General features: G+C 73.9%; 49 protein-coding genes (1 of these 49 running past the window's edge). 25 read left to right on the top strand and 24 right to left on the bottom strand.

Features of this window, described 5'->3' with window-relative positions; genetic code table 11:
• Positions 1–1939, bottom strand: partial view of a PEP/pyruvate-binding domain-containing protein gene (locus tag AQJ66_RS05365; RefSeq protein WP_061917309.1) — the 5' portion only. The gene continues 74 nt to the left of window position 1, outside the view; the window shows 1939 of its 2013 coding nt (coding positions 1–1939); its start codon is at positions 1937–1939; its stop codon lies beyond the left edge, outside the window.
• Positions 1936–3309, bottom strand: a complete 1374-nt coding sequence (locus AQJ66_RS05360; protein ID WP_061917306.1) for an ATP-grasp domain-containing protein — start codon at positions 3307–3309, stop codon at positions 1936–1938. The genes AQJ66_RS05365 and AQJ66_RS05360 overlap by 4 nt, the downstream gene beginning before the upstream one ends.
• Positions 3310–3627: 318 nt before the next feature.
• On the opposite strand from AQJ66_RS05360, the gene AQJ66_RS05355 reads away from it, so the two are divergent.
• On the top strand, positions 3628–4911 hold the full coding sequence (locus AQJ66_RS05355; protein ID WP_061917302.1) for a helix-turn-helix transcriptional regulator: 1284 nt from the start codon (positions 3628–3630) through the stop codon (positions 4909–4911).
• Between the two features lie 433 nt (positions 4912–5344).
• On the opposite strand, the gene AQJ66_RS05345 is transcribed toward AQJ66_RS05355, so the two are convergent.
• Positions 5345–8161, bottom strand: a complete 2817-nt coding sequence (locus tag AQJ66_RS05345) for a SpoIIE family protein phosphatase (protein ID WP_061917296.1) — start codon at positions 8159–8161, stop codon at positions 5345–5347.
• 97 nt (positions 8162–8258) lie between these two features.
• Between AQJ66_RS05345 and AQJ66_RS05340 the strand changes: the two genes are divergently transcribed.
• On the top strand, positions 8259–9377 hold the full coding sequence (locus tag AQJ66_RS05340) for a PP2C family protein-serine/threonine phosphatase (RefSeq protein ID WP_244162752.1): 1119 nt from the start codon (positions 8259–8261) through the stop codon (positions 9375–9377).
• Here the strand turns inward: AQJ66_RS05340 and AQJ66_RS05335 are convergent.
• The 5 genes from AQJ66_RS05335 to AQJ66_RS05315 are packed head-to-tail and all read right to left on the bottom strand — an operon-like array spanning position 9293 to position 14832.
• Positions 9293–10396: a histidinol-phosphate transaminase gene (locus AQJ66_RS05335; protein ID WP_063804017.1), complete on the bottom strand. Its 1104-nt coding sequence runs from the start codon at positions 10394–10396 to the stop codon at positions 9293–9295. The two genes, AQJ66_RS05340 and AQJ66_RS05335, sit on opposite strands and share 85 nt — an antisense overlap.
• Positions 10397–10399: 3 nt before the next feature.
• On the bottom strand, positions 10400–11419 hold the full coding sequence (locus AQJ66_RS05330) for a 3-oxoacyl-ACP synthase III family protein (protein WP_061917292.1): 1020 nt from the start codon (positions 11417–11419) through the stop codon (positions 10400–10402).
• Positions 11416–12069, bottom strand: coding sequence for a hypothetical protein (locus AQJ66_RS05325; protein ID WP_061917289.1), 654 nt, complete (start codon positions 12067–12069; stop codon positions 11416–11418). Before AQJ66_RS05325 ends, AQJ66_RS05330 begins: the two co-directional genes overlap by 4 nt.
• Positions 12041–13819: a thiamine pyrophosphate-binding protein gene (locus AQJ66_RS05320; protein WP_061917286.1), complete on the bottom strand. Its 1779-nt coding sequence runs from the start codon at positions 13817–13819 to the stop codon at positions 12041–12043. The genes AQJ66_RS05325 and AQJ66_RS05320 overlap by 29 nt, the downstream gene beginning before the upstream one ends.
• On the bottom strand, positions 13816–14832 hold the full coding sequence (locus AQJ66_RS05315) for a GlxA family transcriptional regulator (RefSeq protein ID WP_244162751.1): 1017 nt from the start codon (positions 14830–14832) through the stop codon (positions 13816–13818). The genes AQJ66_RS05320 and AQJ66_RS05315 overlap by 4 nt, the downstream gene beginning before the upstream one ends.
• A gap of 339 nt (positions 14833–15171) precedes the next feature.
• On the opposite strand from AQJ66_RS05315, the gene AQJ66_RS05310 reads away from it, so the two are divergent.
• The 5 genes from AQJ66_RS05310 (at position 15172) to AQJ66_RS05290 (ending at position 21617) form a co-directional block, all read left to right on the top strand.
• Positions 15172–15600, top strand: coding sequence for a VOC family protein (locus AQJ66_RS05310; protein ID WP_061917280.1), 429 nt, complete (start codon positions 15172–15174; stop codon positions 15598–15600).
• A gap of 89 nt (positions 15601–15689) precedes the next feature.
• Positions 15690–16115 carry a DUF6003 family protein gene (locus AQJ66_RS05305; RefSeq protein WP_061917277.1) on the top strand — a complete coding sequence of 142 codons (426 nt, stop codon included), beginning with the start codon at positions 15690–15692 and terminating at the stop codon, positions 16113–16115.
• A 914-nt stretch (positions 16116–17029) separates the two neighbouring features.
• Positions 17030–18715: an SDR family oxidoreductase gene (locus tag AQJ66_RS05300; protein WP_079060079.1), complete on the top strand. Its 1686-nt coding sequence runs from the start codon at positions 17030–17032 to the stop codon at positions 18713–18715.
• A gap of 5 nt (positions 18716–18720) precedes the next feature.
• A complete protein-coding gene (locus tag AQJ66_RS05295; RefSeq protein WP_061917275.1) occupies positions 18721–20112 on the top strand; it encodes a cryptochrome/photolyase family protein in 1392 nt (463 codons plus the stop codon).
• Positions 20109–21617 (top strand): cryptochrome/photolyase family protein, encoded by a 1509-nt coding sequence (locus AQJ66_RS05290; RefSeq protein WP_061917273.1) that lies wholly within the window; start codon positions 20109–20111, stop codon positions 21615–21617. Before AQJ66_RS05295 ends, AQJ66_RS05290 begins: the two co-directional genes overlap by 4 nt.
• A gap of 20 nt (positions 21618–21637) precedes the next feature.
• Here AQJ66_RS05290 and AQJ66_RS05285 read toward each other — a convergent pair whose 3' ends face one another.
• Positions 21638–22759 carry a MerR family transcriptional regulator gene (locus AQJ66_RS05285; protein ID WP_061917270.1) on the bottom strand — a complete coding sequence of 374 codons (1122 nt, stop codon included), beginning with the start codon at positions 22757–22759 and terminating at the stop codon, positions 21638–21640.
• 224 nt (positions 22760–22983) lie between these two features.
• Between AQJ66_RS05285 and AQJ66_RS05280 the strand changes: the two genes are divergently transcribed.
• Positions 22984–23574, top strand: coding sequence for an RNA polymerase sigma factor (locus AQJ66_RS05280; RefSeq protein ID WP_061917267.1), 591 nt, complete (start codon positions 22984–22986; stop codon positions 23572–23574).
• A 143-nt stretch (positions 23575–23717) separates the two neighbouring features.
• Here the strand turns inward: AQJ66_RS05280 and AQJ66_RS05275 are convergent, their stop codons facing one another.
• A complete protein-coding gene (locus AQJ66_RS05275) occupies positions 23718–24176 on the bottom strand; it encodes an SsgA family sporulation/cell division regulator (RefSeq protein ID WP_061917264.1) in 459 nt (152 codons plus the stop codon).
• 250 nt (positions 24177–24426) lie between these two features.
• On the opposite strand from AQJ66_RS05275, the gene AQJ66_RS05270 reads away from it, so the two are divergent.
• Entirely contained in the window at positions 24427–24693 is a 267-nt protein-coding gene (locus AQJ66_RS05270) for a WhiB family transcriptional regulator (RefSeq protein ID WP_107118876.1), read from the top strand.
• Between the two features lie 15 nt (positions 24694–24708).
• Here AQJ66_RS05270 and AQJ66_RS05265 read toward each other — a convergent pair whose 3' ends face one another.
• The gene (locus AQJ66_RS05265) at positions 24709–25050 is read right to left on the bottom strand and encodes a DUF3140 domain-containing protein (RefSeq protein ID WP_061917261.1); all 342 of its coding nucleotides are present in this window, start codon (positions 25048–25050) and stop codon (positions 24709–24711) included.
• 251 nt (positions 25051–25301) lie between these two features.
• Here AQJ66_RS05265 and AQJ66_RS05260 point away from each other — a divergent pair, with 251 nt between their 5' ends.
• Complete coding sequence (locus AQJ66_RS05260; RefSeq protein ID WP_061917259.1) at positions 25302–27083, top strand: SpoIIE family protein phosphatase; 1782 nt, start codon at positions 25302–25304, stop codon at positions 27081–27083.
• Positions 27084–27111: 28 nt separating this feature from the next.
• Here AQJ66_RS05260 and AQJ66_RS05255 read toward each other — a convergent pair whose 3' ends face one another.
• From AQJ66_RS05255 to AQJ66_RS05240, 4 genes are read right to left on the bottom strand one after another with little or no spacing between them, the layout of a single operon-like run.
• Positions 27112–28113 carry a Rieske (2Fe-2S) protein gene (locus AQJ66_RS05255; protein WP_244162750.1) on the bottom strand — a complete coding sequence of 334 codons (1002 nt, stop codon included), beginning with the start codon at positions 28111–28113 and terminating at the stop codon, positions 27112–27114.
• Entirely contained in the window at positions 28110–29150 is a 1041-nt protein-coding gene (locus AQJ66_RS05250; protein ID WP_061917256.1) for a phytoene/squalene synthase family protein, read from the bottom strand. Before AQJ66_RS05250 ends, AQJ66_RS05255 begins: the two co-directional genes overlap by 4 nt.
• Entirely contained in the window at positions 29147–30685 is a 1539-nt protein-coding gene (gene crtI, locus AQJ66_RS05245; RefSeq protein WP_061917253.1) for a phytoene desaturase family protein, read from the bottom strand. The genes AQJ66_RS05250 and crtI overlap by 4 nt, the downstream gene beginning before the upstream one ends.
• Entirely contained in the window at positions 30682–31977 is a 1296-nt protein-coding gene (locus AQJ66_RS05240; RefSeq protein WP_061917252.1) for a polyprenyl synthetase family protein, read from the bottom strand. Before AQJ66_RS05240 ends, crtI begins: the two co-directional genes overlap by 4 nt.
• A gap of 235 nt (positions 31978–32212) precedes the next feature.
• Here AQJ66_RS05240 and AQJ66_RS05235 point away from each other — a divergent pair, with 235 nt between their 5' ends.
• The 3 genes from AQJ66_RS05235 to AQJ66_RS05225 are packed head-to-tail and all read left to right on the top strand — an operon-like array spanning position 32213 to position 35709.
• Positions 32213–33400, top strand: a complete 1188-nt coding sequence (locus AQJ66_RS05235) for a lycopene cyclase family protein (protein ID WP_061917249.1) — start codon at positions 32213–32215, stop codon at positions 33398–33400.
• Positions 33401–33436: 36 nt separating this feature from the next.
• Positions 33437–34156 carry a class I SAM-dependent methyltransferase gene (locus tag AQJ66_RS05230; RefSeq protein WP_061917246.1) on the top strand — a complete coding sequence of 240 codons (720 nt, stop codon included), beginning with the start codon at positions 33437–33439 and terminating at the stop codon, positions 34154–34156.
• On the top strand, positions 34153–35709 hold the full coding sequence (locus AQJ66_RS05225; RefSeq protein WP_079060078.1) for an FAD-dependent oxidoreductase: 1557 nt from the start codon (positions 34153–34155) through the stop codon (positions 35707–35709). Before AQJ66_RS05230 ends, AQJ66_RS05225 begins: the two co-directional genes overlap by 4 nt.
• A 35-nt stretch (positions 35710–35744) precedes the next feature.
• Here the strand turns inward: AQJ66_RS05225 and AQJ66_RS05220 are convergent, their stop codons facing one another.
• Both AQJ66_RS05220 and AQJ66_RS05215 read right to left on the bottom strand, forming a co-directional pair.
• Positions 35745–37640, bottom strand: coding sequence for an FG-GAP-like repeat-containing protein (locus tag AQJ66_RS05220; protein WP_279617308.1), 1896 nt, complete (start codon positions 37638–37640; stop codon positions 35745–35747).
• Between the two features lie 61 nt (positions 37641–37701).
• Entirely contained in the window at positions 37702–38235 is a 534-nt protein-coding gene (locus AQJ66_RS05215; protein WP_061917244.1) for a DUF4232 domain-containing protein, read from the bottom strand.
• Positions 38236–38389: 154 nt separating this feature from the next.
• On the opposite strand from AQJ66_RS05215, the gene AQJ66_RS05210 reads away from it, so the two are divergent.
• From AQJ66_RS05210 to AQJ66_RS05200, 3 genes are all read left to right on the top strand, one after another.
• Entirely contained in the window at positions 38390–38797 is a 408-nt protein-coding gene (locus tag AQJ66_RS05210; protein WP_061917241.1) for a DUF3224 domain-containing protein, read from the top strand.
• Positions 38798–38963: 166 nt separating this feature from the next.
• Positions 38964–41042 (top strand): SpoIIE family protein phosphatase, encoded by a 2079-nt coding sequence (locus AQJ66_RS05205; RefSeq protein ID WP_061917238.1) that lies wholly within the window; start codon positions 38964–38966, stop codon positions 41040–41042.
• A 160-nt stretch (positions 41043–41202) separates the two neighbouring features.
• Positions 41203–41847, top strand: coding sequence for a phosphotransferase-like protein (locus AQJ66_RS05200; protein WP_079060076.1), 645 nt, complete (start codon positions 41203–41205; stop codon positions 41845–41847).
• 18 nt (positions 41848–41865) lie between these two features.
• Here the strand turns inward: AQJ66_RS05200 and AQJ66_RS05195 are convergent, their stop codons facing one another.
• A complete protein-coding gene (locus tag AQJ66_RS05195) occupies positions 41866–42060 on the bottom strand; it encodes a DUF2795 domain-containing protein (RefSeq protein WP_061917236.1) in 195 nt (64 codons plus the stop codon).
• A 155-nt stretch (positions 42061–42215) separates the two neighbouring features.
• On the opposite strand from AQJ66_RS05195, the gene AQJ66_RS39305 reads away from it, so the two are divergent.
• Both AQJ66_RS39305 and AQJ66_RS05190 read left to right on the top strand, forming a co-directional pair.
• A complete protein-coding gene (locus tag AQJ66_RS39305) occupies positions 42216–42362 on the top strand; it encodes a hypothetical protein (RefSeq protein WP_167359145.1) in 147 nt (48 codons plus the stop codon).
• A 178-nt stretch (positions 42363–42540) separates the two neighbouring features.
• The gene (locus AQJ66_RS05190; RefSeq protein ID WP_061917233.1) at positions 42541–42942 is read left to right on the top strand and encodes an SseB family protein; all 402 of its coding nucleotides are present in this window, start codon (positions 42541–42543) and stop codon (positions 42940–42942) included.
• Between the two features lie 27 nt (positions 42943–42969).
• Here AQJ66_RS05190 and AQJ66_RS05185 read toward each other — a convergent pair whose 3' ends face one another.
• From AQJ66_RS05185 to AQJ66_RS05160, 6 genes are all read right to left on the bottom strand, one after another.
• Complete coding sequence (locus tag AQJ66_RS05185) at positions 42970–43368, bottom strand: MarR family winged helix-turn-helix transcriptional regulator (RefSeq protein ID WP_061917230.1); 399 nt, start codon at positions 43366–43368, stop codon at positions 42970–42972.
• A gap of 74 nt (positions 43369–43442) precedes the next feature.
• Complete coding sequence (locus tag AQJ66_RS05180) at positions 43443–43793, bottom strand: VOC family protein (RefSeq protein WP_061917228.1); 351 nt, start codon at positions 43791–43793, stop codon at positions 43443–43445.
• A gap of 136 nt (positions 43794–43929) precedes the next feature.
• The gene (locus AQJ66_RS05175) at positions 43930–44961 is read right to left on the bottom strand and encodes a LacI family DNA-binding transcriptional regulator (RefSeq protein WP_061917224.1); all 1032 of its coding nucleotides are present in this window, start codon (positions 44959–44961) and stop codon (positions 43930–43932) included.
• Positions 44958–45863: a carbohydrate ABC transporter permease gene (locus AQJ66_RS05170; protein ID WP_061917222.1), complete on the bottom strand. Its 906-nt coding sequence runs from the start codon at positions 45861–45863 to the stop codon at positions 44958–44960. Before AQJ66_RS05170 ends, AQJ66_RS05175 begins: the two co-directional genes overlap by 4 nt.
• Positions 45860–46786, bottom strand: coding sequence for a carbohydrate ABC transporter permease (locus tag AQJ66_RS05165; RefSeq protein WP_061917219.1), 927 nt, complete (start codon positions 46784–46786; stop codon positions 45860–45862). The genes AQJ66_RS05170 and AQJ66_RS05165 overlap by 4 nt, the downstream gene beginning before the upstream one ends.
• Positions 46783–48099, bottom strand: coding sequence for an ABC transporter substrate-binding protein (locus AQJ66_RS05160; RefSeq protein ID WP_061917216.1), 1317 nt, complete (start codon positions 48097–48099; stop codon positions 46783–46785). Before AQJ66_RS05160 ends, AQJ66_RS05165 begins: the two co-directional genes overlap by 4 nt.
• A 237-nt stretch (positions 48100–48336) precedes the next feature.
• On the opposite strand from AQJ66_RS05160, the gene AQJ66_RS05155 reads away from it, so the two are divergent.
• The 7 genes from AQJ66_RS05155 to AQJ66_RS05125 all read left to right on the top strand — a co-directional run.
• Positions 48337–50358, top strand: coding sequence for a beta-galactosidase (locus AQJ66_RS05155; RefSeq protein WP_061917213.1), 2022 nt, complete (start codon positions 48337–48339; stop codon positions 50356–50358).
• A gap of 111 nt (positions 50359–50469) precedes the next feature.
• Positions 50470–52029, top strand: a complete 1560-nt coding sequence (locus tag AQJ66_RS05150; protein WP_061917211.1) for a glycosyl hydrolase 53 family protein — start codon at positions 50470–50472, stop codon at positions 52027–52029.
• A gap of 189 nt (positions 52030–52218) precedes the next feature.
• On the top strand, positions 52219–52509 hold the full coding sequence (locus AQJ66_RS05145) for a helix-turn-helix domain-containing protein (protein ID WP_061917208.1): 291 nt from the start codon (positions 52219–52221) through the stop codon (positions 52507–52509).
• A gap of 7 nt (positions 52510–52516) precedes the next feature.
• Positions 52517–53470, top strand: coding sequence for an SMP-30/gluconolactonase/LRE family protein (locus AQJ66_RS05140; RefSeq protein WP_061917204.1), 954 nt, complete (start codon positions 52517–52519; stop codon positions 53468–53470).
• 208 nt (positions 53471–53678) lie between these two features.
• Positions 53679–54515, top strand: coding sequence for an undecaprenyl-diphosphate phosphatase (locus tag AQJ66_RS05135; RefSeq protein ID WP_061917201.1), 837 nt, complete (start codon positions 53679–53681; stop codon positions 54513–54515).
• Positions 54516–54624: 109 nt separating this feature from the next.
• Positions 54625–55356, top strand: coding sequence for a FadR/GntR family transcriptional regulator (locus AQJ66_RS05130; protein WP_079060075.1), 732 nt, complete (start codon positions 54625–54627; stop codon positions 55354–55356).
• Positions 55357–55489: 133 nt separating this feature from the next.
• Positions 55490–56501: asparaginase (locus tag AQJ66_RS05125; protein WP_063804016.1), on the top strand; the 1012-nt coding region annotated here is incomplete at its 3' end.

The raw sequence follows: 56501 nt of genomic DNA, 5'->3' as shown, positions 1-56501 counted from the left end.
CGCCGTCGAGGTCGTCCGCGCTGAAGTGGGACTGCAGCAGGCGTCCCACCAGGGCCAGTTCGCCCAGTGACGTGCGCGTGCCCGGCGGGAGGTCCTCACCCGACGAGCCGACGTCCACGGTGCGGCCGCCGCCCTCGACGGTGTTGTACAGGTACTGGTGGGGCAGGACCGTGCCCTCGACCACCCGCTCCGGCGAACCGTCCGTGCAGTTGACGTACACGTTGCGGAAGTCCTCGCGCCGGGTCGGATTGCAGGTCACCAGCACACCCCCGAGTCCGGCGGGCACGTACCGCTGGATGATCACTCCCATGTAGGTGTCGTCCAGCACGATGCCGGCCTCGTGCCGCAGCCGTACGCTCCGTGGCGACAGCAGCGACGTCCACACCTGCCGCACCGCGTCCAGCAACTGCCGCTCGCCGCGCACGGTGGTCACCGAGTCGTAGATCCCGGCCGCCGAGAAACCCGGCAGGTCCTCGGCGTTGGAGGACGAGCGCACCACGAGACGGCCTCCGCCGGCCAGCAGGCCCGGCACCGCACCGGTGATGGCTCGTACCACCTCGTCGGGGATCGGCGTGCTGTGCATCAGGCGCTGCAGGTCCAGACAGAGGGAGTCGATCACGTCGAGCGCTTCGAGTTCGAGCGCCATCTTCAGTTTGCCGATGCCCTGTTGCAGAGCGGGCGACGAGGTCAGGAAGAGATGGTGCAGGCGGAACGGGAGCGCCACCCCCTCGGGCGCCCGGACGGTGGCCGCCACGCGTTCGGCCGCCGCGGCGCGCAGCCTTTCCACGGGCGCGTCCGGCTCGCCGAGCCGCCCGGCCAGGTGGGCGAGCAGATCGGGCCGCGGAGGTCGCGGGAGCGCGTAGAACGCGGTCAGGTCGGCGGTGCGGCTGTCCAGGACATGGTGCAGTTCGCCGAGGTTGGCGGCCTTGGTGCCGTAGCTGTCGCGGTCGGCGCGCCGCAGCCGGTGAAGAGCCATGACCGGCGCCTCGTCCAGCAGGGGTGCGTCGATGCGGATGCGCTGCTGGTGCCAGACCGGCCGCTCCAGGGCCGGGGCGTCGGACAGCCGCTCCAGGGTGATGGAGTCCTCGGACACCCGGTAGCGGACCCATGCGCCGTCCAGCCCGTGCCGCCGCACCAGGGCGTCCAGGTCGCGGACGATGGCGTTCGGGATGCCCCAGCCCGACGCCAGGACGTTGGTGTGCGAAAGCGGCGTCGTGGGCTCCGTGTTGACGAACCCGGCGACCCGGGGCACGTCGTCGGGCAGGCAGGCCATCGCGACGATGTCCGCCCAGCCGAGCTGGGGGGCGGCGCTGCGGTACTGCGCCGGATGGCGGAAGTAGCGCAGCCGGCCCTCGGCCACCCCCGGGTTGAGGCAGGTCCGGGTCCGGTTGCCGAACAGCTCCTGGCTGAGGATGCGCGGAACGCGTGCCTCACCGACCGAGGCGAGTTCGTGCTCCTGCCCGTGGTTCGCCGGTTTCAGCAGCAGGGGGAGACGGCCGTCCACCCTTGCGCGCACGAAGTGGTAGAACTCCTCAAGCAGTGCGCCGGACATGGTGTCCGCCTCGGTCGTCTCCAGGACCAGGAAGGACCGCTCGGGGCCCTCGGCACCGTCGTCGCTGTGCAGGGACAGCACACCGAGCAGGAACCGGCGGTCGGGCGCCATGTACACGGAGGCGTTGAACGCGTCCAGGTCCGCGTCGAGTTCGTCCATCGCCATGCCGAGGATGCGCGTGGCGATGTAGTCGACGTGGAAGGGGTGCACCCGGGTGTCGAGCAGGTGCCAGGTGTCCGCGGACCTGTCCACCACGACCTTCAGGTACGGGTGTCCGGCGAGCACGCCGGACAGCGCGCGGAACAGCGGCAGCGAGAGATTGGCGCCGACGACGGTGCGGTCGCCCGCCGTGTCGGGGACCTCGGCCAGGTCCGGTACACGGGTCATGGCCGGGCCCCCTCGGCGGCGTCCGTCGGCAGGATGCGCGGAAGCGCGTCGACCAGGGCGGTGAAGTCGCGCACGACGGACTGCGGCCGGTCCGCCGACAACAGGCACAGGCCCGCCATGGTGTTGGCCCCGGCGGCCGGTTCGTAGACCGGAACGGGGGCCCCGTCCGGCAGAGAGCTCTCGCGGACGACGGTCAGCGTGCTGCCGGTGCCGACCGGCGCCGAACGGACGACCGCCGAGGCATCCCATCGATGGCGGCGCGGCCAGGGGGTGCCGTCGCCCTGCACGGCGAGGACCACCAGCGAGCCGGCCGCGCCCGTGGCGTCCTCGGGCGTCAACGCCCGTGCGGGCCAGGCGGGTGAGCCGCCGAGCAACAGGTCGGTGAACATGCCGACGAGATCCAGGCCGAAGACCTCCTCGATCTGCGGCACCGTCATGGCCCCGCCGAACCGCGCGGCCGTCTCGATGACCCACATGCGGCCGTCCCTGCCCAGCTTGATCTCCGTGTGGGTGCCGCAGTTCTCCAGCCCCAGGGCGTCCACGGCGCGCCGGGCGAGGTCCACGATGGCGTCCTGGGCCTCGCTTCCCACGGCGGCCGGGGTGATCCCGGCGCGCTCGGTGAACGGCGCCACCGTCGGCATCCGTCCGCTCAGGCAGACGGGACGGAACGCCCCATCCGCCACAACGCCTTCGACGCTGACGTAGTCGCCCCAGCCGGGGCCGTCGAACCACTCCTCGGCACATCCGCTGACGATCTCCTCGACGATGAAGTCCTCCGAGGCGCCGGGGACGTGCAGTTCCGCGAACCCGAGCAGCGCGGACTCGGCCATCACCGCGCGCGACCGCTGCCAGGCGTCCAGCGCGTCCTCGGGCCGCTCGATGATCTGGTGGGCGGTCGACCCGGCGCTCCATGCCGCCTTTAAAAGAAGTGGACATGACAACCGTAGGGTGGCACGCTCCAGGTCCGCCGCGCTGGTGACGGAGCGGAACCGTGGCTGGGGTATGCCCCGGCGCTTCCACGCCGCACGCATCAGGCGCTTGTCGCGCGCCAGGGCGGACGCGGGCCCGGCGCCCCTCAGCCCGAGCCGCCGGGCCGCCTCGGCGACCGCGACCACCGCGTACTCCGAGAAGGTGAGTACGGCGTCCGCGCCCACCTCGCGGGCTCGGTCGGTGATGAGTTCGACCAGGTCGCCACCGTGGGCGTCGAGGGGGCTGACGACCGACGCGCACAACCTCCCGGCGTCATGGGCCACGGGGGCGGGCAGGTCGCTGAGGGCCAGCAGGTGCACCGCGGACCGCGCGGCCACCCGCGTGAGGGCGTGGCCCACCGGAGGGCCGCCCTTGGCATGCACGTACAGCACCTTGCTCACGGAACTCCAACTCCTTCGCTGTCGTCGGGCGGCCGCGGGGCCGCGCCGGTGTCTGGTCCGCGGCGGCGTCGGTGCGTCGACCGCTGCCACGCCGTCCCCTTCAAGCGAACCAGCACGCGCCCGCGTCCGAGGAGCCGAGATGCCCGGAGCACTCAGGCAAATGCCTTACTGCTTCCGCCGCTTCGCGTCAGGTGGAGGAGCGGGCGTGCGCCGGCGCCGCAGCACGGAGCGCCTGCCCCGCCCGCATGCCCCGTCGCTTACGGGTTAGGCATGAGGTGTCACGCAAAGTGATGTCGTACAGGGTTGAAGGAGTTGGACGTGGACGAAGCTGATTTCAAAGCGTTGCTCGCTCCTCTCGCGGTCTCCTGGTGGGAAGCCGACAGCGGCCTGGGCGTGGTCGACAGCGGGGGCGCCGCGTTCGACGGCCGGCGCGGCACCCGCCGCTTCCTCGAAGCCCTCCACGCGGACGGCTGCGGCCCGTCCGGCGGGTCCGGCTGCGGCCCCTACCGCGCGCGTTTCGAGGGCCGGACCTTCCACGTCCACTGGCCGGAACCCGGCGGGCCCGGACGGCAGCGCAGCAGGGGAGTGGCGATCGAGATGGACGACCGTCCGGACGGCGACCCGTACGCCACGTTCGCCGACCTCGCGCCCGCCGCGGCATTCGTGCGCGACCCCACCGGCCGCTACCTGTGGGCCAACCACGCCTATGCCCACCTGTACGGCACCACGCGCGACGCCGTGATCGGCCGTCACCTCGCCGACGTCGACGAAGCCGGCGACGTCACCCGCTTCCTCGCCCTCGACCAGGAGGTCCTCACACGTGGCCGTCCTGTGCGGCACACCCTCACCTACCGGCGTGCCGACGGTTGCTCCGGCCGCGCGGCGGGCTACCGCTTCCCCGTCCGCTGGGGCGCGACCCGCTGTGTCGCGGGCATCTACGTCGACGTCACCGACTACGCCCAGGTGCTCGACCAACGCCACCGGGCCGAGGCCGACTTACGGGCCCTGCGCGACCACAGCGGACTGCTCTGCGTCCGCCTGACCCCGGACGGCCGGGTCAGCGAGGCCGGCACCGCGGTCGCCGACGCCCTGCGCATCCGGCTCTCCGACCTGATGGGCCTGCCGGGCGACACCCTGCTCGCCAGGACGCCCGAACGCGGCGCCGTGCACCGGATCTGGGACGACCTGATCAGCGGCCGGCGCCGAAGCGCCCGCACCTGCGCCGTGCTCGTCGACCGGGAGGGCTGGTGGCGCCGGGCCCGCATCCATCTGAGCGCCGTGTGCGGCACGACACCCGGCGTGTCCGGCGTGTGGGCCGTCGGCACCCACCTCGGCCTGCGCCACCAGGCCCAACCGGATCTGACGCCCGCCCAGATCCGCATACTCGCCCTGCTGGCGGCCGGGCACAGCAACGCGGACATCGCACGGACGCTGCGCCTGTCCCGGCAGACGCTGGACTACCACCTGAGCCGCCTGCGCGCCCTGCTCGACGCCGCCACCCGCCCGGCGCTGGTCGCCCGTGCCTACGTGCTCGGCATCCTGTCACCGCAGACCTGGCCGCCCCGGTCCCCGGCGGCACCGAACCCCGCCAGCCCGGTCTGAACGCTCCGCGTCTCCCGGGCTGTCGCCGTCGCCGCACTCGTGACCGGGCGCCTTGGTCAGCGTGTGGATCGCAGCGCCGGAGCCTGCCACGTCATCCCCGGCGGCTGGAGCAGGGGCGGGGGCTCGGGGCCGGGGTCGCCGGCGTCGACCATCAGGACGACCTCCTCGTGGCTTCGAAGGCTGACGCCGAGGTACCGCTCCGGCTCGTCGGCGTCGCAGAAGTCGTCGAAGAGTGTGAGGAAGACATGATCAAGGTTTCGGAACGCCGACGGGTCGAGCCATAGGCCCGTTGCAGTGGTGGATCGGCCAGGCCAACACAACGAGTACGACGTGGACTTGGTGGTTCGCTATGAGTCGGGCGGCTTCGCTCACAAGTCCGAGCGTTGCGGGCGCAGTTGGTGGAGGCGTCGGCGCTGTCCGGCAGCCCACCGGCTCACAACCCGGGATCGTCGAACTGGTCCAGGTCGAACTGGTCGAGCAGGAAGTCGACCGGTGCCAGGGCCGGGGCGGCCGAAGCCCCGTCGGGGAGGACCTGTTCCGTCCAGATGACCTTGCCGCGGGGCGTGTAGCGCGTGCCCCATCGCTGGGCGTAGTGCGCCACCAGGAACAGGCCCCGTCCGCCCTCGTCCGTGGTCGCGGCCCGTCGCAGGCGCGGCAGGGTGCCGCTGCCGTCCGATACCTCGCAGATCAGGCAGCGTCCGTGCAGCAGGCGCACGCCGACCGGCGGGGAGCCGTAGCGGATCGCGTTCGTGACCAGCTCGCTGAGGATCAGTTCCGTGGCGAACCCGGTCTCCTCCAGCCCCCATTCCCGCAGCGTCTCCCTGCATCGGGCCCGCACCTCGGGCACCACCGCCGGGTCCGACGGCACCTCCCACTCGGCCACGCGCGAGGGCGGGATCACCCGGGTGCGCGCCACCAGCAGAGCGATGTCGTCGCAGGAGTGCGACGGCTGCAGCGCGTCGATCACCGCCTGGCAGGTCTCCTTCGGAGCGCGGCCCCCGGAGCCGTCCAGTGCCCGGCGCAGCCGCTCCATCCCGATGTCGATGTCGTGGGCGCGGTCCTCCACCAGGCCGTCGGTGTACAGCACCAGCTGGGAACCCTCCGGCAGGGGCACCTCGGCGGTCTCGAAGGGGTAGCCGCCCAGGCCGAGGGGCGCCGAGGCCGGCACGCCGGGGCAGGCGACCGTGCCGTCCGGGCGCACCACCACCGGTTCCGGGTGGCCGGCACGGGCCATCGTGCAGACCCCGGCCACCGGGTCGTAGACCGCGTACAGGCAGGTCGCCCCGGTCACGCCCTCCCCCTCGTGGCTGTCCGCGGCGTCGCCCGCGTCCTCCTCGTTGTCCATGCGGACGACGAGGTCGTCCAGGTTCCCGAGCACCTCGTCGACGGGCAGGTCCAGGGTCGAGAAGTTGTGCACCGCGGTGCGCAGCCGGCCCATCGTCGCCGCCGCGTGCAGCCCGTGCCCGACGACGTCCCCCATCACCAGGGCCACCCGGGCGCCCGGCAGCGGGATGACGTCGAACCAGTCCCCGCCCACTCCCGCCTCCGCGGGCAGGTACCGCCAGGCCACCTCCAGCGCGTCCTGCTCCGGCTGCCCCCGCGGCAGCAGACTCCGTTGCAGCGTGACCGCCATCGCGTGCTCCCGGGTGAACCGCCGGGCGTTGTCGATGGCCACCGCCGCCCGAACGGCCAGTTCCTCCGCGAAGGCGAGGTCCTCCGGCTCGAACGCCGGGGAGCCCGACGTCCGGTAGAAGTTCGCCACCCCCAGCGCCACGTTCCGCGCCCGCAGCGGCACGGTCACCAGTGACCGCAGCCCGCACTCCAGGGCCTTCCGGGCACGCTCCGGGTCCTGTTCCCGCCAGCCCTGCGCCCGCCGCAGGTCCGCCTCCAGCATGCCCCGGCCCTCCTGCAGCGTCCGCATCTGCGGGGTGCGGGACGAGAACGTGATCACCTCGCCCAGCGGATACACCGGCACCGCCCGCCGGTCGCCGCCGATCGCCGCCCGGCGCAGGTGCCGCCAGCCCTCCGCCGTCGGCTCCCACCCCCGCAGCACCGCGTCGAGCAGGTCCACCGTCACGAGGTCGGCGAACTGCAGTGCCGCCACGTCGGCCAGTTCCTGGGCCGTACGGGACACGTCCAGCGTCGTTCCGATCGCCCCCCCGGCCTCGTAGAGCAGCTTCAGCCGCTCCCGCGCGACCTCGGCCCGTCCCGAGACCGCCACCAGCTCGGTGGTGTCCCGGAGGGTCACCACGCTGCCCCCGCGGCCGCCCTTCGGGTACGTCGGCCGCTTGTTCACCGAGAGCAACCGGTCCCCCGCGGGGAGAACCTCGTCGGTGACCGCCTCCGGCGACGCCAGCAGGCTCATCACCGGCTCCGGCAGTCCCAGCTCCCGCACCGGGCGCCCCCGCACGTCCCCGGACAGTCCGAGCAGCCGTGCCGCCTCGTCGTTCGCCAGCAGCAGCCGTCCGTCGGCCGCGGTGATCAGCACGCCTTCCCGGACCGCGTGCAGTACCGCGTCGTGGTGCTCGTACAGCTGCGCCAGCTCCTCGGGGGCCAGGCCGTGCGTCTGCCGCCGCAGCCGTCGGGACACCAGCGTCGTCCCTGTCACGGCCAGTGCCAGCGCGGCCGCGCCACTGCCCAGGATGATCGGCAGCTGCGGCAGCCACAGTCCCGCCACGTTCTTCACCGTGATGCCGGCGGAGACCAGGCCGACCACCTTGCCCCCCGCGTCGGTCACGGGGACCACCGCCTGCACGTCGGTCCCCCTGCCCGCGGGCAGCGGCGGCCCACCGGCCTGCTCGACGACGGTACGGCCCTTCAGCGCCGGTGCGATGGTGCCGACGAACTTCTTCCCGATCTCCCGCGAATAGGGGTACGTGTACCGAATGCCCTGCGTGTTCATGGCGACGACGAAGTCCACGCCCGTGCGTCTGCGCGCCGCCTCGGCGCGCGGCTGCAGCACCGCCGTCGGATCGGGGCTCCGCAGCGCCGCGGCCGTACCCGGGGCACTCGCGAACGACTGGGCCGCGACGACCGACTCCCTGCGTCCCCGCTGGAGCGCGTCACGCGCGGTCTGGAGCACCATGCCCGCCACCGCGGCCACGACGAGCAGGACCACGATGACGACCTGGAGCAGGAACACCTGTCCGGCCGCGCTGCGCACGTCCAGCAGGGAAGCATGAGGCTCGCGCGAGCGTCCGGCAGGCGGATGACGTTCCGGGCCGCGAGAGCGCCCGGAGAACACCTCCATACACCCTTGATAGCACTCCCGTGGAGAAGCGGGGCGCCGGTCGGGCCCGTACGCACTCAGGGAACGAAGCCCTATATGCCCGGATAAGATGCTTTTTGTGATCAGTAAAGGACGGCCACGGCGCCACCGCGCTCCCTACGGTGGCCGACGCGAGGGCGTCCTGCTGTCCCCCGTGATCCTCACCGTCCTCATCACCGGCCTGGCCTTCGCCACCCCCAGGGACATCGCCTTCAGCCGCCTCCTTCCCGCCGCACCCGCCCTCGCCGCCGCCATGTGGCCCGTGGTCCCGACGATCCTGCTGGGGGCGTTCTGCCTGCTGGTCATGATCGGGCTCAGCTTCGTCTACTCCGATCTGGGAACGCCCTACACGGTGGCCGCGATCGCGGCGGTCACTCTGGCGGCCGCCTACACGAGCCATCTCCGGCTCCAGCGGGAGGAGGCCCTCTTCCAGATCCGGCTCGTCGCCGACGCGGCGCAGCGGGTGCTGCTGCGCCCGCTGCCCCGCCGGGTCCAGGACGTCGAGATCGAGTCGCTGTACCTGGCGGCCCAGGAGCAGGCCCGCATCGGAGGCGACTTCTACGAGGTGGCCGACACGCCGTACGGGGTCCGGCTGCTCATCGGTGACGTGCGCGGCAAGGGGCTGTCGGCGGTGGGTGCGGCCGCCGCGGTGATCAACTGCTTCCGGGAGAACGCGTACGACCAGCCCCACCTGAGGGGCATCATCCACCGTCTGGAGACCAGCATGGGCCGCTACAGCGTCGCGACCCTCGACCCGGACCAGTCCGAGCACTTCGCCACGGCTCTGATCGCCGAGATCCCGCCGGCCGGAGGGCAGGTGAAGATCCTCAACTGCGGGCACCCCCCGCCCCTGCTGATGCGCAGCGGTGAGATCCGCGTCCTGGAGCCCACCGCTCCCTCCCCGCCCCTCAACCTCGCGACGCTCATCGGAGACGACTACAGCGTCGACACCGTCTCCTTCGCCTCGGGCGACCAGATGCTCCTGTACACCGACGGAGTGACGGAGACCCGGAACCGCGCCGGCACGTTCTTCCCGCTGCCGGAGTGGACGCGGCAGCTCGGCCCGGCGGCTCCGCGGGAACTGCTGGACCGGCTGCACCACGACCTGCTCCACTACAGCGGCGGGCGGCTCGACGACGACATCGCGGCCGTCGCCGTCCGCTGCGGGCACCCCGGTGCTCGGGACCGTTCCGCGTAGGCGCGGTCCGTCGTGCGCCGTGGTGCGCCCAGTCCCGCCAGCGCGGTGAGCACCGTGTCGTTGGCCTTGCGGCCGCCGACGGTGAGCCGCAGCCCCTCGCCGGGGTAGTGGCGGGCCTGGACGCCGGCGAGGGCCAGGGCCCGGGCGCCCTCGTCCACCCGATCGGGCGCGGCGAGCCAGACGGAGTTGGCGTGGCCCGCGGGGACGTGCCAGCCGAGGCCGGCGAGCTCGTGGCGCAGCCGTTCGCGTTCGGCGACGACGCTGTCCACGCGCAGCCGGAGCTCGCCGCCGGCCCGCAGCGAGGCCTTCACCGCCGCCGTGGCCACGGCGTTGATCCCGAAGGGCAACTGCTGCCGGCGGATCCGCTCCACCAGGTCCGGGGAGCCGAGCCCGTAGCCGACCCGCAGGGCGGCCAGGCCGTACGCCTTGGAGAACGTGCGCAGGACCAGCAGGTTGGGGTGCGCGCCCAGCAGCGCGGGCGTGTCCGGCAGCCCGGGGCCGCGCGCGAACTCCACGTACGCCTCGTCGAGGAGCACGGTGACGTGCCGGGGGACCCGCCCCAGGAACTCCGACAGGGACTCGGCGGTGATCATGCTTCCGGTGGGGTTGTGCGGATTGCACAGCACCACGACGCGGGTGCGACGGCCGAGCGCGGCCAGCAGTGCGCCCAGGTCCTGCCGCCCGTCCGGCGAGAGGGGGACGGGAACGGGCCGGGCACCGGTCATCTCGGCAAGCAACGGGTAGGCGTCGAAGCTGCGCCAGGCGTAGACCATCGCGTCACCGCCCCGGACGACCGCCTGGAGCGACTGCAGGGCCACGCCCACCGATCCGCTGCCCACCACGACGTGGTCGGAGGGCAGCCCGCACCATGCGGCGATCCGCTCGGTGAGGTCGTCCGGGTAGAACTGCGGGTACCGGTGGGCCTGGGCGACGGCCCGTCGCATCGCCTCGCGCACGGCGGGCAGGGGCGGGTACGGGCTCTCGTTCAGGACCAGCCGGTGCAGGACGGGCACGCTCATCGGTCATCCCCGCCCGCCGTGCCAGCGGACGGCGGCGGCACCGGCGAAGTCGCCCGCGTGGGCGAATCCCCCCAGCACCACCAGGTCGCCGTCCTTCACCTCTCCCGAGCGGATCGCGCGGTCCAGGGTGACCGGGATCGCCGCTCCGAACAGGTTCCCGTACTGGTCGAAGGTGTTCAGGTGCCGTTCGGCCGGCAGTTGGAGCGCCTCCCGCCAGTTCCGCAGGAAGGTGCGGTTCGGCTGGTTGGTGATGAGGACGTCGATGTCGCCGGTCGCCACACCGAGCCGTCCGCACAGGTCCGTGACGACCTCCGGCACGAGCCGGTTGCCGCGTGCCAGGACCTTGGCGACGCTGGAGTCGGTGAACCCGATCCGCAGTTGGGACTCCCCGGGCTCCCAGTACTTGCGGCCGTCGTCGACCGCCACCCGCATGTCCCCGGCGTAGTCGCCGATGTGCCGGGTCTCCACGTCGAGGACCGGGGAGCCGGCCGACCTCGTCACGTACCCCACGCCGCAGCCGTCGCCCGGGATCGCGGCCTGGGCGAGCCTGCGCACCTCGGACTGGGTGAACCACTGGCCCGCCGCGCTCTGCGCGTTGCAGATCAGCGCGGTCCTCGCGTCGGTGGTGGTGAGGAGGTGCCGGGCCAGCTTCAGCATGTGGACGAAGGAGGCGCAGCCCGCGTTGGCCACGTCGACGAGCCACTCCGGCCGCAGGCCCAGCCGGCGTGCCACTTCGGTGCCGGCGCCCACGAACGGCAGGTCCGGTAACTGGCTGTGCACCAGCAGCACGTCGACGTTCTGTATCGCGGCCCGCCCGTGCCGCTCGATCAGCGGCTGCACGGCGCGCTCGACCATGTCCGCGTTGGTTTCGTCCGGCGCCACGTGGTGCCGGAACGGCGGGACCCTGAACATGGGATGGCCGCGCAGCTTGTCCTCCGCTCCCGGGTACTCGGTGTAGAACTCGGCCGGGACCGGGTCACCGGGGAGGTACCCCGCGACGTCGGTGAGACTGACCGCGGTCACCGCGTCACCGCCGTCGCCGGAGCCGTACAGACGGGCAGGCCGCGCCGGTGGCGGTGTTCCAGGATCGCCTTGAGGTTGTTCATCTCCACCGTGTGCCCGGCGTAGAACAGGTCCCAGTAGTCACCCACCCAGGGCCGGTCGGGGCGGGGGCTCTTGTCGGGGTGGGGGTTGGCGTCGTAGTAGGGGTGCCGGCAGTTGGTCCAGGTGATCACCGAACCCGGCCTGTCGAGCACCAGGGCGGCGGGCACGACGCGCATGAGGTAGATCATCCACAGCTTCTCGCCCTGGTCCCAGGAGCAGTGGTAGTCCACGGTCATGGACTCGGGGTGGGCGTCCACCTTGCAGTAGATCCTGGTGTCGTCCTCGAGCCGGTCGTGGCCGACCCACAGCCCCGGTGTGCCGGTGGGGGCGAAGTCCCGCAGGCTGCACGTCCACTCCTCCAGGTGGTGGCCCTGGCGGAGGTAGTCGTAGACCAGCTCGGGAGGGCAGTCGACGTACTCGTGGATGGTGCAGTACTGCCCGTAGACCTGGTGGTGGGGATAGACGGCGTGGGTGAGCTCCATGCAGTGGGCGGTCAGCTCCTCCCTGCCGGCGTTCTCGATCCGCATCAGGCCGGGGATGTCAGCCAACGTGGACGACTCCTCGCTCATCCGAACTCTCCTCGTGGTCGTTGCGTGCGGTGCGGTCGGTGGTGGTGAAGGACTGGAAGGGAAGGAACGGGGGGATCTCGGCCGGGTCGCAGTCCAGCGCGACGAACGCCGGGCCGTCGCCGGCGTTGCCGCGCAGCAGCGCCTCGCGCAACTGCGCCGCGTCGTCCGCCCTGGTGACGTCGAGGGACGGGAACGCGGCGGCCACTCCGGCGGCGAGGTCGGTCCGGCCGAACACGTCGTCGCGGCGGCTGCCGCCCTGGAGGAACTCCTCGCGCAGCGCGCACATGGCGTGGGCGTTGTTGTTGAAGACGACGAAGGTCACGGGGGCGGCGTACTCCACGGCGGTGTGCACTTCCATCCCGTGCATGAAGAAGGAGCCGTCGCCGGCCAGGACGTACGTACGCCGTCCGGTGGCGAGCGCGGCGCCGATCCCGGCACCGAAGGTGTACCCCATGCCCCCCATGCCCACGGCCACCACGAAGCGGCCGTGGCGCGGTGCCGGGAGGAGGTGGACCGCGCTGGCACCCGCGTTGCCGGCGTCCACGAAGACGTGCGCGTGCTGGGGGAGGGCGGCCTCCACCGCGGCGATCGCCTGGGGGTACCGGACGGTTCGCCCGGCGGTCCGGCCGTCCGGATCCGGCAGGGGCCGGGGGCGGGGGCCGGCGTGCGGCGGACACGCACGCGGGCGTGCCGGCAGCCGGGCGGTCACCGCGCGCAGCGCCTCCCGCACGTCCCCCCGCAGCGCGGTGCCCGGTACGAACGGCGGTTCGGGCCCGAGGCACACGACCTCGGTGGCGGACAGCGCGCGGTCGAGGCCGCCGCGCGCCAGGAGCGGCAGCCGGGTACCGGCCAGCAGGCACACGTCGGCCCGGCGCAGGCAGTCCTCGACGTTGGCATGCCCCATCACCCCGGCCACGCCGGCGAACCTCGGATCGCGGTTGTCGAAGACGTCCTTGGCGTCGGGGGTGACGGCCACCCACGCCCCGAGCCTCCCGGCCAGTTCGGCCAGTTCCGCCCGCGCGTCCGCGGCGGCGACGCCCTCACCGGCGACGATGAGGACGCGGCCGGCCCCGCGGAGGATGTCCGACACGGCGCTGAGGGCCGCGGTGTCGAGTGCGGCCGCCGCTGCCGTCGAGGCCGGTGCCGGCAGGCCCGGTGCCGGGCCACGGCCGGGCCGGCGGATCCGCGCCTGCTGCACGTCCTTGGGCAGCAGCAGCACCGCCGGCCCCCGCGGGTCCGTCCGTGCCGCGGCCACCGCGCGGGACAGCAACTCCGGGAGCGAGTCCGCGTCCCGGACCCGGGCGCAGAACCGGGAGACCGGTCCGAAGACCTCCGAGGCGTCGAAGCTGCCCGCCCTGCCGCTGGAGTCCTGGAACGCCCCGTGGCCGGCCTGGCCGGTCGGCGGCTCGCCCACCAGGGCCAGCACGGGCACCCGCGAGGCGTGCGCCTCCGCCAGGCCCGGCACGAGGTTCATCGCCCCGCCACCCGAGGTGGCGGCGACCACGCCCAGGCGCCTGGTGGTCCGGGCGTACCCGTCGGCCATCGTGACGGCGGAGAACTCGTGCTTGGCGACGACGCCCCGGACCGAGCCGCCGCGGTGGACGGCGTCGTAGAGGTCCTCGATGTTCGCGCCGCCGACGCCGAACAGATGGGTGACGCCGGCCCGGGCGAGTTCCCCGGCCAGGTAGTCGACCAGCCGTACCGTTCCTGCGGCGGGCCTGTCCGGGGCCGGGGAGGTCGGGGAGGTCATGCCGGGCTCCTGTCCGTCTCGTGGTGCCGGTCGATGAGGCCGGATGGCGCGACGACCTGGAAGCGGTGCCGGTACTCCTTCGGGGTCAGCCCCAGGGTCCGCCCGAAGGAGCGGAAGAAGGTCTCGGTGGCCGCGAAGCCGCAACGGCCCGCCACCTGGCTGATGGTCAGGTCGGTGGTCTCCAGCAGCTCACGCGCGCGGGCGATGCGCGTCCGCTCGACGTACTGGCCGGGCGTCGTGCCCACCTCGCGCCGGAAGACCCGGGCGAAGTTGCGCAGGCTCATGTTGGCCTGCCGGGCGAGCTCGGCCACGGGTAACGGATGGTGCAGGTTCTCCAGGACCCACTCCTGTGCGGTCCGGATCGGGGGATGGTCGGCCAGCTGGGCGTCGAGGACGGCGCTGAACTGCGACTGCCCGCCGTGCCGCTTCAGGAAGAGCACCAGGAACCGTGCCGTCTCCAGCGCGAGCGCCGCGCCGTGGTCGGCCTCCACCAGGGCCAGCGCCATGTCGATCCCGGTCGACACGCCCGCCGAGGTCACGAACGGGCCGTCCCAGACGAAGATCGGCTCGGCGTCCACCGTCACCTTCGGGTAGCGGCCGGCCATCGCCTCGCTGTACGCCCAGTGCGTGGTGGCGCGTCTGCCGTCCAGAAGCCCCGCCTCGGCCAGCAGAAAGGATCCGCCGCAGACCGAGGCGACCCTTCGTGAACGGGCCGCCGCCCGGTCGATCCAGGACACCAGCGCCCGGTCGCGCAGCGCGTCCGGCAGACTCCATCCCCCCGGCACGAGAAGCGTGTCGATGGCACCCTCCGCCGCCTCCAGCGGGGAGGCCTCCACCGTCACCCCCGAACTCGTGCGCACCAGGGGCGCGTCGGCGGACACCAGGTCGATCCGGTAGGGGGTGCCCGACGGGGCGAGAAGCCGGTTGGCGGTATCGAACACTTCAATCGGTCCGGTGATGTCCAGGGCCATCGCGCCCCGGTACACCACCACAACAACACGTCGCTCCAGCACGGTCACAGCCTGTATCGATCACCGCACTGGCTGCAATGACAGATTACTGACGTATCCGGCCAGCGCCCGGGCGCGGGACGCCGAAGAGGGGCGCTGGCCAGCGGGTTCGCGGGCGGTGAGAGGTGGTGGCGGGTGAGGCAGGTCACAGGGGTGGACGCAACACAATGCCGGAGTGCGCCCCTTCGAAAAGGGCTGAGGCAGGACACCGCCGGTCGGCGCGATAACGGCTCGACGCTGTCGGGGCGTCATGTCTACGCTCTGCGGTGCGGCTTCGCGTGCCGGTCACCGGCCGGGTGAGGCATGGAGGGGCCGCGGAGATGCCCATGGAGGCATTGACCCGTGTCAGTCGAGTTCAACCACACCATCGTTTACTCCCGTGACCGGGAGGAGTCAGCTCACTTCCTCGCCGGGATCATGGGGCTGGAGGTCGGGGAGCCGGCCGGGATGTTCCTGCCGGTGCGGACCGCCAACGGCGTCACGCTGGACTTCGCGACCGTCGACGTCGACATCCCCGTGCAGCACTACGCGTTCCTCGTCTCCGAGGACGAGTTCGACCAGATCCTCGCGCGGCTGGTGGCGGCCGAAGTCCCCCTGCAGGCCGACCCGCACGGCAGGCATCCGCGCCGGATCAACCGCAACGACGGCGGCCGGGGCGTGTACTTCCGGGATCCCGCCGGGCACGGCCTGGAGGCCTTCACCCGCCCCTACGGCAGCGATCCCTCGTCGCCGCTGCACGGGACGACGGAAGAGGTACCGGGGGCGCGCTGAGTCCGAGGCGACACTCATGGCCCGGGTGTGCGGTCCGTGACGGGGTATGGGCACGGCGAACGGCCGACAAGCTCCGCGGAGGACTGGTAATGACTGACGACGCCTATCTGTTTCTCGTCGACGAGACGACCGCGCACCTGGGTGTGCCGCCCGCCGCTCTCGGTGAGCTGTCGTGCATGGACACCGCGGCGGTCGTCGCCTGGCTCGCCGCGCAGAAGGTGACCGCGACCTCGCCCCACCTGCGCATCGTGCCGCCGGAGGAGCGGGAGGCGATCCCCGCGGACGCGGAGCGGGTGCCGGTGCCGCTGAGCGACGAGGAGCTGAGCCGGCTGCGCAGCCGGACGGCCCCGGAGGCCACCGTGCCGCTCGAGGAGGAGCTCCGAGCCTACCGCGACTGCACCGACGGCCGGGACGAGCTGCTCACGCGCGCCCTGGCCGCCGGCGTGCCCGCGCACCGCATCGCGGAACTCACGGGTGAGGACCTGGGCACCGTGCGGGCGGCCGGCCAGCGGTGAGCCCGCACCCGGCCGGGCATCCGGCCGGGGCCCGCGCGCTTTGGGGTGGGAGCGCGCGGCTTCGGGTTCTCCCGGGGGCGCCTTCCGGCGGGGCCGCCTTTCGCCGGGGCGGCCTCGCGGGGGCGCCGTTTCCCGCCAGGCCCGTTTCTCCCGGGCCCGGTCTCCAGCCAGGGCCGTCTTCCGGCGGGGCCGTCTCCTGCCGGACCCGCCTTCCAGTGGGGTGGTCTCCCGGCCAGGCTCACTGCCGGGCAGGGCCGTTTTCCGGCGGGGGCCGCGTTTCGGCGGGGGCTGTCTTCCGCCGGGGGCCGCCTTTCGCCGGGCCGTCTCCCGGCCAGACCCAATGCCTGGTAAGGCTGTCCTCCGTCGGGGGCCGCGTTTTGCTGCGGGCTGTCTTCCGCCGGGGTCGGCTTCCGGCGAGGTGGTCTCCCGGCCTGGCCCACTGCCGGGTAGGGCTGTCTTCCGTCGGGGGCCGCGTTTTGCTGCGGGCTGTCTTCCGCCGGGGTCGGCTTCCGGCGAGGTGGTCTCCCGGCCTGGCCCACTGCCGGGTAGGGCTGTCTTCCGTCGGGGGCCGCGTTTTGCTGGGGGGTGTAGTCGGCCGGGGGCCGTCTTCCGGCGAGGTGGTCTCCCGCCAGGCCCACTGCCCGGCAGGGCCGTCGTGCCCAAGGCCCCCCTCCGCCAAGGCCGTCTCCCGCCGGGTCCCTCTCCCGTCATCTCCGCCGCCCGCCCTCTCCTTCCCCCCCCGCCGACGCAGCGGGGAGGACCAAGGGACCAAGGAATGACCTCGCCCCTGACCCGCACCCTCCCGGCGTCACCCGACCGCCGCGCCCCCCGGGCGCATCCGGACGGCCTGGCCGCACCGTAGAGGACGGAGAGGCACACACGACGACGTCCCGACGGACGGCAGAGGCGGGCTCATGCGCGACGAACACCCCACCGCGGCGACCGGGCACGGGCCGGCGGAGGGCGGCGAGGCTCTGACCTGCCTGGTGACCGGCGCCAGCGGCTACATCGGTGGCCGGCTGGTGCCGGACCTGCTGGACGCCGGGTACCGGGTGCGCTGTCTGGTCCGCACACCGCGCAAGCTCCGCGACCACCCCTGGGCCGGCCGGGTGGAGATCGTCCAGGGCGACATCACCGACGCCGCGGCGGTGGCGCGGGCCATGGAGGGCGTGGACGTCGCCTACTACCTCGTCCACGCGCTGGGCACCGGGCGGGACTTCGAACGGACCGACCGGACCGCGGCCCAGGTCTTCGGCGAGCAGGCCCGCCGGACGGGCGTCGGCCGCCTCGTCTACCTCGGCGGCCTCACCCCCGCCGGGGTTCCCGAGTCGGAGCTCTCCCCGCACCTGCGCTCCCGTGCCGAGGTGGGCCGCATCCTGCTCGACTCGGGCGTGCCCACCGCAGTGCTGCGCGCCGCCGTCATCATCGGCTCGGGCTCGGCCAGTTTCGAGATGTTGCGCTACCTCACCGAGCGCCTGCCGGTGATGGTCACCCCGCGCTGGGTGCACACCCGCATCCAGCCGATCGCCGTACGGGACGTCCTGCGCATCCTGGTGGGCTGCGCCGGTCTGCCGTCCGACGTCAGCCGGACCTTCGACATCGGGGGCCCGGAGGTGCTCACCTACCTCGAGATGATGCAGCGGTACGCCGCCGTCGCCGGCCTGCACCGGCGGATCGTCGTACCGGTACCGGTGCTCACGCCCGGCCTGTCCAGCCACTGGGTCGGCCTGGTGACCCCTGTGCCGGCCGGCATCGCCCGCCCGCTCACCGAGTCCCTGCGCCACGAAGTGGTGTGCCGGGAGCGGGACATCGAGCGGTACGTGCCCAGCCCGCCCGGGCAGCCCCTGGGCTTCGACCGCGCCGTCGGCCTCGCCCTGCAGCGCGTGCGCGACGCGCAGGTCAGCACCCGCTGGTCCTCCGCCTCCGTGCCGGGCGCCCCCAGCGACCCGCTGCCCACCGACCCGGACTGGGCCGGCGGCAGCCTCTACACCGACGTGCGCGAACGCGAGGCGGACGTGGCGCCCGACGCCCTGTGGCAGGTCGTCGAGGGCATCGGCGGGGAGAACGGCTGGTACTCCTTCCCGCTCGCCTGGGCGGTACGGGGCTGGCTCGACCGCCTCGTCGGCGGTGTGGGCCTGCGCCGGGGACGGCGGGACGCGCGGCGGCTGCGGGTCGGCGACTCGCTGGACTTCTGGCGGGTGGAGGAGATCCGGCGCGGACGGCTGCTGCGGCTGCGCGCCGAGATGCGACTGCCCGGACTGGCCTGGCTGGAGATGTGCGTCGACGGCGACGGCCCCGGGCCCGTCCGGTACCGGCAGAGGGCGCTGTTCCACCCCCGCGGACTGCTCGGCCACCTGTACTGGTGGAGCGTCTCGCCGTTCCACGCGGTCGTCTTCGGCGGCATGGCCCGCAACATCGTCCGCGCCGCGGGCCGCGTCCAGCAGGAGCGCGGGAGCCCGCCGCGCACCACCGCGGACAGCGCGCCCGCCGGTTCCGGCCGCGCTCCCGGTGCCGACTCCCGTACCGCATCCGGGGGCGCCGCGGCGCCGGAAGACAGGGGCGTCCGCGCCGGCCGCCGCCGTCCACCGGAGGGAAGCTGAAACCCATGCACGTCTCGGTCGTCCTGTTCACCTCCGACCTGCGCCTGCACGACCACCCGCCGCTGCACGCCGCGCTGGACTCCGCCGACGCGGTCGTCCCGCTCTTCGTGCGCGACCGCGCCGTGGCGGCCGCCGGGTTCGACGCCCCCAACCGCAGCGCCTTCCTCGCCGACTGTCTGGCCGACCTCGACGCCTCGCTGCGCGAGCGCGGCGGGCGGCTCGTGGTCCGCTCGGGCGACCTGGTGGAGGAGGTGTGCCGCGCGGTGACCGAGGCGGACGCCGACGAGGTGCACATGTCCGCGGCGCACAGCGCCTTCGCCGCCCGGCGCGAGGAGCGGCTGCGCCGGGCCCTGGAGGCCGACGGGCGCCGCCTGTTCGTCCACGACACCGTCACCGTGGCCGTACCGCCCGGTGAGCTGACCCCCTCCACGTCGGACCACTTCGCCGTCTTCACCCCGTACTTCCGGCACTGGGCGGGGGCCCGCCTGCGGCCCGTCGTCGCCGCCCCGCGCCGGGTGCCGGTCCCCGAGCAGGTGAAGGGCGATCCGCTGCCCGGCCGCGCCGAGGTCGCCGGCGTCTCGCCGGCCCTGCCGCCCGGCGGGGAGAGCGCGGCCCGCCGGCGGGTGGCCGCCTACTGGCGGCGCGGTCTGGACGCCTACGACACCACCCGGGACGACCTCGCCGGCGACACAACCTCCCGGCTCTCCGCCCACCTGCACTTCGGCACCCTGTCGCCGGTGGAGCTGGTGCACCGGGCCCGCCGCCGGGGCGGGCCGGGCGCCGAGGCGCTGGTGCGGCAGCTCGCCTGGCGCGACTTCCACCGTCAGGTGCTCGCCGCCCGCCCCGCCGCCGCCCGGCTCGACTACCGCACCAAACGCGACCGCTGGCGCTCGGAACGCACCGCGGGGGCCGACATCCTGGCCTGGCGGGAGGGCCGCACCGGTTACCCGGTGATCGACGCGGCGATGCGGCAGCTGAGCCAGGAGGGCTGGATGCACAACCGCGCGCGGTTGCTGACCGCGAGCTTCCTCACCAAGACCCTCTACGTCGACTGGCGGATCGGTGCCGCCCACTTCCTGCACTGGCTGGTCGACGGTGACGTGCCCAACAACCAGCTCAACTGGCAGTGGATGGCGGGCGTCGGCACCGACACCCGGCCCAACCGGGTCCTCAACCCCGTCACCCAGGCCAAGCGGTACGACCCCGACGGCGTCTACGTCCGCCGCTGGGTGCCGGAACTCCGCGACGTCGACGCCCCGGCGGTGCACGAGCCGTGGAAGCTGCCCGGTCCGGCGCGTGCCGCGCTCCACTACCCGGAGCGCGTGGTGGAACTGGCCGAGGGACTGGACCGCTTCCGCCGGGCCCGTACCGGAACCGAGCGGGAGCCGCGTGGATGACGGACCGTCACTGGCTGTTCGGCGACCAGCTCGGCCCCCGCTTCCTCGCCCCGGGGGAGGACGACGGGCCGGCCGCGGACGCCCCGGTGGTCATGATCGAGGCCCGCTCGGTGTTCCGCAGGCGCCGCTACCACCGGGCCAAGGCCCACCTGGTGCTCTCCGCGATGCGCCACCGCGCCGCCGAACTCGGCGACCGCGTCCGCTACGTCCGGGCCGAGACCTACCGGCAGGGCCTGCGCGAGGCCGTCGGCGACGCGCCCGTGACGGTCCGTCACCCCACCTCCCGGGCCGCCCTGCGCCTGGTCCACTCCCTGGAGGGGGTGCGGGTGCTGCCCGCGCGCGGCTTCCTGCTGCCGCACGACGCGTTCCGCGCCTGGGCCGGCGGACGCGGCGGCGGACGGCTCCGGCAGGAGGACTTCTACCACTGGGTGCGCCGCGAACTGGACCTGCTCATGGACGGCGGCACCCCGGCCGGCGGACGCTGGAACCACGACCACGCCAACCGCGAACCGCCGCCCAGGGGCACGCGCACCCTCGGCGCCCCCAGGCCCTACCGGCCCCGCGAGGACGACATCGACGAGCAGGTCCGCGCCGACCTGGACCGCTGGGAGCGGGAGGAGGGGATCCGCTTCGTCGGCCGGGACGGGCCGCGCCGCTTCCCGGCGTCCCGCCGCGAGGCCCTGGCCGCGCTGCGGCGTTTCCTGGACCACCGGCTCGCCGGGTTCGGACCGCACGAGGACGCCATGCTGGCCGCCGACCCCGTGATGAGCCACAGCCTGCTGTCCTCCTCCCTCAACCTCGGCCTGCTCGACCCGGCCGAGGTGGTCACCGCCGCCGAGGACGCCTGGCGGGCCGGCCGGGCGCCCGTGCACAGCGTCGAGGGCTTCGTCCGGCAGATCGCGGGCTGGCGCGAGTACGTGTGGCAGCTCTACTGGTACTTCGGCGAGGACTACCGCCACCGCAACTCCCTGCGCCACCACGCGCCGCTGCCCGAGTGGTTCCTCGAACTCGACGCGGACGCCGTGACGGCCCGCTGCCTGTCCACCGTCCTCGCGCAGGTCCGCGACACCGGCTGGACCCATCACATCCCCCGGCTGATGGTGCTCGGCAGCCACGCCCTGCAACGCGGCTGGGACCCGGGCGCGGTGACCGACTGGTTCCACCGCTGCTTCGTCGACGGCTACGACTGGGTGATGCTGCCGAACGTCACCGGCATGTCCCAGTACGCCGACGGCGGCCTGATGACCACCAAGCCGTACACCTCGGGCGGCGCCTACATCCACCGTATGAGCGACCTGTGCGACGGGTGCGCGTACCGGCCCGGCGACCGCACCGGTGACCGGGCCTGCCCCTACACCACCGGCTACTGGTCCTTCGTCCACCGCCACCGCGCCGTTCTCGCCGGCAACAACCGCACCGCCCGCGCCGTGCAGGGCCTGGACCGGCTCGGCGACGTCGAGGAGGTGCTGCGCACCGACCGGCGGTGGGACGGGCAGCCGCCCTGACGCCGGTCGGCCCGCCCGGCTCAGTCCGCTCGCGGCCGGCGTCCGTCGCCGTCGTCGTAGAGACGGCGCAGGGTCTGCACCGCGTCGCGCAGCCCGGTGCAGCGGGGGAAGCCGGCGGAGGCCCGCCGGTCCCAGCCCGGCCCGGCGGGCAGCACCACCGGGCGCCTGCGCGCCCCCGCGGCGCCCCACTCGAGGCCGGCGACGTGCCGGGCCAGCGGCATCGACGCCGTGGAACGGGTCTGCGCCCACAGGACGACGGCCGCCGGGCCGATGCGCCGCACACACGCCAGCAGGGCCTCCGCCGGCACCGCGGCGCCCAGCGTCCGGGTCGGCACCCCGCACTCGCCCAGCGCGGCCGTCAGCGCCTCCAGGGCCAGCGAGTGCTGCTCGCCCGGCGTGCAGGCCAGCACCACCGGCGGGGCACCGGTGAGCGGCTCGGCCCGCGGCAGCAGCAGGGGCGCGCTGCGCAGGGTGGTGGAGATGTGCCAGGACAGCAGGTGCTCGACCTCCACGTAGCGGTCGCCGGAGGACTCCCACTTGCGGCCGACGGCGCGCAGTGTCGGCACCATCACCTCCTCCCACGCCACCAGCAGCCCGTGCTGCCGGACGCTCTGGGTGAGCCGCTGTTCCAGTTCCGGCGCGTCCAGCCGCACCGCTGCACGGGCCAGCCCCCGGCACTCCTGCCGGACGTCGCCGAGCGGAAGCCCGCTGCCCGCACCGCCGGGACGCGTCGTGGCCGCGGGCGGGAGACCGGCGGGGGCCGCGCCGGAGGCCGGTGCCGCGCCCGGCGCGCCGGGCGGTACGGCGACCGGCTCCGGGGCCGGCACGGCGGCCCGGGCCCCGGTGACGTCCGGGGCGGAGCGCAGCCGGGCCACCCGCGCCGCCTCGGCCGGCGAGGTGCCCGCCGCCGTCAGCCGGCACATCTCCTCCACCATCGCGATGTCCTGGGGGGCCCAGCGGCGGTGCCGTCCGTCCATGCGCACGGCCGGACCGAGTCCGTAACGGCGGTCCCAGGAGCGCAGCGTGGTCGGGGACACGCCGAGCCGGCGGGCGAGCGCACCGGTCGTCATCCCCGCGGCCGTCTCGTCCGGCGGGGCGCCGGGACCGGCGACACCGGTGGGACCGGCTCCGTGGTCGTTCATGGGCAACGCGGCCCCGCTTCCTTCCGTCGCGCCGGAAGCCGACGGCCGGGCGCGCCCTGTCGGTTCATTCCGATGCACTATCGATGCAAGTTGTCCCCATGGTCCACCGGCACGCAGTCTGAGGCAAGACCCAGGGTCCGTACCCGGCAAGCGTGGCCAGGACGGGTGCCGCACGCCCAGTGATGGCGTGGGGCGCCGCCGCGGTCACGTGAAGGAGGCTCGCCATGAACCTGCTCCCATCCGCTCCCGCTCCCACATCCACCCCCGCCCCCACCGCACTGCTCGACCGCCGCCGGCAGGACGCTCCCGACGACTGGACCCTGCTGCACCGGCAGTGGTCCGGCCTCGTCCACGGCCTGGCCAGGCAGGCGCTCGGGGACCCGCGTGAGGCGGAGGACGTGACCCAGCAGGTGTTCACCGCCGCCTGGCGCGGCCGCGACGGCTACGCCCCGGAGCGCGGCTCCTTCCCGGCGTGGCTGGTCGGCATCACCCGGCGCAAGGTGGCGGACGCCCTCGCCGCCCGCACCCGCCGCGCGCAACTGGCCACGGCGGCGGCCGGGGTGCTCACGCCCGTAGCGGAGCGAGCCGGCGGGGACCCGGAGGCCGCGCTCGACCGGCTGGTCGTGGGACGCGCCCTGGAGCGGCTCAGCGAGCCGCAGCGCCGGGTGCTGCGGCTCGCCTTCTACCAGGACCTGACCCAGACGCAGATCGCCCATGTCACGGGGTGGCCGCTCGGAACGGTCAAGAGCCACACCCGGCGGGGTCTGGACCGGTTGCGCCGCTCCCTGGAGGAGGAAGGGCTGGCGGCCGCCTGAGAGAGGTGGCCGCCGGAGAAACCTGCCGCCATTTTCGGTTCAGCAGTATTCGATGCACCATCGATGCGTTTCATATCGCTGAGTGGCCTGAGTGGCCTGAGTGGCCTGAGTGGCCTGAGTGGCCTGAGTGGCCTGGGTGGCCGTCACCCCCCTCGCACCAGCCGCCGCAGCATGTCGTCGACGCGGAGACGGGATGCCTCCTCCCCGGCCCGCACCGCCGCGTAGGTCCCCTCCAGCCAGTCGTGCAGTTCGGCGGCCGGCACGTAGAGCGCCGCGGCCGAGCGGCCGCCGTGCAGGAGTATGCGGGCCATCGTGGGGGAGTGGCAGCGGCAGGGCGGACGGACCCGCACGGCACCGTCGCCCGCCGGGGCGTGCAGACCGGCGTACAGCAGGTCACGCGAGAACACCCACGGCCGGGCGGGATCCGGGGCGTCGAGGAAGGCCATCCGTACGGCCAGCGGGTCGTCGCGGTCGTAGTCGAAACGCGTATGGAACGGCACCGCCTCGCCGTCCACGAGCACGAGGACGGTCAGGGTGAGGCGAGGGCACAGGTCACCCCGGGCGGGCCGGGTCTCGTTCCACGAGGTCACGGGGTCGCGCATCGTGCCTCCCAGGGAGAGCGCGGGAGTGGTGCGGCCACGGCGGCAGGGAGCCGGACGAAAAGAGCCGCACTCCAGCTTCCCCCCGGCGCCCGGGCTCGGATGCACCGGGTCGGCTGACCTGGACAAGGACTTGCGAGCCACCTAGCGTGAGTACACCTCTGCCGGGTGGACGACACACGAGACGCCGGACGGCTCGGTCGGCCCCACGGTCGCCCACGGCCGCCGGCCGGTCTGCCAGGTGGAGGACATCGTGAACTGGCGTGAGTCGGCGGCCTGCCGCTTCGAGGACCCCGAGCTCTTCTTCCCCGTCACCGAGGACGGGGCGTCCCTGGCGCAGATAGAACGGGCCAGGCGGATCTGCCACCGCTGCCCCGTCGAGCAGGAGTGCCGGTCCTGGGCGCTGCGGCGGGGCGAGGCCGACGGGGTGTGGGGAGGGCTGACCGCCCGCCAGCGCAAGTCGCTGTCCCCGGCCAGGACATCGGCGGAGCGCTCCCGGGGCGCCGGCGAAGCGGAATGACGCGTGCCGCCCGGGTCAGCTGCCGGCCGGCGGGTCGTGGCCCCGGTTCATCAGCGAGTGACGCCACCGGCTGTCGCCTACGTCCCGCGACGGCCGCTGCGCGAGGTGGCGGCGGATGTATCCGTTGACCTTGCGCATGTGCGCGTAGTCGGCGTCCGACAGGTCGCCCTTCTCCTTGCGCAGGATCTCGACGATCCGGCGCCCCGAGGCGTGACCGGTCGACTCGCCGCCGTCCCTGTGCTGACCCGCCTCCTGGGACTCGTCCGTCCCCAGCCACATCTCCAGCCGGGACGGCGTCATGTTCACCAGTTCGCGGAACGTCTCGTCCACCTCGCGCCGCTCGTCGTCGTCCGCCATCTCCCGCCCGTCCTTCCCGCGTCGGCCCGAGTGCGCTCGGCTCCTCCCACCCTGGTGAGACCCACCCGATCCGCACCCGGGCGGTCACGGTGGGTGGCCGGCGCGCCGGACGCACCGGCCACCCGGATCCCACCCGTGGCGTGACCTTCGCGGCACGGGGGCACGAGGAGGGTTGCATGCGGTCCGGTGAGGTAACCCGCCTCGGGTACCGCAGCGTGCGCGCGTGTCGGACCAGCCGAGGGAACCGGGTGATGTCAGAGCCGAAGCACAGGGAGAGACCGGGCTCGCCGCCCCCGCCCGGCGTCACGGCCGCACTCTCCGCGCAACTGGAGGCCATCGCGACCGGCGCCTACGTCGTGGACGCGCAGGGCCGCATCGTCGCCGCCAACAGCAGCGCCGAGGAACTGCTGGCGTGGCCGGCGGAACGCCTCCTCGGACAGGACGCCCACGACCTGCTGCACCGGGACCTGCACGGTCAGCCGATCGCCCGGACGCAGTGCGCCATGCGGCAGGCGTTCCTCGCCGGGCGCCCGGCCCAGTCGGGACTCGACTACTTCGCCCGCAGGGACGGCGCCCTGCTCCCGATCTCCTGGCAGATCGCCCCGTACGACACCGGTGACGAGCTCACCGGCACCCTCGTCCTGTTCCACGCCGCCGGCCAGGGCGTACCGGCCGGTCCGCCGGGGCAGCAGCGCTCCGGACAGCTGACGGAGCTGGCACGGCTGGCCCTGCTGGCCGAGACCACCACCCGGCTGACCTCCACCCTCGACGTCGACGAGGCGCTGCGCCGGCTGGTGCACCTGGTCGTCCCGCGGCTGGCGGACTGGGTCGTCATCGACCTGATCAGCGAGCGCGACGAGGTCTGGCGCACCGCGGTGGTCCACGCCGACGGCGAGGCCCTGTCCCACCTGGAGGAGTTGCAGGGGCCGATGCCGCCGATCCCGGAGGAGTCCCCGATGCCGCTGTCGCGGGCCCTGCGCGGTGTCGCGTCCACGGTCGCCGGACCGCAGACGTACCAGGTGGAACCGGATTCGGGCATCGCCGTCGAGCAGCGCCACCTGTTCGAGGCCACCGGCATGCACTCCGCCGTCATCGCGCCCATCCGCGGCACCCGCGCAGTGCTGGGGGCCCTGACCCTCGGGCGGTCGGACAACCCGGTGCCCTTCAGCACCGACGACCTGCCCCTGCTGGAGGACATCGCCCGCCGTGCCGGGCTGGCCCTGGACAACGCGCGCCTCTACCAGCGCCAGCGCACGGTCGCCGAGACCATGCAGAACCACCTGCTGCCCCAGATGCCGACGGTGCCGAACCTGCAGATGACCGTGCGCTACCTGCCCGCACCCCACGCCTCGCAGGTCGGCGGGGACTGGTACGACGCCTTCCCGCTGCCGGACGGCGCCACCGCCCTGGCCATCGGCGACGTCGTCGGGCACGACCTGGAGGCCGCCGCCGGGATGGCGCAGGTCCGCAACATGCTGCGCGCCTACGCCTGGTCCCGGTGGGACACCCCCGCCCGGGTCGTCGAGCGGCTGGACGCGGCCATCCACCACATCACCGAGGTCGCCATGGCGACCCTGCTGTTCGCCCGCCTCGAACGGCCGGAGGACGGCGAGTGGCAGCTGACCTGGACCAACGCCGGCCACCCCCCGCCCCTTCTGCTGAGCCGTGACGGCCTCACCGAGTACCTCGGCGGGGGCCACGGCGTCCTGCTGGGCACCGGCGCCGCGGCCACGCGGACCGACGCCACCGTGACCCTCCCGCCCGGCAGCACTCTGGTCATGTACACCGACGGACTGATCGAGGAGCCCGGCCACTCCCTGGACGAGGGCCTGGACCGGCTGCGCCGGCACGCCGCCGCGCTGGCCCACCGCCCCCTGGACTCCTTCATCGACCAGCTCCTGCACCGGGTCCGCCCCGCGGGCAACGACGACGACGTGGCCCTGCTCGCGCTGCGCACGCCGCTGCCCGGGGAGACCGTCCCCGACCGGGTGACCCGAGGCAACGGCGCCGGCAGGAGGCGGCGGACCCGGTGAGCGGGCGTCACCGGCCGCCGGGCGGCGCTCACCCGGGGTAGCGCCCCGTGGACATCAGCTCCCAGCGGCGTTCGGCATAGGCCAGGTCGTCGCGCCAGAGCCGGCCCGCCGCGGCCCGCATCAGGGGGCGCAGGAGCGGTGCGGCCCGGCGTGCGGCGGCGAAGCCGCGGCGGTCGGAGGCCGCCACCACGGCCTCGACGACCGCCGTGCGCGGCCTGCCGTGCGCGTCCGGGCCGAGCGGGGTGGCGTGCGTCTCGACCACGGAGCCCTCGCCCTCGCCCCGGGTGATGTGCATGACGACCGTGCGCGGCTCGGGAGCGGTGAACACGGCCCGCACCGGCACCACCAGCCGCCCCGCCACCTTGAAGGAGACGTCGACGGTGAACGCGTCCTCGCCGCCCTCCTCGCCGTCGTCCGGCGAGCCGACGACCGCCAGGTCGACGAACGAGTACGGATGGAACCACGCACCGTGCCACGGGTCCAGGCGATTGGCCACGACGTCCTCGGGCTCGCAGATCCCCGTGCCGACGTAGACGGCCGTCAGCGCACGCTCCGGCGCGGGGCGCACCGGCACGACCGGCGCGTCCAGCGGGAGCTCCCCACCGACCTCGTCGAGCCGCACCCACACCAGGACCCCGTCGTCGTGCGCCGGCAGCGGCCGCCAGCCCGCGTACGGGCCGCCCTCCAGGGCGAGGCCGTGCCAGTGGCACACCAGGGTGCCGCAGCGCACGGGGCTGTCCCGCAGCGGCGCCCCCAGGTGGGGGCAGATGCCGGGACCGGCCACGAGCCGGCCGTCGGCTCCGCGCCAGACGACCACCTCCTGCCCCGCGACGGTGCGCGCCAGCGGGCGGTCGGCGCGCAGATCACGGGTCGCGCCGACGACGTACCAGTTGCCCGAGGGACGCGCCTGAGCCCGCTTCAGCGCCTGAGCGATCACCGCGGGCTTCGCGTCGCGCCAGGTGGGCCGCTGACGGTCCCACGGCACCGGGCGGCGGCGCAGGGACAGCGGGATGTGGCGGCGCACGCTCACGCGACCTCCTCGGTGACGGGCCGGCCCGGTGCGACGGACGCGGCGGTGGATGCGGCGGTGGGCAGCGGGCGGGCCGGAACGGGCACCGGCCGCCCTGCCCGGTGACGGGCGCGCAGCCGTGCGGCGGCCACCCGGGTGAGCCCGTCCGCGGCGACCACGGCACGGTGCCGGCGCGGGACCACGGCCCGCCGGTGCAGCACCGCGTACCCGTCCCGGGCGACGGCGTCCAGGATGCCGCCGTACAGGACGAACGCGGTGCGGATGCAGGGCCGTGACACCGGGTCGAGCATCGCGAGCCCCGGTGCCGCCTCCCGGTACACGCCCCGGGTCAGCGCCTCGAACTCCCTGAACGCGGCGGTGATCCGCCGGTCCGGCCGGCCCGTGTCCCGGCTCCAGCGCAGCATCTCCCGGTCGACGCCGTGGCCGGCGAGCAGGTCCGCGGGCACGTAGACCCGGCCGCGGTCCAGGTCCTCGCCGACGTCCCGCAGGAAGTTGCTCAGCTGGAAGGCGACGCCCAGCGCGGCGGCGTGCGGCGCGGCCTCCTCGCGCGGCACCACCGTGCCCAGGACCGGCAGCATCTGCAACCCGATCACGGCGGCGGAGCCGTGCATGTAGCCGCGCAGGTCGGCGTAGGTCGGATAGTCGGTGACCGTGAGGTCGGCGCGCATCGCGGCCATGAAGTCGCGGAAGTGCGCGTGCTCGATGCCGTAGCGGCGCGCGGTGTCGGCGAGGGCCAGCACCACCGGTTCCCGGCTGCGGCCGTCGCGCAGTCCCGTCTCCAGGGCGTCCTGCAGGTCCGTCAGCGCCTCGACGCGCGCGCCGGAGCCGACCGCGGGGTCGAGGGAGTCGACGATGTCGTCGGCCCAGCGGGCGAACCCGTACAGGGCGTGCACGGCGGGCCTGCGCTCGACGGGCAGCAGCCGGGTGGCGAGGAAGTACGTCTTGCCGTGCCGGGCGTTGAGCGCGCGGCAGTGGCGGTAGGCCGCGCGCAGCGCCGGGTCGGCGATCCCCGCCGCGGCCAGTTCACGGTCGGTCATCCGGTGGTCTCCTTCACGGGCAGCGGTGCGCGCCCGCCGGCCGGGGCGCGGCCGGGCAGGCCGGTGACGCGCGCGGCGGCGAGCTTTCCCGACACGAGCACGGTCGGCACGCCCACACCGGGGGTGGTGCCGCAGCCGGCGAGGACGGCGTTCTCGGTGCCGCGCACCAGGTTGCGGGGCCGGAACGGCCCGGTCTGGGGGAAGGTGTGGGCCGCGGAGAAGGGCGTGCCGGCCGCGTGTCCCTGGGCGTGCCAGGCGGCCGGGGTGACGAGGCTCTCCTCCTCGATCGCGTCCTCGATGCCGTCCAGTCCGCGCCGCTCCAGCTCCCGCAGCAGCGTGTCCCGGTAGCGCGGGCCCAGTTCGCCCCACGCGGCGGCCGTCGGGCCGATGTCGGTGTTGGGGCAGGGCGCGAGGATGTAGTGCAGGTGGCGTCCCGGCGGAGCGAGTCCGGGGTCGGTGGCGGTGGGACGGGTGATCAGCAGCGACGGGTCGCTCATCAGCCGTCCCGTGCGGGTCAGTTCCTCGAACGTGCCGCGCCACGCCGCGCCGAACGACAGGGTGTGGTGGGCCAGGTGCGGCCAGGTGCGGTCCGTGCCCGCGTGCAGCACGACCGCGGACGGCGAGTGCCGCAGCCGCAGCGGACGCCGGGGCCGGCGGCCCAGGAGGCGGTAGGCGACCGGCAGGTCCGGGGTGAGGACGACCGCGTCGCAGGGGATGCGGTCCTGGTCGGTGACGACCGCGGTGACGCGTGCGCCGGACCGCTCCAGCCGGGTCACCCGCTGCCCGAAGCGCAGGTCGGCGCCCGCCTCGGCGGCGGCGTCCGCCATCGCCCGCGGCAGGGCGTGCATGCCGCCGCGCGGGAAGTACACCCCGGCGACGGTGTCCATGTAGGCGATGACGGCGTAGGCGGCCAGGGCCCGCTCCGGGGGCACGCCCGCGTAGAGCGCCTGGAAGGAGAAGACGCGGCGCAGCCGCTCGTCGTTCAGGAAGCGCCCGATCCGGGCGTCCAGCCGGCCGAAGCCGCCGAGCGCCGCCAGCCGGGCCAGGTCGGCGCCCAGCAGACCGAGGGGCGAGTCGAAGTTGGCGTCGATGAAGCTGCGCATCTGCGCCCGGTAGAGCCGCTCCAGCCAGGCACGCAGCCGCAGGTACCCGGCCGCCTCACCCGCTCCGGCGAAGCGTTCCACCTCCGCGGCCATGGCGTCCGCCCCGGTGTGCACGTCGAGGCTGGTGCCGTCCGCGAAGCCGGCCCGGTAGGCCGGGTGCAGGGGGATCAGCTCGACGCGCCGGTACAGGCTGTCGCCGACGGCCGCGAACGCCTCGTCGGCCAGGTCCGGCATGGTCAGCACGGTGGGGCCGGTGTCCATGCGGTAGCCGCCGAGCTCCAGGCGTCCGGCCCGGCCGCCGGGCAGCGCGTCCCGTTCCACGACGGTGACCCGGCGTCCGGCGCCCAGCAGGTGCAGGGCGGCGGCCAGTCCGGCGAGTCCGGCTCCCACGACCACGACGTGGTCGGTCCGGCCGGGCAGCGTACGCGTCATCGCCGCGCCCCCCGGACACCCGGAACGTCCGGCGCCGCGGCGGAACCGGTGCCGCCGTCGGCCGCGGAGCGCAGCAGCCGGCGCAGCCGTCCGCCGCCCTCCGGGTCGAGCAGCGCGCCGTCGAAGTGGCGCAGCCCCTGCGCCACCAGGCGGCTGATCTTCGTCTCGACCACGGCCCGCGCGCCGGTCGACTCGAGCACCGCCCGCACCTCCTCCAGGCCGGCCGGCGGCAGCGCGGCATCCCCGAGCGACCGGTCCAGCACGGCCAGGGCGCGGTGGTCGCCGGCGGCGGCGGCCCGGGCCCGCGCCAGGGCCACGACGTACGTGGGCTTGCCCTCCCGGATGTCCGAACCCGAGCTCTTGCCGGTCAGGCCCGGGTCGCCGAAGACGTCGTCCAGGTCGTCGCGCAGCTGGAAGGCCATGCCGACACAACGGCCCGCCGAGCACAGGGCCCGCAGCGTGGTGCCGTCGGCGCCGGCCAGGACGGCCCCCAGCGCCAGCGGCCGCTCGACGGAGTACAGAGCGCTCTTCAGGCACGCGGTGCGCAGGACGCGCGGCAGCGAGTGCGACGCCGTGACCTGGCCCTGCACGTCCAGGTACTGACCCGCCACCATCTCGGTGCGCATGTCGCTCCACAGCCGCCGCACCTCGCGCGCCGTCGCCGGGTCCAGGAGTGTCTCGGCGACGAGGTCGTCCGCCCAGACGAGCGCCAGGTCGCCGGCCAGGATGCCGGCGGCGTCCCCGAACCGCCCGGCGCGCTCGGTGGACGCGGCCGTGGCGTACCGGGCGCGCAGGTCGGTGTGGAGCGCGGGCCGGCCGCGCCGCAGCACGGAGCCGTCCATGACGTCGTCGTGGACCAGGGCACAGGTCTGCAGCAGTTCGAGGGCCGCGCCGATCCGCAGGGCCGCCGAGACGGTCGCCGGGTCGGCGCCGCCGCAGGCGCGCAGGGACCACCACAGCAGCTGGGGCCTGATCCGCTTGCCTCCGGCGCGGGTGAAGCCGGCGACGCGTCCCGCCAGGTCTTCGGCGAACAGCTCGTCCATCTCCCGCGCACGGGCGAGGCGTTCGTCCAGGACGCGGTCGAGGACCCGTCCGACGGCGGCGGGCACGTCGGCGTCGACGAGGTGCGCGTCCTCGGCGCCGGCCGGGTCCACGGCTCCCGCCTCCTCCGGGCGGCCGTCGTCCGGTGCCCCGTCCGGGTGCGTCCGGACGGGCGATCCCGGCACGGGCAGCAGGCGCGGGACGGGCGGCGGCGCGGCGCCGTGGTGTTCCTTCGCCTGTGTGGGGCTCATCCCAGTTCCTCTCGTCGTCAACGCACTTCGCTCCGTCACCACCTGCTTCGGCGCGGAGGCCGGACACGGATGCGGCACCACCCGACGGGCGGGACTGCCGCAGCGGGATGTCTTTTCCCCGGTCGTCCACCGAAGGACGGCCGGCTGCCGCAGACGAGTGACCCGCATCCGTTCGGGCACACGGGCGGGAATACGGCAGGCGAGGCGAGCGGGGCACAGCCAGGAGGAGGCCGCGGTGCTGCAGGCGGAGGTGGCGGTGGTGGGGGCGGGAGCGGCGGGACTCTCCCTGGCCCACCGGCTGTCCGGGCGGGTGCCGGGCCTGCGGACGCCGTCCGTGGTCCTGGTGGGCGCACCGCCCGGCCCCCTGAGCGCGCCGCGCCGCACCTGGTGCTTCTGGGAGCCGGAGGGCGGCCGGTTCGACGCCGCGGTGACGGCCCGCTGGCGGCGGCTCAGGGTCCGCCCGCCCACGGGCGACTCCCTGGAGGGCGACCTCGGGCCGCTGCGGTACAAGATGATCCGGTCCGACGACTTCGAGCGCCTGGTCGGCCGGGACCTGGCGGGCAGCCCCAACGTGCGCCGCCTGGAGGCCGCCGTCGACACGGTGGAGGACGTCGCCGGCGGTGCCCGCGTCCACCTGAAGGAGGCCGACGGCACCCGCCGTGTCCTGCACGCCCGCTGGGTCTTCGACTCCCGCCCCCTGGGCAGCCTGCCGGCCGCGCGCACCACCCTGCTCCAGCACTTCCACGGCTGGTTCGTGCGCACGTCCCGGCCGGTCTTCGACACGCGCGTCGCGGACCTGATGGACTTCCGCACCCCGCAGCCCGCCGACGGGCTCTCCTTCGGCTACGTACTGCCCACCGGACCCCGCGAAGCCCTCGTGGAGTACACCGAGTTCTCCCCGCGCACCCTGACACCGGAGGGCTACGAGGCGGCCGTACGCCACTACGCCGACGACGTGCTGCGCCTCGGCGACCGGCGGATCCTCGCCACGGAGACCGGGGTCATCCCCATGACGGACGCCCCGATGGCCCGCCGGGCCGGGGCCTCGGTCTTCCGGATCGGCGCCGCCGGCGGCGCCACCCGGCCCGCCACCGGCTACACCTTCGCGGGCCTCCAGCGCCAGACGCGCGCCGTCGCGGCCGCGCTGCGCCGGGGGCGCCCGCCGGTGCCGCCGCCCGCCCACTCCGCCCGCTCCCGCGCCATGGACGCCGTGCTGCTGCGCGCCCTGGCCAGCGGCCGGGTCGACGGCCCCGCCCTGTTCGGCCGGCTCTTCGCCCAGGTCCCCATGGACCGGCTGCTGCGCTTCCTCGACGGCGACACCCGGCTGCACGAGGACCTCGCCATCGGCCTGCGCACCCCGGTCGCACCGATGCTGCGATCGGCGCTGGAACTGCCGACCCTGCCCCGCCGCCCCTTCGACTGACCCTCCGCACCCGTACCCACCCGCCCTGGAGACCGCATGACCCTGCTGCGCGACGACGACCTCGCCGCCGCCTTCGACCACGCCTCCCGCAGCTACGACGCGCTGGTGGCCGCCAACCCCGGCTACCACGCCCACCTGCGGCGCTCGGTGCGCCGGCTCGGCCTGCCCGGGTACGGCGCGGGGCTGCGCCTGCTCGACCTCGGCTGCGGCACCGGCGCCTCGACCGCGGCGCTGCGCTCCGAACTGCCGGCCGCGCACATCACGGCCGTCGACGCCTCCGCCGGCATGCTGGAGCGGGCCGCCGCCAAGCCCTGGGCGGACGGAGTCACCTTCGTGCACGCGCCGGTGGAGCGGCTCGCCGAGGCCGGCGTGACGGGGCCGTTCGACGCGGTGTTCGCCGCCTACCTGCTGCGCAACGTCGACGACCCCGACGCCGTCCTCACCACCGTGCACGACCTGCTCGCGCCCGGGGGACGGCTCGCCGTGCACGAGTACACCCTCAGCGGCCGGCGCGCCGACCGCGCGGTGTGGACCATGGTGAGCCGGGGTCTCGTCCAGCCGGTGGCGAGCGCCCTCGGAGACGGCGCCCTGTACCGCCATCTGCGGCGCAGCGTCGTCGACTTCGACACCGCGGACCGCTTCACGGACCGCCTGGACGCGGCCGGCTTCGACACGGTGCGGGCCCTGCCGCTGCCCGGATGGCAGACGGGCATCACCCACACCTTCGTCGCCCGGCGCCCGGAGACCGCGCGATGACCGGCGCGGCACGGCCGCCCGCCGCCCGCCGCGGGCGGGACCGGCGCGCCCGCGTCCTGCCCGGCCCCGCGGGACGGCGCCGCATCGACGGCGCCCGCCCCAGCACCGCCGTCGTCGGCGGCGGCATCGCCGGGCTGGCCGCCGCCACGGCCCTGGCCGAGCGCGGCGTGGCCGTCACGCTGTACGAACGCCTGCCCTACCTCGGCGGACGGGTCGGAGGCTGGCCGACCCGCCTGCGGGACGGCACCGCGGCGACCATGAGCCGGGGCTTCCACGCCTTCTTCCGCCAGTACTACAACCTGCGCGGGCTGCTGCGCCGTACCGACCCCGCCCTGGAGCGGCTGACCGGACTGCCGGACTACCCGCTGCTGCACGGCAGCGGGACGCGGGACGGCTTCCGGCACGTGCCGCGGACCCCGCCGTTCAGCGCCCTCGGCTTCGCCCTGCTCAGCCCCTCCTTCGGACTGCGGGACCTGGGCGCCATGGACCCGGTCGCCGCCATGCCCCTGTTCGACGTCCGCGTCCCCGACGTCTACGCACGCCTCGACGGCATCAGCGCCCACGACTTCCTGGACGCCGTCCGCTTCCCGGAGAAGGCCCGCCACCTGGCCTTCGAGGTGTTCTCCCGGAGCTTCTTCGCCGACCCGCGGCAGCTGTCGGCGGCGGAGCTGGCGCTGATGTTCCACATCTACTTCCTCGGCTCCGCCGAGGGCCTGCTGTTCGACGTGCCCCGCGCCCCCTTCCCGGACGCCCTGTGGAACCCGCTCGCCGACTACGTGGAGCGGCACGGCGCCCAGGTGCGCACCGGCACGCCCGTCGAGCACATCGAGCCGGCCCGGGACGGCGGGTACCGGATCACCACCGACGGCGACGAGACGCCGTACGACAGCGTCGTCCTCGCCCTGGACGCCGCCGGACTGCGCTCCCTCGTCGCCCGCTCGGACCGGCTCGGCGACGCCCCCTGGCGCGAGCGCGTCGCACGGCTGCGCACCGCCCCGCCGTTCCTGGTCAGCCGCCTGTGGCTGGACCGGCCCGTCGCGCCCGACCGGCCCGGCTTCCTCGGGACCAGCGGCTTCGGCACGCTGGACAACATCAGCGTCCTGGAACGCTGGGAGGACGAGGCCGCCCGGTGGGCCGCGCGCACCGGAGGGTCGGTCGTGGAACTCCACGCCTACGCGGTTGCGCCCGAGGCGGCCCGGGACGTCGAGGAGAAGCGCCTCGTCGACCAGCTGCACCGCGTCTACCCGGAGACGCGCGCGGCCACGGTGGTCGACGCCCGCCACGAGTGGCGGGCGGACTGCCCCCTGTTCCCGGTGGGCGGCTACCCGGACCGGCCGACCGTGCGCACCCCCGATCCGCGCCTGGTGGTGGCGGGCGACCTGGTGCGCGGCGAACTGCCCGTGGCGCTGATGGAACGGGCGGCGACGACCGGGTTCCAGGCCGCCAACGCCCTGCTGGAGCAGTGGGGGGTGCGGGGCCAGACCCTGTGGACGGTGCCGGACCGCGGCCGCAACGCCCTGCTCCGGGGCCTGGCGAGGTGGGCGAGCGGGTGATCGGGCGCGCCGGGGCGGCACCGGCCGGGCCCGGGTCAGGCGGGTGGCACGAGGGTCACCTCACCGCCCAGGCGGGACCCGGTGGTGTCGGCGTACAGCGTCGTCTCGCCGTCGGACCACCGCACGACCAGGTCGTTGGTGCGGTGGTCGCCGGTGAAGTCGCCCGTGGCCAGGACCGTGCCGTGCGTCCACAGCCCGTTGGGCTTCCGGATACGTGACGTGCTGCCGAGACCGGAGGCGGTGGTGCCCGCGTAGGTGTCGAGTTCTCCGTTCCTCCACCGCACCAGCAGGTCCCAGACGCGGCGGCCGGAGAACTCGCCGCCGGTCACCAGCGAAGCCTTCTGCCAGGTCGCGCCGGGGCCCGACAGCTGGTGCCTCCGGCCGAAGGTGCCGGCGCCGACACCGGTGTGGAGGGTCAGCCCGCCGTCGGCCCAGCGGACGACCAGGTCACCGACCCGGCCCGAGTCCCCGAAGCGGCCCGCCGCGAACTGGACCGCCTTCCGCCAGGCGCCGCCGGGTCCGGCCATCAGGGTGCCGGCCCGGTCCAGGCCCAGGTCGCCGACGTCCGGGTAGAGCCTCACCTCGCCGTCCGCCCAGCGGACCAGCAGGTCGAACCGGTCCGATCCGGTGAAGTCGCCCGCGGTGATCGTCCGCGCGTCCGCCCAGCGGGAGTTCTTCGCCAGCAACTGCCGCTCGCGCACGAAGTGGCCGTCGCCGTCGCCGGTGTACAGGGTCGTCCTGCCGTCGTCCCGCACCACGATCAGGTCACTGCGGCCGGTGCCGTCGAAGTCGCCCGCGGCCAGCAGCCTGGCGTGCCTCCAGGACGCGCCGAACCCCATGCTGTACGGCAGGGGCGGCTGCGTGTAGGGGCCGTGGTCGGGGTTGGCGCCCTGCTGGGCGTCGTCGTAGAGCTGGAAGAAGCGGTCGCCGTACAGCGGGCTGTAGGTGATCTCGTTGTACCGCGGATCCGTGGGGGGCACGGCGGGGCCGCCCCCGTTGTAGCCGCCCACGTTGCCGATGATGGTGCCGGTGTCGCCGGAGGCGTCGAACCGGGAGAACCAGGGGCCGCCGGACACCCCGCCCCACATGCCCCCGCAGGTGATCCGCATCTGGTAGTAGCCGGGGAGCGCGGCCGTCGTGGTGACGCCCGGGCAGCGCAGCGCCTGGTCCTGCGGGTTGTGCGCGACCTTCGGATAGCCGATCACCGTCACCTTGTTGGCGAATCCGGGCGTGCGGGCCAGGGTGTTGCCGCCCACGACGTCCTGCACCTCGCGCGTTCCGTTCGGCTGCAGGGCCGCGAAGGCGAAGTCCAGGTCGGAGTTCGTGCTCGTGTCCGACGCGTACCTCTTGTCACGGAACCACTGCCGGACCGCCCACACGCCGTACGGCTGCTGGGCCGCGGACTTGGTGGAGTCGTAGTCGGGCACGAACATCGCGTGCTGCCCGACGCAGTGCCCCGCGGTCAGGACCAGGTCGTGGCCCGTGCTGCGCACCACGGCGGCCGAGCAGCTGTGACCGCGCGGGCCCCCGCCGGTGTCGAAGAGCGTGCCGACGGACTTGATGCCCGCGAAGTGCCGGCCCGTGATCCCGGCGGAGGACGGTCGCCCGGCCGCGGTCCAGCCCTTCGGTGGGGCGGTACGGCCGGAGGGGTCGGTGGCCGCGGCCATGCGCTCCCTGGTCCAGAAGCGGGCGGCGGCCTCGGCCGTCCAGGCGCCGTCGGCGGCCGGCGTGGGCACGGCGGCAGCGGGGGGACCGGCCGGGCGCCGGGCCGCGGGGGCCGCGCGGTGCGGGGCCTCCGGCGCGTGCGGTACCGGCGCGCCGGGTGGCACCGGGGCCGCCGTGGCGGGCCGGGCCGTCGCGGTGTGACCCGGCAGCAGGGCGGCGGCGCTCAGCGCCGCGACGGCACCGAGCCGGATGCGTGTGACGAGCACGTGCTACTTCTCCAAGAGGCAGATCGAAACAGGGCCGGACTGGGGCGGGAAGCGCGGCCGCTCACCGCAGCCTGGGGGAGCCCAGGAGCATGCCGGTGCCGCACACCTGCATCCGCTCGGCGTGCCCGCGCGCGTCGGACAGCCGCAGGAGGGAGCCGTCGTGCGCGTGCGGGGGCCGTACGGAGACGCTGGGGGTGGTGTCGGCCGGGAGACGGCAACTGCCGTCCGGCAAGGGGGACGCCGCGTAGAAGACCGGGAACTCCAGGGTGTGGCCCGGGTGGAGCTCCACCCGGACCGGTCCGGCCCCCCGCTCCGGCCGGGCCGGGACGTCCGGGCCCTTGCCCACGTAGACGTCCAGCTCCGGGTAGCCGTCGAAGGCGCACCTCCGGGCGCCCCGGAGCGTGGCGCCGAGCGTGGCCGCCGGGTGGTGCGGCCTGCCCGGGAGACGGGTCAGCCGCCAGCTCAGCTGGGCCGTCCGGCAGGCGGCCGGCCGGGCTCGCGCCGGTGCGGCTGCGGCGCCGTCCCGGCCGCAGCCGACCGCGGCCAGCACTACCGCCAGTCCGGCCGCCGCGACCGCCGTGGTCCGCGTCGACATCGGCCTTCCCCCTCGGCGAGGCTCTCCTGCGGGACCCGGGTGGCACCGCACCTGCCTCACGCACAGCCAGATGCCGCCAGGCCGGGGGAGGTTCCACCGGCCCGGGAGTCCGCGACGGCCGGGCACTGTCGGACCCGGTCGGTACGGTCGGCCCATGAGAGCCAACGGAACGTTCACCGTCAAAGCGTTCGTCCCCGCAGAGCTGACGCCGGAACCGGCCGTGCCCACCGGGCTGCCGGTAGGGGTGGCGACGATGGAGAAGCACTTCGAGGGCGAGGTCGCCGGCCGTTCGGCGACCCTGTTCACCGCCGCGTTCGACCAGGCGGTCGGCGTGGGCACCTACGTGGCCATGGAGTCCTTCGAAGGATCGCTGCACGGCCGGAGCGGCGCCTTCAACTTCGTCCACTCGGCGACGACGACCGGCACCGACCGCACCGCGGAGTTCTTCACCGTCGTCCCCGCGAGCGGCACCGGGGACCTGACCGGGATCACCGGCGCGGGCGGCATCGCGGTCGACGCCGACGGCACCCACCGGATCTGGTTCGACTACGAGATCGGCTGAGCCGGCGACGCACCGCCCGCCTCGCCGACCGGGGCGGGCGGGAGGGCGCACCATGGATCTCGTGGTGGCCCGGTGCCCGGGATGCCGGGCGCGGACGTGCCCCGCCCGGCGCGTCCCCCTGGCCGCCCGGGGTTCCGTGCCGCATCGTGGACGGGGAGCGTGTGCGATGAGCCGAGCGAAGCAGCGTCCGGAGCAGCCGGACCTCGACGACGACAGGGGACCGGGCCCGAGCGGGCTGATGGACCTGCTGGCGGTCGCCGCGGTGCTGCTGGAGGCCGACGGCAGGATCGACATGTGGAGCCCGCAGGCGGAGGAACTGTTCGGGTACTCCCGCAGCGAGGCGGTCGGGCAGTACGCGGCGCCGCTGCTCCTGCACCCCGAGCACCAGGACAGGGCGATCAGGCTGTTCGCCGAGGTGATGGAGACCGGCCGGGGCTGGGCGGGCGCCTTCCCCGTCCGGACCAGGGAGGGCGGCACCCGGCTGGTCGAGTTCCGCAACATGCGGCTCACGGACAGCCTCGGCGACCACTACGCGCTGGGCCTGGCCACCGACCGGTCCACCCTGCGGCAGGTGGAGCGCAACCTGGCGCTGTCCACCCGGCTGGTCACCCAGGCCCCGATCGGGCTGTCGGTGCTGGACACCGACCTGCGGTACGTGGTCGTCAACCCGGCCCTGGCCGCGATGCACGGCGTCCCCGAGGCCGACCACGTCGGCCGCAGCTTCCGCGAGATCCTCTCCGGCCCGTGGTTCCTGCCCGCCGAGGCCGCCATACAGAAGGTCCTGTCGACCGGCGTCCCGGTGGTCGACCAGCAGGTGGTGGGCCGTACGGCCGCCGACCCCGGCCACGAGCACGCCTGGGCCGTGTCGATCTACCGGCTGGAGGACCACCTCGGGCACGTTCTGGGCGTCGCCAACGTCGTCGTCGACGTCACCGACCGCTACCAGGCGGCCAAGCAGGCCGACCGGGCCCAGCGGCGGCTGCGCCTGATGGCCACCGGCTCGGCCCGCATCGGCACCACCCTGGAGGCGGAGCGGACGGCGGGGGAACTCGCCGACGTCCTCGTGCCCGCCCTGGCCGACTTCGTCGCCGTCGACCTGCTCGACCCCTTCCTGCGCACGGGCCGCACGGACATCGGCGAGGAGCCGGCGCTGTTCCGCGCCCTCGCGGTGAAGGCCGCCCACCCCACGGACGCCGCCGAGGCGCCCGCCCGGCCGGGCACCCTCACGACCTACCACGCCGACCACCCGGCGGCCCGCTGCATCCGCACCCACCGCCCCGTCCTGATCAGCCACCTGCGCGGCGGCGACCTCGACCGCATCGCCACCGACTCCGACGCCGCCCGCCGGCTCGCCGAGGCCGGTGTCCACACCGACATGGCGGTGCCCCTCATCGCCCGCGGGCAGACCATCGGCGTCATGGGCCTGGCCCGCGCCCGCAACCCCGCGCCCTTCGACGAGGACGACCTCGCCCTCGCCTGCGAACTGGCCTCCGTCGCCGCGCTGAGCATCGACAACGCCGTGCTGCACCAGCACATCCGCAGCGCCGCCGAGACCCTCCAGCGCAGCCTGCTGCCGCGGCTCTCGCCCCGCCATCCCGGTCTGGAGGTCGCCGCCCGCTACCGGCCGGCGACGGCGTTCAGCGAGGTGGGCGGCGACTGGTACGACGTGATCGCGCTCGACGGCGACCGCACCGCCCTCATCGTCGGCGACGTCATGGGCAGCGGAATCCCGGCCGCGACCACCATGGGCCGGCTGCGCACCGCCACCTCCACCCTCGCCGACCTCGACCTCGACCCGGCCCGGATCCTCACCCACCTCGACCGGATCACGCACGGCCTGGACCCCTACATCGCCACCTGCGTGTACGCGGTCTACGACCCGCACCGCGCCCGGTTGCAGGTGAGCTCCGCCGGCCATCTGCCCCCGGTGATGGTGCGCGCGGGCAGGCCGCCCGAGCTGCTCGACCTGCCCACCGGCACCCCGCTCGGAGTGGGCGGCGTGCCCTTCGCGACCACCTCCCTCGACCTGGCGCCCGGCGACGCACTGATCCTCTACACCGACGGGCTGGTCGAGACCCGCCACGACCCCATCGACGCGCGCCTGGCCGACCTCCTGCGCCTGCTGGCACGGCCGGACCGCTCCATCGAGGAGACCTGCGACCGGCTCCTGCGGCAGCTGCGGCACCCGGCCGGACACGACGACGTGGCGCTCCTCATCGCCCGCGCACAGCCGCTGGAGGCGTGATGCCACGGGGCGCGCGGGCTCGCCCGCCGACGCGGAAAGTCACCTCCTGAAAAGGCAGTTGACGCCGGTGCACGGGCATGCCCCTGCCGGGGCCGTCCGTGCGATGATCAAGGCACCCCGCAGCCCGGGCACACCCCACGGAACGGAAGGACACGAACCCATGACGACCGAGGCGGTCCCGGAGGCAGCGGACCCGGAGCACGCGCGCATCCCCGGCACCGCCGCCGGCGGCACCGTCATCCTGCTCAACGGCACGTCCAGTTCCGGCAAGTCCAGCATCGCGCGGGCGCTGCTCGGCCTCCTCGACGGCACCTGGTTCCACATGCCGGTCGACGCCTTCCACGGGCTGCGCGGCGGCAACCCCCTGGCCGGGCAGGGCCTCCAGGAGGAGATCGACCGCACCGTCAAGGGGTTCCACCGCGCCGTCGCCGGGATGGCCGCGGGAGGCAACAACCTCGTCGTGGACCATCCGCTCAGCCGCCGCTGGCGCCTGCTGGACCTCCTCGACCTGCTCGTGCCCGAGGACACGGTCCTGGTCGGGGTCCGCTGCCCGCTGCCCGAACTGGAGCGCCGTGAGCGCGAGCGCGGCGACCGGCAACCGGGCCTCGCCGCGCAGCAGTTCGACCACGTTCACGCCCACGAGGTGCACGACCTGGACGTGGACACCAGCCTGCTCTCGCCCGAGGAGTGCGCCCTGCGCATCCGGGACTTCCTGCCCGGCCGGCCCCGGCCCACCGCGTTCGAGAGGCTGGGCGTCACGCTCCGTACCGCCCGCCGGGCCGAGCCGTCGCACCTGGGGGTGTGAACGCCGAGCGTCGGCCGGTCACGCGTTCCGGAAGACCTCCTTGCTCACTTCGGCGGGACTCCGGAACTTCTTCTTCCCGAGGTGTGCGAGGCGGTCGGTGATCTCCTTGGGCGCGTGGTTGTCCTCGGCGACCTTCCGCAGCCGGTCCGAGTCGGCCGGGTACTCCGCACCGGACAGGGCTTTCTGCAGGTCTGTGGGGCTGACAGCCGCCATGGTTCCTCCAGGGCGGTAGGGGTTCTCGTTCCGGACTCGTCAGGTACCCGGCTCGTCCGGGCGGATTCACCTTGTTTGTCCGGTTGTGGCTCCTCCGGTGGGCGGGTACTCGCCAGGCTTCGGCACACCGGCATCCGACCGACACGGAGGCACCGATGAGCGAGCAGACCCCGTCCCAGGCCGAGGGTGAGCGGGAGCCGGACGACACGCGACCGTCCCCGCCGCGCACCACGCCGTCGCAGGCCGAGGGTGAGGACTTCGACGAGGACGACGACGGCGGCGGAACCGGCGAGGGCCGGTGACGGCCCGACCCGGCGCCCGGCGCCTCCACGAGAACCGCCCACGACGGACATCGCGCGGACGCCGGCTCTCCCCGGGATCCTCATGCATGCCGCAGACCCCACCGGGTACGCGAGGCGGAGCACGCCCGGGCCACGCCCTCCGCGTGGCCGTACGACCGCAGCTACCTGGGGATCTGCCATGGAGACACCCGCATACGACGACCATCTGCCGACGCCCGCCCAGCAGGCGCTCGACGCGCTGGCCGTGAACGCCGAGGACCAGGCCGCCCTGGACACGCTCGCCCACAGCGAGGTGCTCGTCCCGGTGCCGGACGACGCGGTGGACGGAGAGGGCGCCGACGCCTCGACGGTGGCTCTGCCCGTCCTCGAGCAGGCGGGGGGCGACCCCGTCGTCCCCGTGTTCACCTCGGAGGGGACGATGGCCGACCTGCTGCCGTTCGTCTCCCGCTACCGCCTGATCCCGCTCGGCGCACTCGCCTCGCAGTGGCCCGAGGAGGAGCTGTCCCTCGCGATAGACGGCAGCTCGGACCACGGTCTGACGCTGACCTCGCACGGGGTGCGCACGCTGCTGGCCCGCTGAGCCCCGCCGTCGCGGCGGGCCGGCCGTCTAGCCGGCCCGCTCGGCCAGCATGCGCTCCAGGACCTGCCGCTGCAGCGGCAGCACCTCGGCGTACAGCTCGCGCCCCTTGCGCGTGAGCGCGACCCACACCCCGCGCCGGTCCTCCGCGCACACCGAGCGCTCGACCAGGCCCTCCCGCTCCAGCCGGCCGATCAGCCGGGACAGGGCGCTCTGGCTGAGATGCACCCGGCCGACCAGGTTCTGCACCCGGCACTGGTCGCCCTCCCCGGGCGACTCGGAGGCCAGGATGTCCAGCACCTCGAAGTCGCTGGCGCCCAGCCCGTGCGGATGCAGCGCCCGGTCGATCTCGCACATCGTCCGCGCGTGCACCGTGAGGATGTCCCGCCACCGTTCCTCGAGCCGCACGTCGGCCGTCTTGACTGCCATACCCGCACCGTAGCACCGATTCGGCCAATTGTTGAGTGTGCAACTAATTCGGTGTGCGGTGCCCGCCCCGGGCCTCAGGCGGACGGGTCCTGGAGCAGGCCCACCAGGTTCCCGTCGGGGTCCTTGACCGATGCCACGAGCCGGCCGTCGCCGACGTCCCGGACGTCCTGCACCACCTCGGCGCCCGCCGCCAGCAGGGCCGCCAGCCGCTCCCGCAGATCGGTGACGTGCCAGAACGGCACCGGCCCGGTCAGGCCCTGCGCATGACCGTTCGGGTCGAGGCCGACGTCCTGCCCCTCGGCCTTGAAGCCAACGTAGTAGGGCTCGTCCACGAACGGCTCGACCCCCAGCAGGACGGTGAACAGGGCCTTGGCGCGGTCCTTGTCCTTGACGGGGTAGACGATCGTCTGCAGTCCGGCGGTCATGGGACCCACTCCTTCGCGTCGCGTGACCCGACGCGTTCCGCGTCGGTGCTCTCACGCTAGGCGCGGCGAGCCCACCGGGGCTTCTCCGATCCTGACCGGTTCAGGGCGGCCCGTGACGGCCGGCCCGCCGGCGCTCTCAGGTCGAGTCGCGGCGCACCAGTTCCGTCGGGAGGATCACCGCCGACGGGTCCTCGCCGCCGATCTCGGCCAGGAGCACCCGGACCATCTCGTTGCTGATCCGGTCCCAGGGCTGGCGGATGGTCGTCAGCGCCGGGGTCGCGGCCGTCGCCGCGGGGGAGTCGTCGAAGCCGCCGACCGCGATGTCCTCGGGCACCCGGCGGCCCGCCCGGTGCAGGGCCGCGAGCACGCCCTGGGCCATCAGGTCCGAGGCGACGAACACCGCGTCCATGTCGGGCGCCTGCGCCAGCAGCCGCTCCGCGCCCGCCTCGCCGCTGGCCCGGCTGTAGTCGCCGGAGACGACCAGCCGGTCGTCGACCGCGATGCCCGCCTCCGCGAGCACCTCCCGGTAGCCGGCGAGGCGCTCCACGCCGCCGGGCGTGTCCAGCGGGCCGGTGACCACGCCGATCCGCCGCCGGCCCAGCGCCACCAGGTGGCGGACCATGTCCCGGGCGCCGTCCCGGTCGTCGGCGGCCACGTAGCTCACCTTGGAGCCGAGGCCGATCGGCTTGCCGCAGGCCACCAGCGGCACCCCCGCCTCCCGAAGCTCCTCGGCGACCGGGTCGCCGGAGTGGCTGGAGACCAGCAGCACCCCGTCGACGTGCCCGGCCGTGATGTACCGCGTGATGCGGCGCCGCTCGTCCTCGGTGCCCGCCAGCATCAGCAGCAGCGGGATGTCGTGCGCGGCGAGCGCCTGGGTGCAGCCGCGCAGCAGGACGTTGAAGTTGGGGTCCTCGAAGAACCGCTCCTGCGGCTCGGTCAGCAGGAAGCCGACCGAGTCGGAGCGCCCGGTGATGAGCGAGCGGGCGTGCCGGTTCACGACGTACCCGGTCTTCCGGATGGCGGCGTTGACCGCCTCCTGCGCGGCGGGGCTGACGTAGTGGCCGCCGTTGAGCACGCGCGAGACGGTGCCGCGCGAGACGCCCGCCTCGCGCGCCACGTCATGGATCGTCGGCGGTCTGCGCCGGCCCCCCGGATTGCTCATGGTCATGACTTTACGGCCCCGGACAGCAGGTCCAGGCTCCAGAAGCGCTGGACGACCAGGAACAGCGCGATCAGCGGGAGCACCGCGAGGAACGCGCCCGTGATCACCAGCGTGTACAGCGCCGGGGTGTTCGCGCCCTGCTCCAGCAGCGTGTACAGGCCCAGCGTGAGCGGGAACCTCTCGTCGTCACTGAGCATGATGTACGGCAGCAGGAAGTTGTTCCACACCGCGACGAACTGGAACAGGAACACCGTGACCATGCCGGGGATCATCATCGGCAGCGCGATCCGGGTGAAGATCCGCCACTCGCCCGCCCCGTCCATCCGCCCGGCCTCCACCACGTCCGCGGGGACGGCGGCGGCCGCGTAGATCCGCGACAGGTAGACGCCGTACGGCGAGAGGATCTGCGGCAGCAGCACGGACAGGTAGGAGTCGGTGAGGTCGGCCTTCGCCAGCAGCAGGTACTGCGGGATGGCCAGGATCACCGGCGGCATCAGCACGCCCGCGAGCAGGACGTTGAACATCGTCTCGCGGCCCCGGAAGCGGTAGGTCGCGAGCGCGTAGCCGCTGAACGCCGAGACGGCGGTCGACAGCACGGCGCCGAGGCCGGCGTACAGGGCCGAGTTGCCCATCCACTCCCAGTAGATGCCGCCGCGATAGGCGTCGAGGTCCTTCAGGTTGCCGGTGAATCCGGTGCCGGGCAGGAAGGTGAACGTGGAGAACAGTTCGTGCCCGGACTTGGTGGACGCGATCACCACCCAGGCCACCGGCAGCAGCGTGTAGACCGCGCCGAGCAGCAGCGTGACCGTCGGGACCAGGGCGATCCGGCGGCGCAGCGGCGGGCCCTGGGCCGTACCCGGGGTGGTGCCGGCTGCCGGGGCCGCCTTGCGCAGCGCAAGGGAACTCATCGCGCTTCCTCCTGCCTGTTGCGGCGGTTCGCGGCCCGCAGGAAACCGAACGACAGCGCCAGGGTGACCAGGGCGATCAGGGTCGCCTCGGCTGCCGCCGCGTAGATGTCGCCCCGGCCGAAGGCGTCCTGGTACACCTTCATCAGTGGGCTCCAGGTCGTGTTGACGGAGTTGGTGAGCGGCTTGAGGGTGGTCGGCTCGTTGAACACCTGGAGCGTCGCGATGATCGAGAAGAAGAAGGTGAGCACCAGCGACGGCGCCACCATGGGGATCTTGATCCGCAGCGCGATCTGCAGCGGGGTGGCGCCGTCCAGCCTCGCCGCCTCGTACACCTCGGCCGGGACGGCCCGCAGCGAGGTGTAGATGACGATCATGTTGAAGCCGGTGCCGCCCCACACCGCGATGTTCGACAGGGCGAGGTAGAGCGGGCCGCCGTCCAGCAGGTCGGGCTGGGGCAGGCCGAGCTTGCCGAGCACGAAGTAGAAGGGGCTGACGTCCGGCAGGTACAGGAAGCCCCACAGCAGTGCGGCCACCACACCGGGGACGGCGTACGGCAGGAAGATGGCGAGCCGGGTGAACGGGGCGAGCCGCACCCTGTCGGTGTCGAGCATCAGCGCGAACAGCAGGGCGAGGCCGAGCATCACCGGGACGACGACGCAGCCGTAGCCGAGCACGCGCAGCGCGCCGTGCAGCAGCTCGCTGTCCCGGAAGGCCCCGGTGTAGTTCTCGAAGCCGGCCCAGACCTCGCGGCGGGCGCCGGAGCCGAGGCCCAGGCCGGAGACGTGCACCTTGCGGAAGCTGAGCCAGACGGCGTAGCCGATGGGCAGCGCGAAGAAGAGCGCGAAGAGGAGCGCGGCGGGGAGGAGGAAGCCGTACGGGGCCCCCTTGACCCCGTACGGCCTCCGGCTTGCGGAGCTGCTCACCGGGAGACCTCGAAGCCCTGCTTCGTCATGTCGGCGACCGTGTCGTCCTGCATCTTCCGCAGGGCGGCGCCGAAGTCGGACCTGTCCTTCGCGGCGGCGCCGAAGGCGTCCTTGAAGGACGTGTAGGCGACGTTCACGTTCGGGCCCCACGCGGACGGCGCGGTGGTCTTCGCGATCTCGGCGGCCTTGGTGTAGAAGTCCGCCTGGTTCGAGAAGTAGGCCGGCGGGTTGGAGAAGGCGCCGCTGAGCTGGGCGGAGGTGGACGCCGGGTAGATGCCGCTCTCCTTGGCCAGCGCGTTGAGGGCGTCACCGTCGGTGTTCAGCCACGCGGCGAACTTCGCCGCGGCCGCCTGGTGCGCGGAGTCGGTCGTGACGGCCGTGGAGGAGCCGCCCCAGCTGCCGGTGACGTCCTGGTCGAGCGACCACTGGGGGAGCGGCGCCATGGCCCACTTGCCCTTGGTGTCCGGGGCGGCGGTGGTCAGCGTGCCCGGCGCCCACACCGCGCTGACCCAGGCGATCTGCTTGCCGGTGTCGAGCGCCTTGTTCCAGGCCGGGGTGTACATCGGCTGGTTGTCGACGACGCCCTCCTTGACGAGGCCGCCCCAGAACCGGGCGACCTTCCGGGTGGCCGCGTCGTCGATCGCGACCTTCCACTTGTCGCCGGAGGTGGTCCACCACTTCGCGCCGGCCTGCTGGGCGAGACCGGCGAACAGGCCCGAGTCGTTGGCGGAGAACGTGGTCAGGTCCTTGTCCGGCGCCTTCTTCTTCAGCGCGCGGGCGGTCTCGGCGAACTGCTCCCAGGTGGCCGGCACCTTCAGGCCGTACTTCTTGAACAGGTCGGCGCGGTAGTAGAACATCATCGGGCCGATGTCCTGCGGCACCGCGTAGACCGCGTCCGTGCCCAGCGTGGTCTGCTGCCAGACGCCGTCGGCGAACCTCCCCTTGACGTCGCCGACCTCCCTGGATATGTCGGCCAGCGCGTCGTTGCTGACCAGGGTCGGCAGCGCCTGGTACTCGGCCTGGACCAGGTCGGGGGCCTTCTTCGCCTTGTGCGCCGTGAGGATCTTGGTGACCAGCGTGTCGCCGGAGGCCTGCTTCTTCACCGTGACGGTGATCCGGTCCTTCCTGCCCGGCCCCTTGTTCCACAGGTCGACGACCTTGTCCATGCCGGGCGCCCAGGTCCAGTACGTCAGCGAGACGGGGCCCGACTCGGCCTTGCCGCCGTCCTCGGAACCGCAGGCGGCGAGCGTGGTGGCGCCGAGCGAGACGGCGACGGCGGTAGTCACGAGGCGGCGGCGCTTCGTGTGCGGCATGGATCTCTCCCCTGACCTGGGTCCCCGCCCACTGCGGGGACCTGCCATGCAAGATGTGAACGCTCACAGACCCGGCACTCCGCCCCTCGCGGAGCCGTGTCCTGGTCTGTGAGCGTTCACAGTAGAGAAACATCCCGGACACTTGTCAATGGTTGTTGCTGTGCGGTTATGTTGGGCTCGCGCCGCCGATGATGTGTGTGCACGTTCCCAAATGATCGACCCAACGGGAGACATCCAATGCCGGACACCAGCCCCCGGGGCCTGACCAGACTCGCCTTCGGCGGGGACTACAACCCCGAGCAGTGGCCGGAGAGCGTCTGGCAGGAGGACGTCCGGCTGATGCGGGAGGCCGGCGTCACCATGGTCAGCGTCGGGATCTTCTCCTGGGCCCTGCTGGAGCCCGCACCCGGCGCGTACGACTTCGGCTGGCTGGACCGGGTCCTCGACCTGCTGCATTCCCACGGCATCCGGGTCGACCTCGGCACGCCCACCGTGGCGCCGCCCGCCTGGTTCTACCGGGCGCACCCCGAGGCGCTGCCGGTGACCGCGGAGGGCATGCGCCACGAGTTCGGCTCGCGCGGCGCGATCTGCCACGGCAACGCGGACTACCGCGCCGCCGCCGCGGCCATCACCACCCGGCTCGCCGAACGCTACGGAAGCCATCCGGCGCTCGCCATGTGGCACGTCCACAACGAGTACGGCGTCCCCGTCTCGGCCTGCTACTGCGACTCCTGCGCCGCCCACTTCCGCCGCTGGCTCGCCACCGCGTACGGCACCGTCGACGCGGTCAACGAGGCCTGGGGCACCGCCTTCTGGGGCCAGCACTACACCGGACTCGAGCAGATCAACCCGCCCCGGGCCACCCCGACCGTCGGCAACCCCGGCCAGGCCCTGGACTACAGGCGGTTCACCGACGCCACCATCCGCGAGAACTTCCGTATGGAGCGCGACATCCTGCACCGCCTCTCCCCGGGCGTGCCGGTGACGACCAACTTCATGACCGCGCTCAGCCAGTGCGACTCCCTGGACTACTGGGCCTGGGGCCGCGAGGTCGACCTCGTCACCAACGACCACTACCTGATCACCGACGGCCGCCGCACCCACGTCAACCTCGCCATGGCCGCCGACCTCACGCGCTCGGTCGCGGGCGGCGCCCCCTGGCTGCTGCTGGAGCACTCCACCTCGGGCGTCAACTGGCAGCCGCGCAACCCCGCCAAGGCCCCCGGCCAGATGGCCCGCAACTCCCTCGCGCACGTCGCGCGCGGCTCCGAGGGCGCCATGTTCTTCCAGTGGCGCCAGTCCCGGCGGGGCGCCGAGAAGTTCCACTCCGCGATGCTGCCGCACGGCGGCACCGACACCCGCGTCTGGCGCGAGGTCGTCGAACTCGGCGCGTCGGTCGACTCGCTGAGCACCCTGCGCGGCACCCGGACCGAGGCCGACGCGGCCATGGTCTGGGACTGGCAGTCCTGGTGGGCGCAGAACCTGTCCTGGCGCCCCAGCGAGGACCACGACGCCCGCGAGCGCGCCGACTCCTTCTACGAGGTCCTCTACGACCGTCACCTCACGGTCGACTTCGCCCACCCCGAGGCCGACCTGTCCGCCTATCCCCTGGTCGTCGTGCCGGCGCTGTACCTGACCACGGAGGCGGCCGGGCGCAACCTCACGGAGTACGTCCGCGACGGCGGCACGCTCGTCGTGTCGTACTTCTCCGGCATCGTCGACGAGCACGACGCCGTGCACGAGGGCGCCTACCCGGGCGCGCTGCGGGACGTGCTGGGCCTGACCGTGGAGGAGTTCTCGCCGCTCCTGCGGGACGACCGGGTGCGCCTGACCGGGCCCGACGGCGAGGAGCCCACCGGGGACGTGTGGACGGAGTTCGTGGTGCCGCGCGGCGCCGAGACCGTGTGGACCTACGCCGACGGGCTGACGGCGGGCCGCCCGGCCGTCACCCGGCACCGCTTCGGCCGGGGCACCGCCTGGTACGTCTCCACCCGCCTCGACACACGCGGCCTGGACGCCGTCATCGGCCGGGCCGCCGACGACGCGCGGATCGCCCCGCGCGCGGACCTGCCCCGGGACGTGGAGGTCGTGCGCCGCAGCGGGGAGCAGGGCAGCTATCTCTTCGCGATCAACCACACCGCCGCCGACGCCAAGGTGCCGCTGGACGGACCCGGCACCGAGCTGCTGACGGGCGAACGCGCCGCGGGCCGCCTGGCGGTCCCGGCGGGGGCCGTCCGGGTCGTACGACTCGACGGCTGAGCCGGCTCCCCTCCGCCCGCGAGTGCCACGAGAGCCGCGGGCGGAGGGGCTCTCCTCCGGGCCCGCCGGAGGACACCCCACCCAGTTACGTCGAAGGGACGACGGACGACGATGTTCCATCCCAGACGCACCATCAGGGTCCTGCTGCTGCCGCTCGCGGCCGGTCTCGCCCTCACCGCCCTGCCCGCCCAGACCGCCGAGGCCGCGAGCACCCTCACCAACGGCGGGTTCGAGTCCGACGGCACCGGCACGGCCACCCCGGCCGGCTGGTCGGAGTACGGCGACAACGGCGCCTCGTACACCGAGTCCGGCGGCCACGGCGGCAGTTACCGCCTGAGCCACTACGCGTCCAGCGCCTACAAGGTGGAGACGTACCAGTACCTGTCCGGACTGGCGAACGGCGCGTACGTCCTGTCCGCCTGGGTCCGCTCCAGCGGGGGGCAGAAGGCCGCCTACATCGCCGTGAAGAACTGCGGGAGCACGGAGCAGCGCACCGACCTGCCGGTCTCGTCCAGCGGGTGGATCCGCATCGTCACGCCCGTCAAGGTGACCGACAACCAGTGCACCGTCAGCATCAACAGTGACGCGAACGCCGGCAACTGGATCAACGTGGACGATCTGACCTTCACGTCCGGTACCAGTGGTACGTCCATCCATGGTGCCGACATCTCCTCCCTCGCCAAGAGCGAGGCCAAGGGCGGCGTCTACCGGACGAGTTCCGGCACCACCGGGGACGCGGTCACCCTCCTGCGCGACGCGGGCATGAACTACGCCCGGCTGAAGGTCTGGGTGAACCCGGCCGACGGCTTCAACGACAAGGCGCACGTGCTCGCGACGGCCAGGCGAATCAAGGCGGCCGGCATGAAGCTGCTGGTCGACTTCCACTACTCCGACACCTGGGCCGACCCCGGCAAGCAGACCAAGCCGGCCGCGTGGGCGGGGTACTCCTACAGCCAGTTGAAGACCGACGTGTACACCCACACGTACGACGTCCTGGGCGCGCTCAAGGCCCAGGGCACCACCGCCGACATGGTCCAGGTGGGCAACGAGATCAACGGCGGCATGCTGTGGTCCGAGGGATCGACGGACAACTGGACCCAGCTCGCCGGGCTGCTCAACTCGGGCTACGACGCCGTCAAGGCGGTCAATCCGTCCACCGTCGTCGCGCTGCACCTGGCCAAGGGCGGGGACAAGGCCGGCACGGAGTGGTGGTTCGACAAGGCGGTCGCGAACGGCGTCCGGTTCGACGCGATCGGCCTGTCGTACTACGGCTACTGGCACGGCCCGCTCTCCGACTTCCAGACCACTCTGGACGACGCGGCCGCCCGCTACGGCAAGCCGGTGTTCGTGGCCGAGACCGCCTACCCGTTCCGTCTCGACAGCGACGACTCGCTGACCAACCAGATCGACACCACCGGTGAACTGGTCGCGGGCTACCCGGCGACGGTGGCCGGACAGACCAGGTGGATGAACGACGTGGCGAGCATCGTCGAAGCCGTCCCCGACCACCGTGGTCTCGGCGTCTTCTACTGGGAGGCGACCTGGACCGCCGTCACGGGCAACGGCTGGGACCCGGCCGACGCCTCCTCCGGCAACGGCTGGGAGAACCAGGCCCTGTTCGGCTACGACGACAGGGCGCTCTCCTCCATGTCGTGGTTCGGCCACCGCTGAACCACCGCGGACAGGGGCCCGGCCGCAGGGGGACGGCCGGGCCCCTCGCGCTTTCCCGGTACGGGCCGGCCCGGCGGCCGTCCGGTACCGGACAACGGCCGGGGAGTCCGGTACGCGGCGGCACCGGCTGCGCCACAGTGGGAACCGGGAACACGGCGCCCGCGCAGGCCCGGGACGGAGGCGGTACGGATGACGGGGACGCCTTCGGGCAGCACGCGGCAGACCATCCTGCACTGGCTCAGGGACCCGGCGGCCCACTTCCCGGCCGGGCGCCGTCGCGGCGACCCCGCCGCGAACGGCGTCACCGCGCGGGCCGTGGCCGCCAAGCTGGGCGTGCCCCGCCGGACCGCCGCCGCCCACCTCGACCTCCTCGCCCGCCTGGGCCTCCTGCGCACCCGCCGGATACGCTGCCGTACCCACTACCGGCGCGACGAGGTCCGCATCGCCGAGGTGTCCCGGTTGTTCGAGAAGGGGTGGTGAGCAGTACATGACCACGAGACTCGTCCCGCTGCACTGTGTCGGACTCGGCGGCCGCGGCCCCGAGGACGTGGTGGCCGACCCCGGCGGCGGCGTCCTGACCGGGACGGCGGACGGCCGCATCCTGCGCGTGCGTGGCCTCGCGGACCCGGACACGGCCCGCGCGGAGACACTCGCCGACACCGGGGGCCGCCCCCTCGGCCTCGAACTCCTCCCGGACGGCGGCCTGCTGGTGTGCGACGCCGAACGCGGCCTGCTGCGTGTCGAACCCTCGGGCGGCGCGGTCCGGGTCCTCGCCGGCTCGGTGGCGGGGGAGCCCCTGCGGTTCTGCAGCAACGCCGTGGCCCTGGACGACGGCAGCGTGTACTTCACGGTCTCCAGCCGCCGTTACCCCCTGGCCCAGTGGATCGGCGACATCGCCGAGCACACCGGCACCGGGCGCCTGCTGCGGCTGCCGCCCGGCGGCGGCGCCCCCGAAGTCCTCCTGGACGGACTGCAGTTCGCCAACGGCATCGCCCCGAGCGCCGACGGAGGCTTCCTGGTGATCGCCGAGACCGGCGCCTGCCGGCTCACCCGCTACCACCTCACCGGCCCGCGCGCCGGCCGGTCCGAACCCTTCGCGGCCCTGCCGGGCATGCCGGACAACCTCTGGCGCGACCGCGCCGGCGGCCCGATCTGGGTCGCCCTGGCCGCACCGCGCATCCCCCCGCTGGATCTGCTGCACCGCGCCCCGGCCGCCCTGCGGCGCGCCGCCGCCCGCGTCGCCGTGCGCGCCCCGTTCCGGCCGGGCGGCACCATCGGTGTCATGGCCCTGGACGACCGGGGCCGCACCGTCCACCACCTCACCCGGCGCGGCTCCGGCTACCGCATGGTCACCAGCGTCTGCGCGGCGGACGGCCACCTGGTCCTCGGCAGCCTCTGGGAGCCGGGCCTCGCGGTCTGTGCGGGTCCGGGCGCCGGCTGACCCGGCGGTACCCTGGTGCGCGGCCGCGATCACCCGTACGGGCGGGCCGAAGGAGACGTACGCGCGGCGTACCCGGGCGCCCGTCGCCGCGGCCCGCCGTCCGCACCGGCTGCTCGCGCGCACCCGGACGTAGCCGACCGCCGTACGACCGGGCATAGTAAGACTGTCTACAGCACTGTCGACCAACCTCTCCCCAGAACTGGATCCCATGAGCGCCATCTCCGTCGGTCAGGCCGTCGTCCTCGGAGTAGTCGAGGGGGTGACCGAGTTCCTCCCCGTGTCCTCCACCGGCCACCTCAAGATCGCCGAGGGCCTCATGGACATCCCCGTCGACGACAAGTCCGTCGTCGGGTTCTCCGCCGTCATCCAGGTCGGTGCCATCGCCGCCGTGCTCGTGTACTTCTTCAAGGACATCAAGCGGATCGTTTCCGCCTGGTTCCGCGGCCTGACCAACCGCGAGGAGCGCTACCACCACGACTACAAGTTCGCCTGGTGGGTGATCTACGCCACGATCCCGATCGTCGTGGTCGGTCTTGCCGCCAAGCCGCTGATCGAGGGCCCCCTCGCCTCGCTCTGGGTGGTCGGCGGATCGCTGATCGTCGGCTCGGGTGTGATGTGGGCGGCCGACCAGATGGGCCGGCACAAGCGCGGTGAGGACGACACCTCCCTCAAGGACGCCATGTGGGTCGGCTGCTCGCAGATCCTCGCCCTGCTCTTCCCCGGCTTCTCCCGGTCCGGCGCGACGATGTCCACCGCGCTCATCCTCGACCTCGACCGCGTCGCCGCCACCCGCCTGTCGTTCTTCCTCGGCATCCCGGCCCTGACCGGCGCCGGCATCTACGAGCTGAAGGACGCCCTCGGTGCCGGTGTGGGCGCCGCCCCGCTGGCCGTCGGCACGGTCGTGTCCTTCGTCGTCGCCTACGCCTCCATCGCCTGGCTGCTGAAGTTCGTCGCCAAGCACTCCTTCAACGCCTTCGTCGTCTACCGGCTCATCGCCGGCGCGGCGATCCTCGGCCTGTGCGCGGCCGGCGTGGTCAACGCCTGAGCGAACCTCCTGATCACCCACGGGGTGCGGTGCCTGCACGCGGGCGCCGCACCCCGTGGGCGTTCTCCCGTCTTGACAGCCCCGCCCCGCAGCCCGCAGGATCACTCCCGTGAACCTGTCAGACAGCCAGACAGGTGGTGCGGTCCCGCGGCGCGTCAGCGCGATGGAAGCGGTGCTCGGCCACCTCCGCGGCGCCATCGAGCGCGGCGAGTACGCCATCGGCGACAAGCTGCCCTCCGAGGCCGAGCTGTGCCGCACCCTCGAGGTGTCCCGGCCCGTGCTCCGCGAGGCCCTGCGCGCGCTGCAGACGATGGGCCTGACCGTCTCCCGGACCGGCAAGGGCACCTTCGTCGTCGCGGGCAGCGTGGAGGACCCCACCTTCGGCGACTACGCGGCCAGCGACCTCCTCGAGGTGCGCCGCCACATCGAGATCCCGGTCGCCGGATACGCGGCCGCGCGCCGCACCCCGGAGAACCTCGACCACCTGGCGCACCTCCTGGACCGCATGGAGCGGGAGACGGACACCACCGCCTGGGTCGCGATGGACACCCTCTTCCACCTGGCCGTCGCCGAGGCCGCCCAGAACCCGGTGTTCCGCCGGGTCATCGAGGAGATCCGCGACGCCCTCGCCCGCCAGTCGGCCTTCCTCAACGAACTGGGCGGACGCCGCGAGCAGTCCAACCGCGAGCACCGGGCGATCGTCGAGGCGCTGGTCGACGGCTCCGAGCACGACGCGGTGGAGGCCATGAGTCACCACCTGGACCGCGTCGAGAAGACCCTCACCGACATCGTGCGCTCCCCGCGCACGGACCTCCCCGCGCACGACGGGCCCGGGGCATGAGCGAGCGGTACCCCGCCGCCGCACGCCCTCGCCCGGCCGCGCCGGCGCCCGGAGACCCCGGCCCGACGCGCACGTCCACCGGCGCCGGCGCGCGACCCGCGCCGGCCCGCCCCACCCACCGATACAGGCAGTGATGTACAGCACTCTCCCCGCGGCCGCACCCGTCGTCCGTGAACCCCGCCACGCCCCCGTCGCCCACCTCGTCCGCGGCGGGGTCGTCGAGGGCGTCCACCACGGCTCCGTCGTCGTCCTCGGCGCCGACGGCCGGGTCGAGTTCCGGCTCGGCGACATCGAGGCGGCGTTCTACCCGCGCTCCGCCCTCAAGCCCGTCCAGGCCGTGGCCATGCTGCGGGCCGGGCTGCCCCTCGACGGGGAACTGCTGTCCCTGGCCGCCGCCAGCCACTCCGGCGAGGAACGCCACCTCGCCGGCGCCCGGCGGATCCTGGAACTCGCCGGTCTCACCGAGGACGACCTGCGCAACGTCCCCGACCTGCCGTACGACCCGGTCGTGCGCGACACCTGGATACGCGAGGGCCGGCTGCCCTCCCGCCTCGCCCAGAACTGCTCCGGCAAGCACGCGGCGATGCTGTGGACCACCGCCCTGAACGGCTGGTCCCGCGCGGACTACCTGGACCCGGCGCACCCGCTCCAGCAGGCCGTCGCCAAGACCGTCGAGGACCTGACCGGCCAGGGCATCGCCCGGGTCACCGTGGACGGCTGCGGCGCGCCCCTGTTCGCCGTCTCCCTGCACGGGCTCGCCCGCGCCGCCGCCCGCATCGCCACGGCCGCGCCCGGCACGCCCGAGGCCCGGGTCGCCGACGCGATGCGCGAGCACGCCGAGATGGCCTCCGGCGCCCGGCGGGACGTCGCCGCGCTGATGCGGGCCGTGCCGGGTCTGCTCGCCAAGGACGGATTCGAGGGCGTGCAGGTCGCCGCGCTGCCCGACGGCCGCGCCATAGCGGTCAAGATCGCCGACGGTGCGAACCGGGCCCGTATCCCGGTCGCCGCGGCCGCACTGGCCCGCGCGGGCGTCGATCCGGGCCCGCTGTCCGGGTTCGCGGGCGAGCCGCTGCTCGGTGGCGGGCAGCCGGTGGGCCGCGTGCGCGTCGTCGACGCGCTGGACCCGGCCACGGCGACCGCCCGCG

The sequence above is a fragment of the Streptomyces bungoensis genome (genome assembly GCF_001514215.1).
Lineage (GTDB): Bacteria > Actinomycetota > Actinomycetes > Streptomycetales > Streptomycetaceae > Streptomyces > Streptomyces bungoensis.
The sequence above is the reverse complement of the archived record's forward strand: the minus strand, read 5'-3'. Positions and strand labels throughout refer to the sequence as shown.

What these genes read in the sequence shown, in the direction of transcription:
- AQJ66_RS05135 (WP_061917201.1), top strand. Translation starts at nt 53,679, where the DNA reads ATGAGCGCCATCTCCGTCGGTCAGGCCGTCGTCCTCGGAGTAGTCGAG.
- AQJ66_RS05345 (WP_061917296.1), bottom strand. Translation starts at nt 8,161, where the DNA reads ATGGAGGTGTTCTCCGGGCGCTCTCGCGGCCCGGAACGTCATCCGCCT.
- AQJ66_RS05265 (WP_061917261.1), bottom strand. Translation starts at nt 25,050, where the DNA reads ATGGCGGACGACGACGAGCGGCGCGAGGTGGACGAGACGTTCCGCGAA.
- AQJ66_RS05200 (WP_079060076.1), top strand. Translation starts at nt 41,203, where the DNA reads ATGACGACCGAGGCGGTCCCGGAGGCAGCGGACCCGGAGCACGCGCGC.
- AQJ66_RS05240 (WP_061917252.1), bottom strand. Translation starts at nt 31,977, where the DNA reads ATGAGCCCCACACAGGCGAAGGAACACCACGGCGCCGCGCCGCCGCCC.
- AQJ66_RS05195 (WP_061917236.1), bottom strand. Translation starts at nt 42,060, where the DNA reads ATGGCGGCTGTCAGCCCCACAGACCTGCAGAAAGCCCTGTCCGGTGCG.
- AQJ66_RS05275 (WP_061917264.1), bottom strand. Translation starts at nt 24,176, where the DNA reads ATGCGCGACCCCGTGACCTCGTGGAACGAGACCCGGCCCGCCCGGGGT.
- AQJ66_RS39305 (WP_167359145.1), top strand. Translation starts at nt 42,216, where the DNA reads ATGAGCGAGCAGACCCCGTCCCAGGCCGAGGGTGAGCGGGAGCCGGAC.
- AQJ66_RS05155 (WP_061917213.1), top strand. Translation starts at nt 48,337, where the DNA reads ATGCCGGACACCAGCCCCCGGGGCCTGACCAGACTCGCCTTCGGCGGG.
- AQJ66_RS05210 (WP_061917241.1), top strand. Translation starts at nt 38,390, where the DNA reads ATGAGAGCCAACGGAACGTTCACCGTCAAAGCGTTCGTCCCCGCAGAG.
- AQJ66_RS05280 (WP_061917267.1), top strand. Translation starts at nt 22,984, where the DNA reads ATGAACCTGCTCCCATCCGCTCCCGCTCCCACATCCACCCCCGCCCCC.
- AQJ66_RS05140 (WP_061917204.1), top strand. Translation starts at nt 52,517, where the DNA reads ATGACCACGAGACTCGTCCCGCTGCACTGTGTCGGACTCGGCGGCCGC.
- AQJ66_RS05290 (WP_061917273.1), top strand. Translation starts at nt 20,109, where the DNA reads ATGACGGACCGTCACTGGCTGTTCGGCGACCAGCTCGGCCCCCGCTTC.
- AQJ66_RS05300 (WP_079060079.1), top strand. Translation starts at nt 17,030, where the DNA reads ATGCGCGACGAACACCCCACCGCGGCGACCGGGCACGGGCCGGCGGAG.
- AQJ66_RS05260 (WP_061917259.1), top strand. Translation starts at nt 25,302, where the DNA reads ATGTCAGAGCCGAAGCACAGGGAGAGACCGGGCTCGCCGCCCCCGCCC.
- AQJ66_RS05215 (WP_061917244.1), bottom strand. Translation starts at nt 38,235, where the DNA reads ATGTCGACGCGGACCACGGCGGTCGCGGCGGCCGGACTGGCGGTAGTG.
- AQJ66_RS05335 (WP_063804017.1), bottom strand. Translation starts at nt 10,396, where the DNA reads ATGAGCGTGCCCGTCCTGCACCGGCTGGTCCTGAACGAGAGCCCGTAC.
- AQJ66_RS05225 (WP_079060078.1), top strand. Translation starts at nt 34,153, where the DNA reads ATGACCGGCGCGGCACGGCCGCCCGCCGCCCGCCGCGGGCGGGACCGG.
- AQJ66_RS05160 (WP_061917216.1), bottom strand. Translation starts at nt 48,099, where the DNA reads ATGCCGCACACGAAGCGCCGCCGCCTCGTGACTACCGCCGTCGCCGTC.
- AQJ66_RS05285 (WP_061917270.1), bottom strand. Translation starts at nt 22,759, where the DNA reads ATGAACGACCACGGAGCCGGTCCCACCGGTGTCGCCGGTCCCGGCGCC.
- AQJ66_RS05295 (WP_061917275.1), top strand. Translation starts at nt 18,721, where the DNA reads ATGCACGTCTCGGTCGTCCTGTTCACCTCCGACCTGCGCCTGCACGAC.
- AQJ66_RS05320 (WP_061917286.1), bottom strand. Translation starts at nt 13,819, where the DNA reads ATGACCTCCCCGACCTCCCCGGCCCCGGACAGGCCCGCCGCAGGAACG.
- AQJ66_RS05185 (WP_061917230.1), bottom strand. Translation starts at nt 43,368, where the DNA reads ATGGCAGTCAAGACGGCCGACGTGCGGCTCGAGGAACGGTGGCGGGAC.
- AQJ66_RS05205 (WP_061917238.1), top strand. Translation starts at nt 38,964, where the DNA reads ATGAGCCGAGCGAAGCAGCGTCCGGAGCAGCCGGACCTCGACGACGAC.
- AQJ66_RS05180 (WP_061917228.1), bottom strand. Translation starts at nt 43,793, where the DNA reads ATGACCGCCGGACTGCAGACGATCGTCTACCCCGTCAAGGACAAGGAC.
- crtI (WP_061917253.1), bottom strand. Translation starts at nt 30,685, where the DNA reads ATGACGCGTACGCTGCCCGGCCGGACCGACCACGTCGTGGTCGTGGGA.
- AQJ66_RS05145 (WP_061917208.1), top strand. Translation starts at nt 52,219, where the DNA reads ATGACGGGGACGCCTTCGGGCAGCACGCGGCAGACCATCCTGCACTGG.
- AQJ66_RS05190 (WP_061917233.1), top strand. Translation starts at nt 42,541, where the DNA reads ATGGAGACACCCGCATACGACGACCATCTGCCGACGCCCGCCCAGCAG.
- AQJ66_RS05230 (WP_061917246.1), top strand. Translation starts at nt 33,437, where the DNA reads ATGACCCTGCTGCGCGACGACGACCTCGCCGCCGCCTTCGACCACGCC.
- AQJ66_RS05250 (WP_061917256.1), bottom strand. Translation starts at nt 29,150, where the DNA reads ATGACCGACCGTGAACTGGCCGCGGCGGGGATCGCCGACCCGGCGCTG.
- AQJ66_RS05150 (WP_061917211.1), top strand. Translation starts at nt 50,470, where the DNA reads ATGTTCCATCCCAGACGCACCATCAGGGTCCTGCTGCTGCCGCTCGCG.
- AQJ66_RS05170 (WP_061917222.1), bottom strand. Translation starts at nt 45,863, where the DNA reads ATGAGTTCCCTTGCGCTGCGCAAGGCGGCCCCGGCAGCCGGCACCACC.
- AQJ66_RS05305 (WP_061917277.1), top strand. Translation starts at nt 15,690, where the DNA reads ATGACTGACGACGCCTATCTGTTTCTCGTCGACGAGACGACCGCGCAC.
- AQJ66_RS05325 (WP_061917289.1), bottom strand. Translation starts at nt 12,069, where the DNA reads ATGAGCGAGGAGTCGTCCACGTTGGCTGACATCCCCGGCCTGATGCGG.
- AQJ66_RS05175 (WP_061917224.1), bottom strand. Translation starts at nt 44,961, where the DNA reads ATGACCATGAGCAATCCGGGGGGCCGGCGCAGACCGCCGACGATCCAT.